The 48,667-nt window shown below is 70.9% G+C and carries 46 protein-coding genes; 26 read left to right on the forward strand and 20 right to left on the reverse strand.

Annotated elements, in window-relative coordinates; all coding sequences use genetic code 11:
* Positions 1 to 589: LysR substrate-binding domain-containing protein (locus VF330_RS00285; protein WP_330849398.1), on the forward strand; the 589-nt coding region annotated here is incomplete at its 5' end.
* Between the two features lie 272 nt (positions 590 to 861).
* Here VF330_RS00285 and VF330_RS00290 read toward each other — a convergent pair.
* Positions 862 to 1,347, reverse strand: coding sequence for a DUF664 domain-containing protein (locus VF330_RS00290; protein WP_330849399.1), 486 nt, complete (start codon positions 1,345 to 1,347; stop codon positions 862 to 864).
* A gap of 78 nt (positions 1,348 to 1,425) precedes the next feature.
* Entirely contained in the window at positions 1,426 to 3,012 is a 1,587-nt protein-coding gene (locus VF330_RS00295; protein WP_330849400.1) for a thiamine pyrophosphate-binding protein, read from the reverse strand.
* A 288-nt stretch (positions 3,013 to 3,300) separates the two neighbouring features.
* Between VF330_RS00295 and VF330_RS00300 the strand changes: the two genes are divergently transcribed.
* Together VF330_RS00300 and VF330_RS00305 are read left to right on the forward strand one after the other, a co-directional pair.
* Positions 3,301 to 4,119, forward strand: coding sequence for a hypothetical protein (locus tag VF330_RS00300; RefSeq protein WP_330849401.1), 819 nt, complete (start codon positions 3,301 to 3,303; stop codon positions 4,117 to 4,119).
* Between the two features lie 42 nt (positions 4,120 to 4,161).
* Positions 4,162 to 4,773: an ANTAR domain-containing response regulator gene (locus VF330_RS00305; protein ID WP_330849402.1), complete on the forward strand. Its 612-nt coding sequence runs from the start codon at positions 4,162 to 4,164 to the stop codon at positions 4,771 to 4,773.
* Here the strand turns inward: VF330_RS00305 and VF330_RS00310 are convergent.
* Positions 4,754 to 6,166 (reverse strand): hypothetical protein, encoded by a 1,413-nt coding sequence (locus VF330_RS00310; protein WP_330849403.1) that lies wholly within the window; start codon positions 6,164 to 6,166, stop codon positions 4,754 to 4,756. The genes VF330_RS00305 and VF330_RS00310 overlap by 20 nt on opposite strands.
* 450 nt (positions 6,167 to 6,616) lie before the next feature.
* Here VF330_RS00310 and VF330_RS00315 point away from each other — a divergent pair, with 450 nt between their 5' ends.
* The 5 genes from VF330_RS00315 to VF330_RS00335 all read left to right on the forward strand — a co-directional run bounded on the left by VF330_RS00315 (position 6,617) and on the right by VF330_RS00335 (position 12,079).
* Positions 6,617 to 7,843, forward strand: coding sequence for a branched-chain amino acid ABC transporter substrate-binding protein (locus tag VF330_RS00315; RefSeq protein WP_330849404.1), 1,227 nt, complete (start codon positions 6,617 to 6,619; stop codon positions 7,841 to 7,843).
* Between the two features lie 78 nt (positions 7,844 to 7,921).
* Positions 7,922 to 8,836 (forward strand): branched-chain amino acid ABC transporter permease, encoded by a 915-nt coding sequence (locus tag VF330_RS00320; RefSeq protein WP_330849405.1) that lies wholly within the window; start codon positions 7,922 to 7,924, stop codon positions 8,834 to 8,836.
* Complete coding sequence (locus VF330_RS00325) at positions 8,833 to 10,560, forward strand: branched-chain amino acid ABC transporter permease (RefSeq protein ID WP_330849406.1); 1,728 nt, start codon at positions 8,833 to 8,835, stop codon at positions 10,558 to 10,560. Before VF330_RS00320 ends, VF330_RS00325 begins: the two co-directional genes overlap by 4 nt.
* Positions 10,557 to 11,366, forward strand: coding sequence for an ABC transporter ATP-binding protein (locus tag VF330_RS00330; RefSeq protein WP_330849407.1), 810 nt, complete (start codon positions 10,557 to 10,559; stop codon positions 11,364 to 11,366). Before VF330_RS00325 ends, VF330_RS00330 begins: the two co-directional genes overlap by 4 nt.
* The gene (locus tag VF330_RS00335; protein ID WP_330849408.1) at positions 11,363 to 12,079 is read left to right on the forward strand and encodes an ABC transporter ATP-binding protein; all 717 of its coding nucleotides are present in this window, start codon (positions 11,363 to 11,365) and stop codon (positions 12,077 to 12,079) included. The genes VF330_RS00330 and VF330_RS00335 overlap by 4 nt, the downstream gene beginning before the upstream one ends.
* Positions 12,080 to 12,556: 477 nt before the next feature.
* Here VF330_RS00335 and VF330_RS00340 read toward each other — a convergent pair whose 3' ends face one another.
* Genes VF330_RS00340 through VF330_RS00355 form a run of 4 tightly spaced genes read right to left on the reverse strand, consistent with a single transcriptional unit; the run spans position 12,557 to position 17,078 of the window.
* Positions 12,557 to 13,192, reverse strand: a complete 636-nt coding sequence (locus VF330_RS00340) for an alpha/beta hydrolase (RefSeq protein ID WP_330849409.1) — start codon at positions 13,190 to 13,192, stop codon at positions 12,557 to 12,559.
* Between the two features lie 9 nt (positions 13,193 to 13,201).
* Entirely contained in the window at positions 13,202 to 15,835 is a 2,634-nt protein-coding gene (locus tag VF330_RS00345) for an FtsX-like permease family protein (RefSeq protein WP_330849410.1), read from the reverse strand.
* On the reverse strand, positions 15,832 to 16,536 hold the full coding sequence (locus VF330_RS00350) for an ABC transporter ATP-binding protein (RefSeq protein ID WP_330849411.1): 705 nt from the start codon (positions 16,534 to 16,536) through the stop codon (positions 15,832 to 15,834). The genes VF330_RS00345 and VF330_RS00350 overlap by 4 nt, the downstream gene beginning before the upstream one ends.
* Positions 16,533 to 17,078, reverse strand: coding sequence for a PadR family transcriptional regulator (locus VF330_RS00355; RefSeq protein ID WP_330849412.1), 546 nt, complete (start codon positions 17,076 to 17,078; stop codon positions 16,533 to 16,535). The genes VF330_RS00350 and VF330_RS00355 overlap by 4 nt, the downstream gene beginning before the upstream one ends.
* Positions 17,079 to 17,199: 121 nt before the next feature.
* On the opposite strand from VF330_RS00355, the gene VF330_RS00360 reads away from it, so the two are divergent.
* The gene (locus tag VF330_RS00360; RefSeq protein ID WP_330849413.1) at positions 17,200 to 17,841 is read left to right on the forward strand and encodes an N-acetyltransferase; all 642 of its coding nucleotides are present in this window, start codon (positions 17,200 to 17,202) and stop codon (positions 17,839 to 17,841) included.
* Here VF330_RS00360 and VF330_RS00365 read toward each other — a convergent pair.
* The gene (locus VF330_RS00365; protein WP_330849414.1) at positions 17,831 to 18,439 is read right to left on the reverse strand and encodes a maleylpyruvate isomerase family mycothiol-dependent enzyme; all 609 of its coding nucleotides are present in this window, start codon (positions 18,437 to 18,439) and stop codon (positions 17,831 to 17,833) included. The genes VF330_RS00360 and VF330_RS00365 overlap by 11 nt on opposite strands.
* Positions 18,440 to 18,513: 74 nt before the next feature.
* On the opposite strand from VF330_RS00365, the gene VF330_RS00370 reads away from it, so the two are divergent.
* Complete coding sequence (locus tag VF330_RS00370; protein WP_330849415.1) at positions 18,514 to 18,933, forward strand: MarR family winged helix-turn-helix transcriptional regulator; 420 nt, start codon at positions 18,514 to 18,516, stop codon at positions 18,931 to 18,933.
* 45 nt (positions 18,934 to 18,978) lie between these two features.
* Here VF330_RS00370 and VF330_RS00375 read toward each other — a convergent pair whose 3' ends face one another.
* On the reverse strand, positions 18,979 to 20,379 hold the full coding sequence (locus tag VF330_RS00375; protein WP_330849416.1) for a bifunctional phosphatase PAP2/diacylglycerol kinase family protein: 1,401 nt from the start codon (positions 20,377 to 20,379) through the stop codon (positions 18,979 to 18,981).
* A gap of 80 nt (positions 20,380 to 20,459) precedes the next feature.
* On the opposite strand from VF330_RS00375, the gene pafA reads away from it, so the two are divergent.
* From pafA to VF330_RS00440, 13 genes are all read left to right on the forward strand, one after another.
* The gene (pafA, locus tag VF330_RS00380) at positions 20,460 to 21,818 is read left to right on the forward strand and encodes a Pup--protein ligase (protein ID WP_330849417.1); all 1,359 of its coding nucleotides are present in this window, start codon (positions 20,460 to 20,462) and stop codon (positions 21,816 to 21,818) included.
* Between the two features lie 493 nt (positions 21,819 to 22,311).
* Positions 22,312 to 23,313: an oxidoreductase gene (locus VF330_RS00385; protein ID WP_330849418.1), complete on the forward strand. Its 1,002-nt coding sequence runs from the start codon at positions 22,312 to 22,314 to the stop codon at positions 23,311 to 23,313.
* Between the two features lie 139 nt (positions 23,314 to 23,452).
* Positions 23,453 to 24,244 (forward strand): alpha/beta fold hydrolase, encoded by a 792-nt coding sequence (locus VF330_RS00390; protein ID WP_414675308.1) that lies wholly within the window; start codon positions 23,453 to 23,455, stop codon positions 24,242 to 24,244.
* A 61-nt stretch (positions 24,245 to 24,305) separates the two neighbouring features.
* Entirely contained in the window at positions 24,306 to 25,271 is a 966-nt protein-coding gene (locus VF330_RS00395) for a helix-turn-helix transcriptional regulator (protein WP_330849420.1), read from the forward strand.
* Positions 25,268 to 26,239: a YafY family protein gene (locus VF330_RS00400; protein ID WP_330849421.1), complete on the forward strand. Its 972-nt coding sequence runs from the start codon at positions 25,268 to 25,270 to the stop codon at positions 26,237 to 26,239. The genes VF330_RS00395 and VF330_RS00400 overlap by 4 nt, the downstream gene beginning before the upstream one ends.
* Positions 26,240 to 26,257: 18 nt before the next feature.
* The gene (locus VF330_RS00405; protein ID WP_330849422.1) at positions 26,258 to 26,530 is read left to right on the forward strand and encodes a bacteriophage holin; all 273 of its coding nucleotides are present in this window, start codon (positions 26,258 to 26,260) and stop codon (positions 26,528 to 26,530) included.
* Positions 26,523 to 26,816, forward strand: a complete 294-nt coding sequence (gene tatA / locus VF330_RS00410; protein ID WP_330849423.1) for a Sec-independent protein translocase subunit TatA — start codon at positions 26,523 to 26,525, stop codon at positions 26,814 to 26,816. Before VF330_RS00405 ends, tatA begins: the two co-directional genes overlap by 8 nt.
* Before the next feature lie 112 nt (positions 26,817 to 26,928).
* Positions 26,929 to 27,837: a twin-arginine translocase subunit TatC gene (gene tatC, locus VF330_RS00415; protein WP_330849442.1), complete on the forward strand. Its 909-nt coding sequence runs from the start codon at positions 26,929 to 26,931 to the stop codon at positions 27,835 to 27,837.
* Positions 27,834 to 28,694 (forward strand): diacylglycerol/lipid kinase family protein, encoded by an 861-nt coding sequence (locus VF330_RS00420; RefSeq protein ID WP_414675309.1) that lies wholly within the window; start codon positions 27,834 to 27,836, stop codon positions 28,692 to 28,694. The genes tatC and VF330_RS00420 overlap by 4 nt, the downstream gene beginning before the upstream one ends.
* Positions 28,695 to 28,739: 45 nt before the next feature.
* On the forward strand, positions 28,740 to 30,587 hold the full coding sequence (htpG, locus tag VF330_RS00425) for a molecular chaperone HtpG (RefSeq protein WP_330849424.1): 1,848 nt from the start codon (positions 28,740 to 28,742) through the stop codon (positions 30,585 to 30,587).
* Positions 30,588 to 30,704: 117 nt separating this feature from the next.
* Positions 30,705 to 33,446: a DEAD/DEAH box helicase gene (locus tag VF330_RS00430; protein WP_330849425.1), complete on the forward strand. Its 2,742-nt coding sequence runs from the start codon at positions 30,705 to 30,707 to the stop codon at positions 33,444 to 33,446.
* Positions 33,447 to 33,553: 107 nt separating this feature from the next.
* Positions 33,554 to 34,282, forward strand: a complete 729-nt coding sequence (locus VF330_RS00435; protein WP_330849426.1) for a DUF4333 domain-containing protein — start codon at positions 33,554 to 33,556, stop codon at positions 34,280 to 34,282.
* Positions 34,283 to 34,387: 105 nt separating this feature from the next.
* A complete protein-coding gene (locus VF330_RS00440) occupies positions 34,388 to 35,557 on the forward strand; it encodes a GNAT family N-acetyltransferase (RefSeq protein WP_330849427.1) in 1,170 nt (389 codons plus the stop codon).
* On the opposite strand, the gene VF330_RS00445 is transcribed toward VF330_RS00440, so the two are convergent.
* Complete coding sequence (locus VF330_RS00445; RefSeq protein ID WP_330849428.1) at positions 35,554 to 36,498, reverse strand: 5'-3' exonuclease; 945 nt, start codon at positions 36,496 to 36,498, stop codon at positions 35,554 to 35,556. The two genes, VF330_RS00440 and VF330_RS00445, sit on opposite strands and share 4 nt — an antisense overlap.
* A gap of 28 nt (positions 36,499 to 36,526) precedes the next feature.
* Here VF330_RS00445 and VF330_RS00450 point away from each other — a divergent pair, with 28 nt between their 5' ends.
* Complete coding sequence (locus VF330_RS00450; RefSeq protein WP_330849429.1) at positions 36,527 to 37,648, forward strand: Xaa-Pro peptidase family protein; 1,122 nt, start codon at positions 36,527 to 36,529, stop codon at positions 37,646 to 37,648.
* A complete protein-coding gene (locus VF330_RS00455) occupies positions 37,645 to 38,091 on the forward strand; it encodes an Lrp/AsnC family transcriptional regulator (protein ID WP_330849430.1) in 447 nt (148 codons plus the stop codon). Before VF330_RS00450 ends, VF330_RS00455 begins: the two co-directional genes overlap by 4 nt.
* Before the next feature lie 28 nt (positions 38,092 to 38,119).
* On the opposite strand, the gene VF330_RS00460 is transcribed toward VF330_RS00455, so the two are convergent.
* The 9 genes from VF330_RS00460 to VF330_RS00500 form a co-directional block, all read right to left on the reverse strand.
* Positions 38,120 to 38,716, reverse strand: a complete 597-nt coding sequence (locus tag VF330_RS00460; protein ID WP_330849431.1) for an ABC transporter ATP-binding protein — start codon at positions 38,714 to 38,716, stop codon at positions 38,120 to 38,122.
* Positions 38,713 to 39,288 carry an ABC transporter ATP-binding protein gene (locus VF330_RS00465; RefSeq protein ID WP_330849432.1) on the reverse strand — a complete coding sequence of 192 codons (576 nt, stop codon included), beginning with the start codon at positions 39,286 to 39,288 and terminating at the stop codon, positions 38,713 to 38,715. Before VF330_RS00465 ends, VF330_RS00460 begins: the two co-directional genes overlap by 4 nt.
* A gap of 20 nt (positions 39,289 to 39,308) precedes the next feature.
* The gene (locus tag VF330_RS00470) at positions 39,309 to 41,753 is read right to left on the reverse strand and encodes an ABC transporter permease (protein ID WP_330849433.1); all 2,445 of its coding nucleotides are present in this window, start codon (positions 41,751 to 41,753) and stop codon (positions 39,309 to 39,311) included.
* Positions 41,754 to 41,855: 102 nt separating this feature from the next.
* Positions 41,856 to 42,848 carry a proline racemase family protein gene (locus VF330_RS00475; protein WP_330849434.1) on the reverse strand — a complete coding sequence of 331 codons (993 nt, stop codon included), beginning with the start codon at positions 42,846 to 42,848 and terminating at the stop codon, positions 41,856 to 41,858.
* Positions 42,845 to 43,738 (reverse strand): dihydrodipicolinate synthase family protein, encoded by an 894-nt coding sequence (locus VF330_RS00480; RefSeq protein WP_330849435.1) that lies wholly within the window; start codon positions 43,736 to 43,738, stop codon positions 42,845 to 42,847. Before VF330_RS00480 ends, VF330_RS00475 begins: the two co-directional genes overlap by 4 nt.
* Before the next feature lie 2 nt (positions 43,739 to 43,740).
* Positions 43,741 to 44,928 carry an FAD/NAD(P)-binding oxidoreductase gene (locus tag VF330_RS00485; RefSeq protein ID WP_330849436.1) on the reverse strand — a complete coding sequence of 396 codons (1,188 nt, stop codon included), beginning with the start codon at positions 44,926 to 44,928 and terminating at the stop codon, positions 43,741 to 43,743.
* Positions 44,925 to 45,107: a 2Fe-2S iron-sulfur cluster-binding protein gene (locus VF330_RS00490; RefSeq protein WP_330849437.1), complete on the reverse strand. Its 183-nt coding sequence runs from the start codon at positions 45,105 to 45,107 to the stop codon at positions 44,925 to 44,927. The genes VF330_RS00485 and VF330_RS00490 overlap by 4 nt, the downstream gene beginning before the upstream one ends.
* Complete coding sequence (locus VF330_RS00495; RefSeq protein WP_330849438.1) at positions 45,104 to 46,183, reverse strand: FAD-dependent oxidoreductase; 1,080 nt, start codon at positions 46,181 to 46,183, stop codon at positions 45,104 to 45,106. The genes VF330_RS00490 and VF330_RS00495 overlap by 4 nt, the downstream gene beginning before the upstream one ends.
* A gap of 30 nt (positions 46,184 to 46,213) precedes the next feature.
* A complete protein-coding gene (locus VF330_RS00500; protein WP_330849439.1) occupies positions 46,214 to 46,759 on the reverse strand; it encodes an XRE family transcriptional regulator in 546 nt (181 codons plus the stop codon).
* A 30-nt stretch (positions 46,760 to 46,789) separates the two neighbouring features.
* On the opposite strand from VF330_RS00500, the gene VF330_RS00505 reads away from it, so the two are divergent.
* A complete protein-coding gene (locus tag VF330_RS00505; protein WP_330849440.1) occupies positions 46,790 to 47,176 on the forward strand; it encodes a hypothetical protein in 387 nt (128 codons plus the stop codon).
* Here VF330_RS00505 and VF330_RS00510 read toward each other — a convergent pair.
* Positions 47,173 to 48,525 (reverse strand): tetratricopeptide repeat protein, encoded by a 1,353-nt coding sequence (locus tag VF330_RS00510; RefSeq protein ID WP_330849441.1) that lies wholly within the window; start codon positions 48,523 to 48,525, stop codon positions 47,173 to 47,175. The two genes, VF330_RS00505 and VF330_RS00510, sit on opposite strands and share 4 nt — an antisense overlap.
* Positions 48,526 to 48,667: the final 142 nt, after the last annotated feature.

Genomic DNA, 48,667 nt, shown 5'->3' on the forward strand with positions numbered 1-48,667 from the left:
GGCGCTGGCGCGGCTCCAGGCGGACCTGCCGGACGCCGAGATCCGGCTGGACGAGGCCGAGCCGGACGACGTGCTGCCGCTCGTGCTGACCGGTGCGCTCGACCTGGCGCTGGTCTATGCCTACGACCTCGTGCCGCGGACATGGCCGGAGGAGCTGACCGTGGTGCCGTTGCTGGACGAGGCGCTCCTCGTCATGGTGCCGGCCGAGCACCCGGCGGCGAAGAACAGCGTCAGGCTCGAGGACCTCGAGGACGAACGCTGGATCGCGTCGCGTGACGGCACCGCGGGCGCCACCTGTCTCACGCGGTTGTGCGCGTCCGGGTTCGCGCCCCGAATCGCTTTCCGGAGCAACGACTACGAGGTCGTGCAGTCACTGGTCGCGGCGGGCGTCGGCGTGGCTCTGGTGCCCGCGCTGGGGTACAAGGCGTTGCCGGGCACGCACGCGATGCCGTTGCGCCAGAAGCCTGTGCGTCGGCACGTGCTCGTGGTTCACCGCAGTGCGAATACGAACCCGTTGCTGCGCGACGCGGTAAACGCTCTCCGGGAAGTGTGTGAAAACGCGGTGGGTGACCACACGAGTCGGCCATGATGGGCTGGCGACCCGGCGGCAGATCGCGGTGACGGCGCTGGGCGACACCGCCGATCCGGCCGCGCTGCCTCCGGTCGTCGGCCGCGGTCCGCAGGCTGGCCCGGTCGGGTGTCCGGGTCGCGAGCGCGTCCGATGCTCTGCTGTGGTGCCTGCAGCACGACCACCAGCAGGTGGTGGAGCAGGCCGCCGCCGCACTGGCGCACCCCGCCCTGCGCGAGTGGTTGCTGTGGTCGTGCCGCTCACGCCGCTGTGGCCCGGCGAGGACTGAGCCGCTACTCGCCGGTCCGGCCGTCCGCGAGTTCGCGGAGCAGGTCCAGGTGGCCCACGTGCCGGGCCGTCTCCTGAGCGACGTGCGCCAAGATCCAGCGCACGGTGCGCTCGCCGTCGGCGGCCGTGTCGTCGGGCCCGTGCTGCCGCAACGCCTCGGCGTTGGCCCATTCCTCGCGGTAGGCCCGGATCACCGACTCCGGGGTGTCGCCCTCGTCGAGGTCCCACGACGGGTCCGGGTCGCCCTTCCACAGCGACGGCAGCTCCAGGCCGGCGCCCGCGATGCCGAGCCAGTAGCGCTCCACCGCGACGAGGTGCTTGAGCACGCCCAGCGCCGTCAGCCGAGGCGAGGTGGTGATGGGCGCCGCCGCGGCCTGGTCGCGGGTCAGGCCCTCGACCTTCAGCACGGCGGTCTCGCGCAGGAAGTCCAGGAACTCCCAGGCGAGCACGCCTTCGTCGTCGGCGCGTTTCGCGGGCCAGGTTCGGGTCACCGGGGGAGTGTGCCAGCACTCGGCAGCAGCGGCGCAGCCCCACGCCTCGGGGCCGGGCGGTGTCGAGCGGCTGCCTGATCAGGTGGCGCTCTTGCGGTACCAGCGGGGCGAGGTGTTGACCGGCGGGTCGAGGGCGGCCTCGACCACGATCATCGCGGGACCGGAGGTGCCCGCCAGGGCGTCCGCGAGCCCGTCGAAGCCCTGCAGCGTCACCGCCGGGACGCCGAAGCTCTCCGCGAGCTTCGCGAAGTCCGGCCGGGTCAGGTCCACGCCGGTGATCTCGTGCCCGGCGACGCGCTGGTCGTAGCGCAGCATCCCGTAGCCGCCGTCGTCGACGAGGACGATCGTCAGCGGCAGGTTCTCCTGCCGCAGCGTCGCGAGGTCCCCGCACGCGAACAGGAAACCGCCGTCGCCGACCACCGCGATCGTCGCGCGTTCGACGGCCGCGCCGATCGCCGCGGGGAAGCCGAAGCCGAGCGTGCCCCAGCCGACCGGGTAGGCGAGGCCGCGTTCCCTGGTGACGTGGTGGAAGCCGCCGATCCAGTAGCCGGGGATGCACATGTCGGCGACGATCGTGGCGTCGGTGTCCCTGAGCGCGTTCAGCAACGTCACGGCTTCGGGGGAGTCCGCCTCCGCGAACGCGCGCACCTCGGCGTTGACCGCGTCGACGTCGACGACCGCTTCCTTCCCGCCCACCACGACGGCGAGTGCCGCGGTGACCGCGGCGGCATCGCCTTCGACCGTCAAGTCGGCCGGGTAGTTCTTGGTCGCCTCGGCCTCGCTGATGTTGATGGCCAGCAACGCGGGTGGCCTGGGCTGCAACCAGTTCTGGGTCATCATGCCGTCGAGGTCCGTGCCGATCGCGATCACGAGGTCGGCCTCGTCCCACAGCTCGCCGACGGGCGGCGCGTGCACCGGGCCCCTTACGACGTAACGGCTGTCCGTGAGTCCACGCGCGCCGTAGGTGGTGACGATCGGTGCCTGCAACCTGGTCGCCAGCTCAGCGATGGCGGGACCGGCTCCCGAGCGCGCGGCGCCACCGCCGGCCCAGATCAGCGGTCTGCTCGCCTGGGCGATCAACGCCTTGGCGGCGGCGAGGTCGGGAACGGGTCGCGTCTCCTCGGTTTTCTCGACGACGCGCCGCGGGGCCTCGGCGGAGAGGAAATCCGTTGGCACACCGAGATAAACGGGTCCGTGCGGACTCCGCAGGGCCTGCTGCACGGCTTTGTCGGCGTACGCGCCCAACTCCTGCGCTGAAGGCACGTCGAACGACGCCTTGGTGACCGGTCCGAACATCGCCTTCTGGTCCCGCGTCTCGTGCAGCACGCCTCGATGCACGCCGGGCCTTCGGAGCGTCGACGGGATGTCCGTGGCGATCACGAGCACCGGACTGCCCGATGCCCACGCCTCACCGGTGGCGCCGAGCGTGTTCGCCGCGCCGGGACCCGTCGTCACGACCGCCACGCCGAGCTTGCCGGTGGTGCGCGCGTAGCCGTCGGCCGCGTAGACCGCCGTCTGCTCGTGGCGCACGCCGATCATGCGGATGCCGGGCTGCGTGCGCAGTGCCTCCCAGACGGCGAGGTTGTGGACGCCGGGCAGGCCGAAGACGACCTCGACGTCGTGCGCGGCCAGCACGTCCAGCAAGGTCTCGGCACCGTTGGGCATGCGGCTGACGCTAAGGGCTGCTTTCCGCCGGGACAACGGACGCGCAGCAGGTCTGTGGCTGAGCGTCAGCTCGGCTGCGCCGAGCGAGGAAACCGGGATGCGCCGGTCCGGTACCGTGGATGATGGCGTCCGAGCAGACGTGAGGCTGGAGCCGCTCCCCGGCAGAGGGCGGCACTCTCCGCCGCGGTGTTCAGCAACTCCTGCTCACCCAAGCGAACCGACCACGTAGACGCGTGCACCTGCGTCCTTGTCGTGCCGAGCCGGGCGGCGGAAACGAGGACTGCTGTCATGGCACGTCTGTCCACCACCGACCGGCTCGCCGACCTGCGGCGCGCCTACACCGGCGAGAACCTGTCCCAGGCGGTCCCGGCCGTGCGCGCCGGTGACCTGCTGCCCGGCGCCGCCACCGAGGCGCAGCGGCAGCTCGAGGCCAAGGTGCTGGTCGCGGCCTGCACCGCGGCGAGCGTGCTCCAGCTGATGCCGCCCGCGAGCATCGTCCGGCCCACCCACGTGGTGCGGACCGCGGAACCGGGGGAGACCCTCCGGCTGCACCTGCACGAGCGGGCTCTCGGCCCGCTGCTGTTCGAGCTGCTGCCCCGCACCGAGGGCGGCTTCGGCACGGGCGTCGCCGGCCTGCGGCACCAGCAGCACCGCCGCTCGGCGGAACTGACCACCGGCGACGCCGCGATCGTGCTCGCCGGGGTCGACGAGAAGGCGTGGGACCTCGGCATGCGGTACGTGCGCTGGATGCACGAGTTCCGCGGCGTCGAGTACGTCGACGGCGGCGGGAACGACGAAGAAATTAACGAAGCGGCCACTGGGAGCGCTCTCCTGCGGCGGGTACACCTGTGGCATGACGCGAGCTGGGTGCGAGCACTCCCCCTGGACGGGGCGTGGTTCGTCGAGTGGGCGGGCGGCCCCGCCGAAGAAGAGATCCGCGACCGGCTCGGGCACCCGGACTTCGGCACGCCCGTGCGGGTCGGCCTCCGCCGCCTCGACACGCCCGGCCAGGACGTCGAGGAGGGCCTGCGGACCTACCCGTGGCCCGCGGAGTTCGTGTCTGCCGTCACGGCCGCTGAGCCTGATCAGGGGCCTGCCCGCCGCTAGACTGCCCTTTCGCCCGCAGGAACGATCGTCAGGAGGACCCCGGTGACCCAGCAGGCTGCCGAGGCCCAGTCCGAATCCACGCGCAAGGCCCCCCGCGTGCTCGTCGCCGAGGACGAGGCGCTGATCCGCCTCGACCTGGTGGAGATGCTCCGCGAGGAGGGCTACGACGTGGCGGGTGAGGCCGCAGATGGTGAAGAGGCCATCAAGCTCGCGTCCGAGCTCAACCCCGACCTCGTCATCCTGGACGTCAAGATGCCGAAGGTCGACGGGATCGAGGCGGCGCAGCACATCGCGGGCAACCGGATCGCGCCGGTCGTGATCCTCACCGCGTTCAGCCAGCGCGAGCTGGTCGAGCGCGCCCGCGACGCCGGTGCGATGGCCTACCTGGTCAAGCCGTTCGCCAAGCGGGACCTCGTGCCCGCGATCGAGCTGGCGATCAGCCGGTTCACCGAGCTGGCGGCACTGGAGCAGGAGGTCGCGGGGCTGACCGAGCGCCTCGAGACGCGCAAGGTCGTGGAACGGGCCAAGGGCGTGCTCATGACCAAGCAGGGTCTGAGCGAGCCGGAGGCGTTCCGGTGGGTGCAGCGCACCGCCATGGACCGCCGCACGACGATGAAGGCCGTCGCGGAGGCCGTCATCGAGAACTTCGGCTGAGCTCCAGCCACACGGAGTCCGTCTGCCGCCCCGGATCCTCGGGGCGCAGGCGGACTTCGACGTCGTGGCTGCCCTTGAGCGAGATCCCGAGCTCGTGGTGCCCGCCGACCCCGCCCGGCATCGGCAGCGTCGCGACGTGCCCGCTGTCCACGTACACCTCAAAGCCCGCCACAGGCGCCACTGAGCGCGCGTGGGAGGCGTCCAGGGTGATCGCCAGCGTCGCGTCGTTCGGGGTCACACGGATCAACTCAGCGGTCAGGACGGGCAAAACGGGCGCCGGCTCGGGCGGCGCGTCCCCCGTCCGCACGGGCGAGCGCCCCGGCACCTCGAAGTAGCTCTCCAGCACCTGCGCCTGCGACGCGCCGGGCATCCGCAGGACGAACGGCGTCAGCGCGTCCGGTCCGGTCTGCGCGAGGAGGTCGGCCGGGACGTCGCCGACGACGGTCAGCTCTCCCGCCGCGGCCGTCGACCACCCGCTGACCACCGGCCGCAACGGCACGCGGGCCGCGCCGAGCTGCGCGACCAGGCCGTTCAGGTCTCCACCGTCGCCGATGCGCACCGTCGCACGCAGTCGCGCCGACGGGACTCCACGCAGCGGTGCGCGCGCTGTGCCGATGCCGGGTGCCCCCTCGTCGAGGTTCAGCACGCGCAACGTCCCTGCCACGATCTGCGTCTCGGTGACGTCGTCGACCGGTCGCGACGGCCCGGAGATGCCGATCGCGTCGATCCCGACCCGCGACGGATAACCGGGCGGCGGGGTCACACCGACCACCACGCTCGCCTCGCGCCACGACGGCACGACGGCGGACGTGGCGATCTGCGCGCCGTCCTGCAGCACGCGCACACCGGTGCGGGTCAGCACCACCTCGAACCGGTGCTGGACGCCCGCCCCGCGCGTGCCGGGCGCCGTGGAGTCGTCCACCACCACCCGCACCGCCTCCGCGGGAGGCACGGGTCCGGTGCGGTCGGGCGTTCCGGGGACGAGGTCGACCACGAGCTCACCGCCCGGCCCGGCGGCGTCCGTCACGACCGCCACCCTGCCCAGCTCGTCCGTCTCGCCCAGCCGCAGGAGCGCCCGTGCGCGCAGCACCGCCGTGTCGTCGCCGCACGGCATGTCGAGCACGAGCCCGCCCCCGGAGCGCGTGTGCGGGTTCACGCACCCCCGTCGCGCGCTCAGGTGGTACCGGCGTTCCAGGAACGCGTCGCCGAACTCGTCCAGGCCGCCGGCGAACGCCCGTCGCCACGAGTCGTCACCGGGGCGCTCGACCGCACGAACGGGTGAAGAACGCTGTCCGAAGGCGTCGACCGTCCTGACCTCGGGCCGGCCGGTCCCGGCGATCTCAGGCGTGGCGACGAGCCTGCCGTCGACCTCGTAGCCGGCCGCGCCGGTCACGGGCGTCCACTGGACCCTTCCGGCGTTGCTCCAGACGGAGGACGGTGGTTCGGGTGCAACCGGTTGAGACGGCAAAGTGATCGCATCGGCCGCGTACCGTGTCAGTCGTACGACCTCTGAACTGGCCTTTTGTGGGGTGTCGTCGGTCTGTCGCAGCACCAGGACCGCCGTGACGAGCACGGCGGCGGCGCACACGAGTGCAACCAGCCGACGACGCGGAGTCATACGTCCACGTTATGACAGCCGTCCAAAGAGTGAACTGAGGTTACGGTATGTGACATTCCTTAAACAAAACATAACGCCGAGTTGCGTTATGGTCACGAGCCCATTGGCTTTGATGACTGCGGTCACAGTCATCGCCTAGGTTCCGGCCATCCCTCAGGAGAGGGTGATGGAGCGGCGCGCGGAGATCTCGCGTTGCCGGGAGCAGGGATAGAGGAGGGACATCACGTGCGTAAGCACTCTGTGAAGTCCGCAGCGATGGTCGGCGCGGCGCTGCTTGTTCTTGCAGCCTGTGGCTCGAACAAGGATGAAGCCGGCGGCAACAACGGGGGCAGCTGCGACACGTCGAAGGGCACTCTGACCGTCGGTGTTGTCGCTCCGCTGTCTGGCAACCTGTCCGCTCTGGGCCTGGGCATCAAGCAGTCCGCCGAGCTCGCGGTGGACGAGGCGAACAAGAAGTGCACGGTCAAGGGCTACAAGCTGACCGTGTCCGCCCAGGACGACGAGGCCAACCCCGCCAAGGGTGCTCAGGCCGCCACGAAGCTGTCGACCGACCCGAACGTCGTGGGTGTCGTCGGCACGCTGAACTCGTCGGTCGCCCAGACCGTGCAGCCGATCCTGCGGGACAAGAAGATCCCCCAGGTGTCGCCCGCCAACACGAACCCGTCGCTCACCAGGGGCAACGACTTCCTGACGGCCCCGAAGCGCCAGTTCGACAACTACTTCCGGGTCTGCACCACTGACGACCTGCAGGGCCCGTACGCGGCGAACTACCTCGTCGAGAAGGCCGGCAAGAAGAAGATCGCCATCATCACCGACGGCAAGACCTACGGCGAGGGCCTCGCCGCCGAGCTGTCGAAGCAGGTCACCAAGAAGGGTGGCCAGATCGTCGGCTCCGAGAAGGTCGGCGAGAAGGACACCGACTTCTCCGGTGTCATCTCCAAGATCAAGGCGCTCGCGCCGGAGGCCGTCTACTACGGCGGTGAGTACCCGGTCGCCGGCCCGCTGTCCAAGCAGATGGCGTCCGCCGGTCTCAACGTCCCGCTGATGGGCGGCGACGGCATCTACGACGGCAAGTTCATCGAGCTCGGCGGCAAGGAGGGCGACCTCGCCACCTCCGTCGGCGCCCCGACCGAGTCCCTGGCCACGGCCAAGGCCTTCGTCGAGGCCTACAAGGCGAAGTTCGGCAAGGAGGACTACGCCGCCTACGGTGCGTTCTCCTACGACGCCGCGAACGCCATCATCGGCGGCCTCGCCAAGACCGTCGACGGCGGTGCCTGGGACGAGTCGAAGCGCGACGCGATGCTGACGAACGTCGGTGCCTACAGCGGCTCCGGCGCCACCGGTGAGGTCAAGTTCGACCAGTACGGCGACAGCACGAACAAGGTGCTGACGGTCTACTCGGTGACCTCGGGCAAGTGGAAGGACGTTCAGACCGGCGAGTTCACCGGCTGATCGACTACCTAGTCACTGATTGAAGCCACGGCGGGGGCGGGCGTTGTTTGCTCGCCCCCGCCGTCTACGGAGGTAGTCGTGTCAGTCCTGCTCCAACAGCTGGCCAACGGGGTCGTGCAGGGCGCGTTGATCGCCCTGATCGCCCTCGGGTACACGATGGTGTACGGCATCATCCAGCTGATCAACTTCGCCCACGGCGAGGTTTTCATGGTGGCCTCGTACGGAGGCCTCGCCACGTTCACGCTTCTTCCGGGAGACCTCCAGAAGACGCCTGCCGTGGCCCTGCCGCTCATGTTCGTCGGCGGCATCCTGGTGGCGGTCGTCGTCGCCCTGGTCATGGAACGGTTCGCCTACCGGCCGCTGCGCAACGCGCCCCGGCTGGCCCCGCTGATCACGGCGCTCGGCGTGTCCGTGTTCCTGCAGGAAGCCGTGCGCGTCTGGTACCCCAACGCCACGTCCAACCTGCCGTACCCGAAGGTCTTCCCGGACGGCAACCTGTCGCTCGGCCCGGTCAACGTGCCGTGGACCGGCGTGCTGCTCGTGGTCCTGTCGGTCGGTCTGTCGATCGTCCTGCAGACCTACATCAACAAGTCTCGGATGGGCCGGGCGATGCGCGCCACCGCGCAGGACCCCGACACCGCGAAGCTGATGGGCGTCAACCCCGACCGCGTGATCGTGCTGACGTTCATCTTCGGCGCCGTGCTCGCGGGCGTCGCGGGCGTCATGTTCGGCGGCTACCTCAGCAACATCAACATCGACATGGGCTTCCAGAACGGCATCTTCGCCTTCACGGCGGCCGTCCTGGGCGGTGTCGGCAGCATCCGCGGCGCGGTCATCGGCGCGTTCATCATCGGTCTGATCAAGACCCTGGCCGGCCAGTACATGCCGGGTGGAACCCAGTACGACTACGTGTGGATCTTCGTCGTGCTGATCCTCGTGCTCGTCTTCCGCCCGCAGGGTCTGTTCGGCGAGCCGGAAAGGGTGCGCGCATGAGCACGGTTGACACGACTGCCGCCGTCCCCGCGGAGAAGCGTTCCGCGCTCGCGCCGTTCGGCAAGCCCTTCGCGATCGCCGGTGGCCTCCTCGGCATCGTCGCCGCGTTGCTGCCGTGGGTCACGTTCGCCCTCAACGACGGCAACTGGCCGGACAAGTCGACGCTGCAGTTCTTCGACGCCCCGTTCGCCGTCACCGGGTTCCGCTGGCACGTCCTGCTGCTCGGTGTGCTCGTCCTCGTCGCGACCTTCGCGCCGATCCCCTCGCGCGGCCGGGTCGTCCGGGCGCTCGGCTGGGGCCTCACCGCCGTGTCGTTCATCAACGCGGCGTACATCACGGTCAAGGGCGGTGGCCTCGGTGCCATCACGGCCCTGGACGGTGCGACGGCGTTCGGCGGCGTCGTGGGCATCGTCGCCGGTGTGCTGACGATCCTCGCGGGCTACGGCATCGGCATCGAGCCGGTGGGCGAGTGGAAGTTCAAGGTCGCGACCCCGGTCGCCTACCTGGTGCTGCTCGTCTCGTTCGCCGCGGTGCTCCTCGCCGTGGCCGCGATGCTGACCACCGGTGGCGTCGGCAGCTCGAACCCGTACGCGGGCGCGATCTTCCTGTCGTTCCTCGGTTTCGCCGGCGGTCTGCTCGGCGCGCTGAGCGGCGTCGGGTTCGTCCGCTGGGTCTCGGCCCTGTCCGAGCAGCACCGCGTGTTCAGCGTGATCGTGCTGGCGGCGTGCGCGCTGCTGCTGCCGTTCACCGACGCGGGCAACGAGTACTGGATGACGGTCGCGGCGAACATCGGCATCTACGCCGCCACCGCGATCGGCCTGAACATCGTCGTCGGCCTCGCGGGTCTGCTCGACCTCGGGTACGTGGCGTTCATGGGCATCGGCGCCCTCGTGGCGGCGAACTTCTCCGGTGCCGCGACGGCGCACTTCGGCATCACGCTGCCGTTCCCGGTCGCCGCGGTCATCGCCGCGATCGTGGCGGGCATCTTCGGTGCCGTCGTCGGTTCGCCGACGCTGCGGGTCCGCGGTGACTACCTCGCGATCGTGACGCTGGCGTTCGGTGAGATCTTCACCCGCTCCGCGCAGAACGACATCGGCGGCATCACCAACGGCTCCAACGCCATCCCGGGCATCCCGCCGCTGTCGCTGTTCGGCAACGAGTTCAACAGGTCGATCACGCTCGGCGCGGTGAAGCTGCCCGCCGGTGTCCTCTACTACGTCCTGATCGTGCTGCTGGTCGCGGCGACGATGGCGGTGTTCGCGAACCTCAAGTTCAGCCGCATCGGCCGTGCCTGGATCGCGATCCGCGAGGACGAGGACGCCGCCCGCGCGATGGGCATCCGCACCGGCAAGATGAAGATCCTCGCGTTCCTCATCGGTGCCATGCTCGCGGGTCTCGCGGGTGCGGTGTTCGCGCACAAGAACGGCACGGTGTCGTACGAGTCGTTCAAGTTCCTCGAGTCGGTCACGCTGCTCGCGGCGGTCATCCTCGGCGGCATGGGGTCGATCCCCGGTGCCGTCCTCGGTGCCGCGCTGCTGTTCGTGCTGCCCGAGAAGCTGCGCGACTTCGAGGACTACCGTCTGATGATCTTCGGCCTCGCGCTGATCCTGATCATGCGGTTCCGGCCGGTCGGCCTGATCCCCGATGCGCACAGGCGCGCTGAGATGGTCGAGCGCGCCGACGAGAACGCCGAAGAGGCGCACGTGGAGGCGAAGAAGGCATGAGCACGCCGGTTCTGGAGGCGCGTGACGTCTCGATGGTCTTCGGTGGCCTCAAAGCGTTGAAGGGCGTCACGCTGACGCTCGACGAAGGCAAGATCGTCGGCTTGATCGGCCCGAACGGTGCGGGGAAGACCACGTTCTTCAACTGCCTGACGGGTCTGTACACGCCGACCACGGGGCAGGTGCTGCTCAAGGGTAACGTCCTGCCCGGCGACCCGGCGAAGGTGACGGACGCGGGCGTGGCCCGCACGTTCCAGAACATCCGCCTGTTCCCCAGCATGAGCGTGCTGGAGAACGTGATGGTCGGCCGGCACGTCCGGATGAAGCAGGGCCCGCTGGCCTCGCTGTTCCACGGCCCCGCCTACCACCGCGGTGAGAAGGCGGCGCGCGAGCGGTCGCGGGAGCTGCTCGCGTTCGTCGGCCTCAACGGCGTCGACGACGAGCTCTCGCGCAACCTCCCGTACGGCGACCAGCGCCGTCTCGAGATCGCGCGCGCGTTGGCGACGGACCCGGCGGTGCTGCTGCTGGACGAGCCCACCGCGGGCATGAACCCGCAGGAGACGGAAGCGACGCAGCAGCTGATCTTCCGCATCCGCGAGACGGGTGTGTCCGTCGTCGTCATCGAGCACGACATCAAGTTCATCTTCGGCCTGTGCGACTCGGTCTCCGTGCTCGTGCAGGGCGAGCTGCTCGTCGAGGGCAGCCCCGAGGTCGTGCGGGCGGACCCGCGGGTGGTCGAGGCCTACCTCGGCAAGCCCCCGGAGGAAGTCCAGTCCGACGTCGAGGCCGCGAAGGGAGAGCAGGCATGAGCCCGCTGCTCGAAGTCCGCAACCTCTCGGTCGCCTACGGCGCGATCGAGGCCGTCCGTGACATCTCGTTCACGGTCGAGGCCGGCCAGATCGTGTCGTTGATCGGCTCGAACGGTGCGGGCAAGACCACGACCCTGCGGACCATCTCCGGTCTGCTGCGGCCGGCGGCCGGCGACATCCTGTTCCAGGGCAAGCCGATCCACAACGAGCCCGCGCACGCCATCCTCGGCATGGGCATCTCGCACTCGCCCGAGGGCCGGCGGCTCTTCCCGCGGATGACCGTGGAGGAGAACCTCCAGCTCGGCGCGTACGTCCGCAAGGACGACGGGGTGCAGGCCGACATGCAGCGCGTGTACGACCTCTTCCCCGTGCTGGGGGAGCGGCGGCACAACAAGGCCGGGCTCTTCTCCGGTGGTGAGCAGCAGATGCTGGCCATCGGTCGCGCGATGATGTCCAAGCCCCGCCTGCTCATGCTCGACGAGCCCTCCATGGGTCTCTCGCCGATCATGACGCAGCGGATCTTCGACACCATCCGGGAGCTGCAGTCACTCGGGACGACGATCCTGCTGGTGGAGCAGAACGCTCTGGCGGCGTTGGCTTTGTCGGACCACGGGTATGTGATCGACCTCGGTAAGACCACTTTGGACGGGCCTGGGCATTCGCTTCTGGCGGATCAGCGGGTTCGGGACGCTTACCTGGGTGAGGCTCACTGAGGGTTGGGTTTTGGGTTTGGGTTTTGGGCGGGGCGGAAGGGGTTTCCCTTCCGCCTCGTTTTTTGTTGTGGTAGTTGGTTGGCGGGTGGTTGCCTTGCTTGGGGCGTGACGCGGCCGGGCGGGTGGTCGCCTTGCTTGCGGCGACCTTGCGGTTGCGTGCTTCCCCCTGGGGGCGCTGCCCCCAGACCCCCGGCAATCTGATCGGGGGTACCGCGCCGTTGGCGGGTTGATGGCACGCCTGTTGCGTTGGGCGGCCGGCGGTTGCGTGGGTGCTAGCGTTGCGGTGGGTTCCCGTCACGAGTCGCACCAGGAGCTGGCCACATCTGAGGGGTGAGGTCAAGTCGACGAAAAGCGTGTCGACTTGACCTCACCCCTCACGTGCAGCAAGAGCTGTGGCGCGACTCGTGACGGGGCACCCACCGCTGGAGCTTCGCTCAAAAGCCAAGACCGGGGGTGTGCTTGCCTTCGGCTTCGCGCTTAGTGTGCGTATTTGGTTAGCAGGTTTGCTAGTTCTTGTGGCTTGCTCAGGGATGCGCAGTGGCCTGCTGCCAGTTCTACTGGCTTCACTTGTGGCAGGCGGTCTGCCAGTACGCGTCGCATGAAGTTCGGTGTGAAGAAGCGGTCCTCTGTGCACAGGATGAAGTGTGTTGGCACGTCTGGCATTGCCTTGAGTGGCCAGGGCTTGGTCAGTGGGGCTTCTGCCATGCCTCGGCCTCGTTTTTCGCCTTCTGCTGCCAGGTGCGGTGGGACGTCGTGCCAGAACTGGTCGGGCAGGCCCGAGTCCTCGTAGCCCGTGTTGGCCCACCAGTCTGCCGGGGGCTCGCCTGGTTCGGGGACCATTGCCGACACGTAGACCAGAGCTCTTGCCTTCAGGCGGTCTGCTGCCAGTGGGGCTGTGAAGCCGCCGAAGGAGTGGCCCACCACCACTACGTCCTCTGTGGACGGTAGGGCTTGTACGAGGGTGGTGGCCCAGTCCGTCAGGTCCTTCGACTCGTCCTCGATGGGGAGGTCGGGGGCGACGGCGGTGTGGCCCTGGGCCTCCAGTGCTTGCGCTACCAGGTGCCAGGACCAGCCGACGTCGCCGCCTCCGTGCGCGATCGCGAAGGTCGTCATGGGGGGAGCCTATTCGCGGCGTTCCACCGGTAGGCGGGAACGGGTGAAGAGGGCTGCGCCCAGCATTGCCACTGCTGGGATAACCAGAAGTGACGTGACGACTGTGGGCCAGGGGATGGTCAGCGGGTTCAGAGGTGGTTGGGGCCAGTGGGATTCGTAGCCGACGTTGAAGGCTGCCAGGAGGGCCAGGGCCGAGGCCACGCCTGCCGTGGTGCCCAGGAGGCCGCCCAGGCCTGCGATCACGCCTGCTTGGGACAAGGAGAGGAACTTGCGGAGGGTGGGGGTGGCGCCCACTGCGGCGAGGGTGGTCAGGTCTCGGCGGCCGTCTGCTGCTGCCAGGCCCGTTGCCAGGGCTGCTGCCGCCAGGGTGATGAGGCCCGCGACCAGGCCGAGGATGCCCAGGGCCCGTTGGGTTGCTGTCTCTGTCGGGCGGTCGACGTGGACCTCGTACTCGCCGGCCAGGGTTGCCGTCAGGGCGTCCTGTTCGGCTGTGGTGGGCATTCTGGTCGTGGTGGCGTACATGGAGAAGCTCTCGACCTCGTAGCCGAGGGACTTCGCGGTCTGCTCGGTCATCAGGGCCAGCGGGGCCGTTGATCGGGTTACGGCGTGGGCGGGGGCCTCTGTCGTGCCGGACTGCATCCTCGTGGAGATGAGGACCTTGCCGTCCTCGACGGACTTCGGGGTGTTGACGACGACCTTGCCCTCGCGCAGTGCCGCTTGGGCTTGGGCGGCTTCGGACGGTGGCAGGTGCAGGAGGGTCGGGGCGGCCTCCGGGGTCGTGACCGCCAGGAAGCCGCTCGGGGTGGTGAAGGCGCCGAAGTAGCGGTGGGCCTGGCCCACGCCTTCGCAGCGGGAGTCCTGGAGGGCCGCGCGTTGTTCGTCCTCGGTCGGTTCTCGTTGGAGGACGTCCAAGGAGTAGGGGCACTCCTGGGCTGCCGGTGGGCGGACGTGGGCCAGGCAGGCGGCGCCGTCGCAGGCCAGGAGCTTGATCTCGTGGACCTCGGCGGTGGGCATGGTGGCGCGGAGCGCGGTGCCGACTGACTGTGGGAGGGAGGACCTGGCCTCCTTGGTCAGGTCGTTCCTCGCGTAGACGGAGACGTCGCCCATCGTGCCCGCCAGCTGGCCCGCCTCCTGCTGGGCCTGGGAGGTGAGCAGGACGCTCACGGCCACCGCGCCGATGACCGCCGCCATGACCGCGGAGATGGCCGGAGCCGCCGCGGTGCGGTTGCGGGAGGCGTCGCGCAGTGCGATGCGCAGGGCCACCGGGAGCCAGCGGCCCGCTTTCGCCAGGAGGCCCAGTAGTGCGGGAGTGCAGAGGACGAGGCCCACCTCGGTCAGGATCAGGGCCGCGAGGATGCCGACGATCTCCATCCGGACGGCGCTCAGGACGCCCACCGCCACCCCCGCGGCGGTCAGGGCCAGGCCCAGGAACAGCCACCTGCGGCGGGAGCGGGTGATGCCGCGGCGGCCCGCCAGTGCGGCCACCACGTCCTGGCGGGCGGAGATCCAGGCCGGGACGGCCGCGGCCAGGACGCCCGTCACCAGGGCCAGGAGGGCGAGCGTGGCGAGGGCGGTGGGGTGGAAGCGCTGGGCGCCGAAGCGTTCCTCCAGGGACCACTCGATCAGCGGGCGGGCCGCCACGGCGGTCAGCGTGCCCAGTGCCACGCCACCGACCGCGGCCAGGACGCCGACGACCACGCCGTCGGCCAGGACGATGCGGCGCACGTGGGACGGGGAACCGCCCACCGCGGCGACGAGGGCCAGGTCCCGCTTGCGGCGGCGGGCGCCCACGGCGAGTGCCGAGCCGGCCAGCAGGGCCATCTCCAGGACGGCCAGGCCCGCGATGAGGACGAGGACCTCGGCGCGCAGCTCGTCGGGCTCGCCGAGCTGGGTGTAGCGCTCGGCGGGGGACGGCGGGGTGCGCAGGACGGTCCTGGACAGCGCCACGACGCCGGACCTGTTGAGCTCCTTCACCTTCGCCCAGTCGAGCGGGGTGGTGACGAGCCAGATCCGGTCGGCGCCGGGGAACGCGTCCGGCAGCGCGACGACCGCGGTGCTCTCCAGGGAGCCGGGCTCCTCGACCACGCCGACGACGGTGAAGGCGCGGCCGTCCTCCGTGGTGACCGTGCCGCCGAGGCCGGCCCCGGTGCGGGCCAGCGCGGTCTTCGTCAGGGCCACCTCGGTGGCGTTCGTGGCGGTGCGGCCCTCCAGCACGGTGATCATGCCGGTGGTCAGCGGGTCCCTCAGGTCGACCATGCGGACGTTCGCCCTGCCGACGCCGGCGGTGGTGCGGAGGTTGACCGCGGCGTTCTGCACGGGGATCAGCCGGGAGCCCGGCAGGAGCGCCTTCAGGCCCTCCTCCGACGGCGCGGGGCCCTCCTGCTTGCCGGTCGGGATGGCGAAGAGCTGGTCGGGCTGCTGCACGACCGGTCCGCTGTGGGGCCACCGGACCATCGCCTCGGTGGCGCCCATGTGGCGGGAGGCGTCCTCGTCCGGGGTCAGGGTGGTCGAGTCGTAGGCCACGGCCGCGAACGACAGCGCGGCGACCGGGACTCCGACCAGGGCGACGACGAGGGCAGAGCGGAGCCGGGAACGGCGGGCCTCGCGCCAGGCGATGCGCAGTGCTGCGCGCCATTTGTTCACGGCGTGCTCAGCAGTTCTTCCGGCCGGTCGCGCTGCGAGACGTCCACCACGACGCCGTCGCGCAGGAAGACGACCCGGTCGGCCCAGGCGGCGTGCCGGGCGTCGTGCGTGACGAGCACGGCGGCGGCTCCGGCGTCCACCTTGGACCTGAGCAGGCGCAGGACCGTCTCGCCGGTGCGGGAGTCGAGGGCGCCGGTGGGTTCGTCGGCGAGCACGAGGCGGCGCTCGCCGATCAGGGCGCGGGCGATCGCGACGCGTTGCTGCTGACCGCCGGACATCTCGTCTGGGAACCGGTCGGCGAAGCCGTCGAGGTCCACCTCGGCCAGCGCCTGCTCCGCCTGCCGGCGGGTTCCGCGGACGCCGTCGAGGTCGAGGGGCAGCGCCACGTTCTCGGCGGCGGTGAGGCTCGCGATGAGGTTGAGGTCCTGGAAGACGTAGCCGATCCGCTTGCGCCGCCAGGCCGCGAGCTGCTTGCGGGACAACGACGACAGGCTCGTGCCGTCGACCAGCACGGTGCCGCCGGTGGGGCTGTCGAGGCCGCCGCAGAGGTTCAGCAGCGTCGACTTGCCGGAGCCCGACGGGCCCATCACCGCGACGAGCTCGCCGGGGCCGACGGCGAGCGAAACGCCGTTCAGGGCGGTGACCGAGGTCTCGCCGGTGCCGTGGACGCGCCGGACGTCGCGCAGTTCGAGGACCGTCACCGCGGCACCTCGACGTCGGTGGTCTCCGGCACGGCCCGCGGCTCGTAGCGCACCAGGCTCGCCTCGCAGTGGTCGAGCCAGCGCAGCTCCGCCTCCGCCTGGAAGATCATCGCGTCCAGCACGAGCTGCCACGGCAGGTCGCCGGGCTGGGTCTTGAGCCGCGTGTACTCCTGCAACGTGCGCATCGCGGACGTGCGCTGGGTCGTCACGACCTTCGCGACGTCGACCCCCGGCGTGGTGATCGCGAGGGCGAGCTTGATCGCCACCTCGTCGCGCGGCCGGTCGCCGCGCTGCACGGGCGTGGCGAACCACTTCGTCAGCTCTTCGCGGCCGTGCGCGGTGATCTCGTACGGCCGCTGACCCTCGTTCTCCGGCAGTGCGGCGACCAGGTCGTCGCGCTCGAGACGCGACAACGTCGTGTAGACCTGCCCGATGTTCAACGGCCACGTGCCGCCGGTGGCCGAGTCGAACGCCGCCCGCAGCTGGTAGCCGTACATGGGCCCGCGCTCCAGCAGCGCGAGCAGACCGTGTTTGACCGACATGCCTACCGAGTATGCATACCGAGTATGTTCCTGGCAAACGGTGACGGCGGAACGCGAGTGCGGGCGGCTCCGACTTCAGGAACCCTGGAAGGGGCCGGTGACGTCCGGCTGCGGGGAACGAGTGGGGGAAGACGTGGTCGACGCCGCACGGGGTCGAGCTGGGGGACTGAGCCTGCTGGGGACGGCACGCGGGCCGAGCGCGCCGCAGGTGACCGGTCCGCGGGCGGACATCAGGGACTACGAGCCGTCCGACGGGCCGTCGTGGCTGCGCTGCCGGGTGCTCGGCCTGCTGGGCACGAGCCACCACGACGACGTCCGGTCGTCCCGGCCGCGAGCTGATCTGGAGCTCGTCGCGGCCGGCGACAACGTGGTCATCGGGCTGCTGGACGTGTCGGTGCCCGGCGCGGAGGCCGTCGTCGACGCCTTGGTGGTGCACCCTGACCACCGGCGGCGCGGGCTCGCGTCCGCGTTGCTGGCGGAGGCGGTGCGGCGGCTGGAACGGTGCGGCGTGCGGACGCTGGAGGCGTGGGTGCAGGACGACGGCGCGTCGGCCTGGTTCACGCGCCACGGGTTCGTCGAGGTGGAACGGCACCTGCGCGTGCACGCGTCAGCGGTGGAGGTGGCGACCGTGCTGAGCGCGAAGCACGGGCTGGAGCCGGTCGGCGCGGTGCTGCGGGTCGGGGCCGAACGGGAAACCGAGATGCGCCAGCGGTTCGAGCGCGTCCACGTGTGCCGCAGGGTGGTCCTCCAGGTCACGCCGTGATGCCGGTGAGCCGCGGGATCGTCGCGGTGCGGCCGGCCAGCGCCATCACCAGGGCCCCGATCGGGCCGCTGATCTCCGCGCCCTCGCCGGCGGACCAGTCGGCGTCGGTGGCGACCAGCCGGTGCCCGGCGAACCGGCGCCGCGCGTGGAACGGGAACCCCATCCGCCAGAGGTCGTCCGCGGCGACGACGGCGGCGTCGATCGGCATGGAGTGGTCGACGCCGAGCGGCAGCGCCATGTCGTCCAGGTGCACCATGGCGTCCATCAGGGCGTTCTTGAGCGACTGACCGGGAGCGAGCCTGCGCGACCCGACGATGCCGCGCAGCTGCGAGACGATCTCGCCGGTCGGTCTGAGCGCCTCGGCCCGCGCCGTCCGGTCGACCATGCGGTTGAAGCTCCCGCGGGCCCGGGCGAACGCGCCCAGGGTGGCGCCGACCGTCATCCGCGGCCCGAGCGTCAGGTGGGCGGCGACCTCGCGCACCGTCCAGCCCGCGCACAGCGACGGGCATGCCCACTGCGCCTCGGTGAGGCCGCCGACCAGGTCCGCCGCCGCGGCGCGTTCGGCGTCGATCGTCTGCCAGATCCGCTGGTCGTCCATGTCGGCCTCCTCTTGATTTAGTTCGAGAGGCTGACTACTTTAATCAGAGTGACTGACCAGTTCAAGGGGTGTGCGTGAACATCGGCCTGTTGCTCTTCATCCCGAACCGCGAGGTGGAGAACCGCGTCCTGGCGGCCGTCAACGCCGCGGGCTTCGACCTGACGCAGGCCCAGCAGCGGGTGCTGATGCGCGTCGACCCGGGAGGCACGCGGCTGACCGCGCTGGCGGAGGCGGCCCAGGTGACGAAGCAGACGGCGGGGTTCCTGGTGGACCAGCTGGAGAAGGCCGGCTACGTGGAACGGGTGCCCGACCCGGCGGACGGCAGGGCGCGGCTCGTGCGCGTCACCGCCAAGGCCCTGGAGGCCGTCCCGGTCGCGAACGCGGAGCTGGCGAGGATCGAGGCCGAGTGGGAGCGGCACCTCGGCAGGCGGCGCATGGGCCAGCTGCGGGAGGCGCTGGAGAAGCTGGGCGAGATCACCGACCCGTACCGGTGACCCGCGGGGCCCGGCCCGGCCGGAGACCGGCCGGGCCGGGAGCCGTCACGGCCGGTAGATGCCCAGGGCGGCCGCACGGGACCGGAACCGGAACACGGTGGCCCGTTCCCGCACCTCGCCGTCGGTCGCGATCGAGATGGGCGGGCCGTGCACCTCGACGTTCAGCGACGCCACCTCGAGGTGCTTGTACATCCGCGAGTGCTCCAGCGCCCCGAGCAGGGCGCCCAGGAAGAACCTGGTCCGCGAGTACCTGCGGTCGGCCCGGACGTACCGCACGTCGAGCAGGCCGTCGTCCAGCCGCGGCCGCATCGTGGGCGCGAAGCCCTTCGGCCGGTACGGGCCGTTGCCCACGAACAGCAGCCACACCAGGTGCTTGTCGCCGTCGATCGTGATGTCGAGCGGCTTGGCGCGCTGCAGCACGCGGAACAGCGCCATCCCGGCCGCCGGCCACTTGCCCCAGCGCTTCTCCAGCTTCTCGCGGATCCGCACCATGTCCGGGTAGCCGCCCAGCGACGCCGTGTTCACGAACCACTGGCCGTTGACCTGCGCCAGGTCGACCCGCACGCCCACGCCGTCCGCGACGGCCTGCGCCGTGTCGTGCAGGCCGGTGATGCCCACGTCGCGGGCGAAGTGGTTGAGCGTCCCGGACGGGATGAGCACCATCGGCAGGTCGCGTTCGGCCGCGATCGACGCCACGGCCGCCACGGTCCCGTCGCCGCCCGCCACGCCCAGCGCCTTCGCGTCGGGCAGGTCGGCCAGCTCCTCGATCGTGACGACCCGCGCCTTCGGCCACTCCTCGGCGATCTGCGGCGTCGGGTCGGGCCCGAACCCCGAGTTCGGGTTCACCACGACGACCAGCCCGTCGCCCTCCTGCAGCGCCGTCAGGTCGGCGTGCTCGTAGGCCGACGCGGGCTCGTTCATCCCGAGCGGCCACCACCGGCGCGTCAGGAACGCCGCACCGACACCGACCGCCGCACCGGCCGCGACATCCGACGGCCAATGAACACCCGTGTGAACGCGTGAATAGGCGACGGCCGCCGCGATCGGCGCCACGACGGCGCCCGCCTTGGGCGATTCCAGTGCCACCGCCGTCGCGAAAGCGGCCGCTGACGCGGAGTGACCGGAAGGAAACGACGAGGACGTCGGCCGTTTGGACAGACGGCGGTCGATCCCGATCAGGTCCGCGGCGGGCCGGCGGCGCGGGAAAAGGGACTTCCCGACCAGGTTCGCGCTGGCAGAAGCCCCGGCGATCGCCGCGAGACCCCGCAGCGCACCCCGCCGGTACGGCCCCTTCCGGATCGCCAGAATTGCCGCGATGACGAACCACAGCAGACTGTGGTTCGCGGCTTTGGAAAGCCTCTTCAAACCCCTGTCGAGCCTGCTCGGAGGCAGTCCGGCAGAGGAGCCCATGAGCTTCTTGTCGAGAGCGCTGACCCGTTTCCACACACCCCCGACACTAAACCGCAACCGGCGTGCCGCCCGAACGGATCACCCTGCTCCACCTACGAGTCGCCTACTGTTGGGGTATGCAGCGGCGGATCTTCGGCATTGAGACAGAGTTCGGGGTGACGTGCACCTTCCACGGGCAGCGTCGTCTCTCCCCGGACGAGGTCGCGCGGTATCTGTTCCGCCGGGTCGTGTCCTGGGGGCGTTCTTCCAACGTCTTCCTGCGCAACGGCTCCCGGCTCTACCTCGACGTCGGCTCCCACCCCGAGTACGCGACGGCCGAGTGCGACGACCTGGCCCAGCTGGTCACCCACGACAAGGCGGGGGAGCGGATCCTCGAGGACCTGCTCGTCGACGCCGAGCGGAGACTGGCCGACGAGGGCATCGGCGGCGACATCTTCCTGTTCAAGAACAACACCGACTCGGCGGGCAACTCCTACGGCTGCCACGAGAACTACCTGGTCGCACGGGCCGGCGAGTTCTCCCGCATCGCGGACGTGCTGCTGCCGTTCCTGGTCACCCGCCAGCTGATCTGCGGCGCGGGCAAGGTGCTGCAGACGCCGCGCGGCGCCGTGTACTGCCTCTCGCAGCGCGCCGAGCACATCTGGGAGGGCGTGTCGTCCGCGACCACCCGCTCCCGCCCGATCATCAACACCCGCGACGAGCCGCACGCCGACGCCGAGCGCTACCGGCGCCTGCACGTCATCGTCGGCGACTCGAACATGTCCGAGGTGACGACGCTGCTCAAGGTGGGCAGCGCCAACCTGGTGCTGGAGATGATCGAGCAGGGCGTCCAGTTCCGCGACTTCTCGCTGGACAACCCGATCCGCGCCATCCGCGAGATCTCCCACGATCTGACGGGCCGCCGCACCGTCCGCCTCGCGGGCGGCAAGGAGGCCTCGGCCCTCGACATCCAGCGCGAGTACTACGAGAAGGCCGTCGAGCACTGCGCCAAGCGCTCGCCCGACCCCATGGCCGACCGCGTGCTCGAGCTCTGGGGCCGCACCCTCGACGCCGTCGAGTCCCAGGACCTCACCAAGATCGACCGCGAGATCGACTGGGCCATCAAGAACCGCCTGATGGAGCGGTACATGGCCAAGCACGACATGGACCTGTCGAACCCGCGCATCGCCCAGCTCGACCTCGCCTACCACGACATCCGCCGCGGCCGGGGCGTGTTCGACCTGCTGCAGCGCAAGGGCCAGGTCGAGCGCGTGACCGACGACGGCGAGATCGAGGCCGCCAAGGACACGCCGCCGCAGACCACCCGCGCCAAGCTGCGCGGTGACTTCATCGCCGCGGCGCAGGCCGCCGGGCGGGACTTCACCGTGGACTGGGTGCACCTGAAGCTGAACGACCAGGCTCAGCGGACCGTGCTGTGCAAGGACCCGTTCCGGGCTGTGGACGAGCGGGTGGAGCGGTTGATCGCTTCGCTTTAGGTGGTTTGTTTTTGAGGGGCGCGCTCTGGTGGAGCGCGCCCCTTGTGCTTTGTGCGGGCGGGTAGTCGTGGTCGGGCGCAGGAGTGGGGGACTTGAGACCGTGCGCCAGCAGTTGAGATGGAGCGCGCGCCTCGTGACGTGGCGACTGGAGTGGTCGCACGGGTGTGGGTTCGGCTGACAGCAGGGCACGTGCCCTTCGCCCTGTGGTGGCCGTAGCGCAGAGCGCGCCCCTCCGGTCTTGTGGCTGCGGCGGTGTGGTGTGTCGGGGGTCGGAGCGTGCAGACCAGGCGCGTGGAGCGTCGGTCGGACTGGAGCGCGCCCCTCGCGCCGTGTAGGCCCGCTCCAGCGCGTCAGCGTCGGCAGATGCGAAACGACCCCACCGGACCGACCCAGCGAGCCCGGACTGACCCCAGCGGCCCCGGACCGAGCCCCCAGGCGGGGTCCGGACGATCAGCGGGTAGGCACCCGCCGGCCGCTCCACCAGAGTGTCGGCATGAGGATCATCGCGGCGGCGCTCGCCGCTCTCCTGGCGCTCCCGGCGGGAGTCGCGCGGGCCGACGGGTACTGGGAGCTGAAGCCGACGGGCACCGACGCGCGGCTGCGCGGGCTGTCGGCGGTCAACGGGCAGGTCGCGTGGGTCAGCGGGTCCAAAGGCACGATCCTGCGCACCACGAACGCCGGCCGCACCTGGGAGTCCGTCGCGCCGCCCGGCACCGAGGCGCTCGACTTCCGGGACATCGAGGCCTTCGACGCGCGCAACGCCGTGGCGTTGTCGATCGGCGAAGGCGAGTCGTCGCGGATCTACCGCACGGCCGACGGCGGCAAGAGCTGGCGGGAGGAGTTCCGCAACACCGATCCGAAGGCGTTCTACGACTGCGTCGCGTTCTTCGACCGGTTCCGCGGGCTGGCGCTCAGCGATCCGGTCGATGGGAAGTTCCAGGTGCTCAGGACGTGGGACGGCGGCCGGTCGTGGCACGTCAACGACACCAAGGGCATGCCGGACGCGCTCGAAGGCGAGTTCGCGTTCGCGGCGAGTGGCCAATGCGTGACGACCAGCGGCAACCACGCGTGGATCGCGACCGGTGGCGGTGCGAAGGCACGGGTGCTGGAGTCGCGCGACGGCGGCCGGTCGTGGCAGGCCTCGGACACCCCGCTGCCCTCCGGTGAGGCCGCCGGGGTGTTCGCGGTGGCGTTCAAGACGCCGTGGCGGGGTGTGGCGATCGGCGGCGACTACCTCAAGCCGACCGACCCGACGCCGGCGTTCGCGACGAACGACGGGCGCGGGTGGGAGGCGGGGACCACGGCTCCGGTCGGGTACCGGTCCGGGATCGCCTACCGGGGCGACTCGCTGGTCGCCGTCGGTCCGTCCGGGACGGACACCAGCCGGGACGGCCGGAGCTGGAAGGTCGTGGACACCGGCAGCTTCGACACCGTCGACTGCGTCGGCGGCACCTGCTGGGCGGCCGGGGAGAAGGGCCGGGTCGGCCGGACCTGAGAGTTTCGACGACGTCGGTAACGCTCGGCGGTCCTGTGGCGAAAAAACGTGTGTCGGCCGCTCCCGCGCGGGGTAGCCGAAGCAGGTGTTCGAGGGATTCTCGTTGCGTCGCAGGGACGTTGGCGAGGCCGTGCTACGGGTGAGGACCGGCGGGGCAGGGCCGCCGGTTCTCCTCCTGCACGGCCACCCTCGGACCCACACGACCTGGCACCGCGTCGCGCCGTTGCTCGCCGACGACCACACGGTCGTGTGTCCCGACCTTCGCGGGTACGGCGAGTCCAGCAAGCCCGGTGACTACTCGAAACGCGCCATGGCGCGCGACTTCGTCACCCTCATGCGCGACCTCGGCCACGAACGGTTCGCCGTCGCAGGGCACGACCGGGGCGCCGCGGCCGCCATCAGGCTCGCGCTCGACCACCCCGACCGCGTCACGGCGCTGGCCGTCCTCGACGGACTGCCGATCGGCGCCCACCTGCAACGGGCGGACGCGCGGTTCGCGCAGTCCTGGTACCACTGGTTCTTCCTGGCGCAGCAGGAGATCGCCGCGCGGATGATCAGCCAGAACCCCGAGCAGTGGTACGGCGGGCGCTACCGCGACACGCCGCTCGCGATGGGCGTCGAGAACTGGGCGGACTACCAGCGCGCGATCCACGACCCGGACACCGTGCACGCGATGTGCGGCGACTACCGCGCCGGCCTGGAGGTCGACCGGGTCCACGACGACGAGGACCGCGCCCGCGGGCGCAGGATCACGTGCCCCGTGCTGGCGCTCTGGTCGGCCAAGGACGACCTCGGCGACCTGTACGACGACCTGCCCGGGATCTGGGCCGAATGGGCCGACGACGTGCAGGTGCGGTCGATCGACTGCGGGCACCACATGGCCGAGGAGGCACCCGCCGAACTGGTGCGTGAACTGCGGACGTTGTTCTGAACGGACCGTTCACGACAGGTGGTGATGAGGTTTCCGTGCGCGCAAGCGTTAGGGTTTGTCCGTGGCCATCGCACGCGCCGAACGCCTCGTCAACCTGGTGTTGTGCCTGCTGTCGACCCGTCAGTACCTGACAGCGGAGCGCATCCGCGCCATCGTCCCGGGCTATCACGAAGCCCCCACGGACGAGGCGTTCTTCCGCATGTTCGAACGGGACAAGTCCGAGCTGCGCGATCTCGGCGTGCCGCTGGAGACCGGCAGGCAGTCCAACGCCGAGGGCGCGGAGGACGGGTACCGGATCGCTCGCCGCGACTACGAGCTCGGGGACATCGACCTCGAACCCGACGAGGCCGCCGCCGTCGCGCTGGCCGCCCGGCTGTGGGACTCGCCGCAGCTCACGGGTGCCGTGCACGGCGCGTTGATCAAGCTGCGGGCCGCCGGGGTGGACGTCGACCAGGACGCGCCCGCCGCCGTCGAGCCCAAGGTGCGGGCCAACGAGCCCGCCTTCCCGCCGCTGCTGCAGGCCGTGCAGGCGGGTCAGGTCGTGACCTTCGGGTACCGCAAGCCGCCGCCGGGCGGCCACAAGGACCGCACGGTCGAACCGTGGGGCGTCGTCGCGTGGCGCGGCCGTTGGTACCTGGTCGGCTGGGACCGCGACCGCAACGACACGCGCTGCTTCCGCCTCTCGCGCGTGGTCGGCACGGTGAAGACCGTGGGCAAGCCCGGTGTCGTGACGGTGCCCGAGGGCACCGACCTGATGAGCCTCATCGCGCGCACGCAGGCCGATCCGCACCAGACGGCGCCCGCGCGGATCTGGGTCGCCAAGGACCGGGCGCTGGGTGTGCGCCGGCACGCGAAGGTCGTCGAGGAACGCGACGGCGGCGACGTCGTCGAGATCGACCTGAAGTTCCCCGACTCGGCGGCCAAGTGGCTCGCCGGGTTCGGCCCCGACGTCGTGGTGCTCGAACCCGAGGTCCTCGCCAAATCGGTCCGCGACCGCCTGCAGGGCGCACTGGAAGGAGCGCGGTGACCGCGTCGAACGAACGGCTGCCGCGCCTGCTCGCACTCGTGCCGTACCTGCTCACCCGGCCCGCCATCACCGTCAAGGAGGCCGCGGCCGACTTCGGCATCACGCCCAAGCAGCTGCGCAAGGACCTCGAGCTGCTGTGGATGTGCGGCCTGCCCGGCTACGGGCCCGGCGACCTCATCGACCTGTCGTTCGAGGGCGAGACGATCACCGTCTCGTTCGACGCGGGCCTCGACCGGCCGCTGCGGCTCACCGCGGCCGAGGCCGCGTCGCTGCTGGTCGCGCTCAGGGCGCTGGCCGACACCCCCGGCGTGGTCGACACGGACGCCGTGCAGCGGGCGCTCGCGAAGATCGAGGCCGCGGTCGGCAAGGCCCAGCCCGCGGGCATGGTGGTCGGGCTCGGCGCGTTCGAACGCGAGGAGACCGCCGAGATCCGCGCCGCCGTGCAGGACGCCGTGAAGCGCGAACGGGCCGTGCGCATCCGCTACTACTCGCAGTCGCACGACGCGATCAGCGACCGCGTGGTCGACCCGATGCGCCTGCTGCTCCTGGAGGGCCGCGGCTACCTGGAGGCCTGGTGCCGGTCGGCGCTCGGCGTGCGGTTGTTCCGGCTGGACCGGATCGACCACGTCGAGGTGCTCGACGAGCCGTCGTCGCCCCCTCCGCACGCCCGGCAGACCGATACGTCGGAGGGCTTGTTCCAGCCGCGGGACGACCAGAAGATCGCGGTGCTCCTGCTCGAACCGGACGCGCACTGGGTCGCCGAGTACTACCCCGTCGACCACGCCGCGGAGCTCTCGGACGGCCGCACGCGCGTCCTCATGCGCTACGACGACCCGTCGTGGATGGTGCGCCTGCTCCTCGGGCTCGGCGGGGACGTGCACGTCGAGCAGCCCGCGGAGCTGGCGGCGGAGGTGCGCCGCCAGGCGGAGGAGGCCTTGCGCCGGGCAGATCACCTGCTGTCCACCTAAGACGTATACCGTGTGGTTGTGCCGTCTACACCGACCTTGGCGCTGATCGCGCTCGGCCTGGTCGTGGTCATCGTGATCGCGGTCCGAGTCCTCCGATCCTTGCGCCGGCTCGCCCGTGCCCGCACTCTGGTGGGGGACGGGGTCGGAGACGGCATCGGACTCCTGAAGGCGCGCAGGGCAGCGCTGAAGGTGGCGTTCGCCGAGAGGCGGCGCGAGCAACCCGCCCGGACCAGGGCGAACCCCGCGTACGATCGTCGTGGCGGGGGAGACAGGAGGATCACCAATGGGTAACCTCGGACCCACCGAGCTGATCATCATCGCTGTGGTGATCATTCTGCTGTTCGGTGCGAAGAAGCTTCCCGACATGGCACGGTCGCTCGGCAAGTCCGCCAAGATCTTCAAGGCCGAGACCAAGGGCCTGCGCGACTCGGACAACGACGACACGCCGGTCCAGCCGCAGCAGCCCGTGCAGCAGCCGGTCCAGCAGCTCCCGCCGGCCCAGCCGCCGGTGCCGCAGCAGCCCCAGGTCGCTCCTCCCATCGAGCAGACGGCGCAGAACAAGGCCACCAACAACTGACCTTGCGGTCCCCTGACTTGTAAGGGCGGTTAGCGCGGTGGCAAGTCCGTTCCGGTGGATCGCCGAGCGCCGGGAACGCGGCAAGCGCCGTCGGGGCAACCCCGACGGCACGATGTCGCTCAAGGATCACCTCTACGAGCTGCGGCACCGGCTCGGCATGGCGATGCTCATCATCGCGATCGGTGCCATCTTCGGCTGGATCTGGTTCGGCGTGAAGCTCGGCCCGATCCCGTCGCTGGGCGACATCATGACGGCTCCGTACTGCCAGCCGGACCTGGAGCCGTACCGGGTCAAGTTCGACGGCGAGATCGGCTGCCGCCTGCTGCAGACCGAGCCGTTCGAGAGCTTCATGATCCGGTTGCAGGTCGGCACGGCGGCGGGCGCGGTGCTGCTCAGCCCGTTCTGGCTCTACCAGTTCTGGGCGTTCATCACGCCGGGGCTCTACCAGAAGGAGCGCAAGTTCGCGCGCACCTTCGTGTTCTTCGCCGCGATCCTGTTCGCGGCCGGTGCCGTGCTGGCGTACCTGGTGGTGCCGGAGGGCCTGCAGGTGCTGATCAGCTTCGGTGGCGACGACTTCATCACCGCGCTGACCGGTGGCAAGTACGTCTCGTTCATCATCACCATGCTGTTCATCTTCGGCGTGAGCTTCGAGCTGCCGCTGATCGTCGTGATGCTGAACCGCGCCGGCGTGATCAGCTACGAGATGCTCGCCAAGTGGCGGCGCGGCCTGCTGATGGGCCTGTTCGTCTTCGCCGCGATCGCGACGCCGGGCACCGACCCGATCTCGATGGTGGCGCTGGCGCTCGCGCTGTCGGCGCTGTTCGAGATGGCGATCCAGATCGCGCGCATCCACGACAAGCGCAAGGCCAGGCTGCGGTCGGCCGAGGGCTGGGACGCGCTCGACGACGACGAGGCGGCGCCGTTCCACTACGTGCCGTCCGACGCCGAGGGCAACGACCCCGGTGAGAAGGCCATCGCCTCGGAGCCCCCGAAGCGCGTGAACTACGACGACGCCACGTGACGCGGGCGGCCCTGCTGGTCTGCCCCGCGTCGGGCAAGGGGCGGGCGGCCCGGATGGCCGGGTCGACCGCCGCCGCGCTGCGCCCGCACGTCTCGTCGCTGGCGCAGCTGGTGGCGCACGACGCCGAGGGCACGCTGGCGATGGCGCGGGACGCCGTCGCCGACGGTGTCGACCTGCTGGTCGTGCTGGGCGGTGACGGTGCCGCCCACCTGGGGATCCAGGCGTGCGCGGGCACCTCGACGGCACTGGGGATCGTCCCGGCGGGCACCGGCAACGACCTGGCCGCGGCCATCGGCTCGCGGTCGGTCGAGGACGTCGTCCACGGCACCCGCAGGACGCTGGACCTGGGGCGGTTGTCGACGGGGCAGTGGTTCGCGACGGTGCTGTGCGCGGGGTTCGACTCCGCGGTGAACGAGCGGGCGAACGCGATGCGCTGGCCCGCCGGTCCGCGCCGCTACGACCTGGCGATCCTGGCCGAGCTGGCGTCGCTGAAGTCGGCGCCGCTGCTCGTGACGACGGAGTCCGACACGTTCTCGCTGGACGCGACCCTCGTCGCCGTGGGCAACACACCGAACTACGGCGGCGGCATCCCCGTGTGCCCCGCCGCGGACGCCTCCGACGGCCTGTTCGACGTCACGGTCGTGGAGGGCGGCAGCCGGTCCACGCTGGTGCGCATGCTGCCGACGCTGCGCACGGGCGAGCACACCGGCCACCCGGCCGTGCGGACGTTCCGGGCCCGCGAGGTCTCGCTGTCCGGTGGTAACGGCTGGATCGCCTACGCCGACGGTGAACGACAGGAGGCGCTGCCCGTCTCCGTTCGCACGGTCCCCGGCGCGCTCACCGTCGTGGGTCGCTAAATTAGTGGGCTGTTCGTTCCGCTTTCGTTCTTTCGGTGGGGATGTATGGAAACGCTCGAGTTCCAGTCCGAGGCGCGCCAGCTGCTCCAGCTGATGATCCACTCGATCTACTCGAACAAGGACACGTTCCTGCGCGAGCTGGTGTCGAACGCCTCCGACGCGTTGGACAAGCTGCGACTGGAGTCGTTCCGCGACAAGGACATGAAGGTCGACGTCGACGACCTGCACGTCGTGATCGAGTCCGACCCGTCCGAGCGCACGCTGACCGTGCGCGACAACGGCATCGGCATGACCCGCGAGGACGTCGTCCGGCTCATCGGCACGATCGCGAAGTCCGGCACGGCGGAGTTCCTCAAGCAGCTCAAGGAACAGCAGTCCGGTGCCGGGACCTCCGACCTGATCGGCCAGTTCGGCATCGGCTTCTACTCGTCGTTCATGGTGGCCGACAAGGTCACGCTGGTGACGAAGCACCCGCACGCCGAGAAGGGCGTCCGCTGGGAGTCGACCGGCGAGGCCACGTACACGATCGAGGACGTCGACGACGCGCCGCAGGGCACCTCGGTCACGTTGCACCTCAAGCCGTCCGACGACGAGGACCGGCTGCCCGACTACACCGAGCCCGCGAAGATCCGCGAGATCGTCAAGCGCTACTCGGACTTCATCACCTGGCCCGTTCGCCTGGGCGGCGAGGACGTCAACTCCCGCAAGGCGCTCTGGGCCCGCCCGGCGTCGGAGGTGACGGAGGAGGAGTACGCCGAGTTCTACCGGCACGTCAGCCACGACTGGAACGCGCCGCTGGAGACCATCCGCATGCAGGCGGAGGGCACGTTCGAGTACCAGGCGCTGCTGTTCCTGCCCGCGCAGGCGCCGCTCGACCTGTTCATGCGCGACGCCAAGCGCGGCGTGCAGCTCTACGTGAAGCGCGTCTTCATCATGGACGACTGCGCCGAGCTGATGCCGGAGTACCTGCGCTTCGTGAAGGGCGTCGTCGACGCGGCGGACCTCTCGCTGAACGTGTCGCGCGAGATCCTCCAGCAGGACCGCCAGATCCAGCTGATGCGCCGCCGCCTGGTGAAGAAGGTGCTGCAGTCGATCAAGTCGCTGATGACCGCGCGGCCGGACGACTACCGGAAGTTCTGGGGCGAGGTCGGCGCGGCGCTCAAGGAGGGCCTGCTCTCCGACCACGACAACCGCGACGCGATCCTCGACGTCTGCTCGTTCGCCTCGACGCACTCCGACTCCGAGCCGACGACGCTCGCCGAGTACGTCTCGCGGATGAAGGACGGTCAGGAGCACATCTACTTCATGACCGGTGACTCGCGGGTGGCCGTCGAGAACTCGCCGCACATGGAGGCGTTGCGCGCCAAGGGGTACGAGGTCCTGATCCTCACCGACACCATCGACGAGATGTGGGTCGACTCGGTGCCGGCCTTCGACGGGAAGTCGTTCCAGTCCGTCGCCAAGGGACAGGTGGACCTGGAGACGGAGGAGGAGAAGTCGGCGGCCGCCGAGAAGGCCACCGAGTTCGCCGACCTGCTCTCCTGGCTGCAGGAGCAGCTGGCCGAGGACGTCAAGGAGGTCCGCCTCTCGTCACGCCTGACCACCTCGCCGGCGTGCGTGGTCGGCGACGCGCACGACATCACCCCCACGCTGGAGAAGATGTACAAGGCGATGGGGCAGGAGCTGCCGAAGATCAAGCGGATCCTGGAGCTCAACCCGTCGCACCCGCTGGTGGAGGGGCTGCACGCGGCGTTCGCGGCCGGCGAACGGGAGTCGCTCGCCGACACCGCGGAGCTGGTCCACGGGCTGGCGCTGCTCGCCGAGGGCGGGGAGCTCGCCGACCCGTCGCGGTTCGTGAAGCTGGTGGCGGACCGGGTGCAGCGCACGTTCTGAGCGAAAAGCGCTGGTGGAGGGCGGTGTCCTGAGGATATCGCCCTCTGTCGTTTCAGTGCCGGTCGAAGTTAATCTATCTCGACGGCAATTGTCGGTGCGATGTGACAGCCTGGTGGGGTGTCCAGTGCTTCGCGGTCCCCGGCCGAGGCCTACGCCCACTCCAGGCGCAACGCCCAGCGGCCCAAGCTGACCGACTTCGGCTCCGTCATCTCGTTCGAGCTGGACCCGTTCCAGCGCCAGGCCTGCGAGGCCCTGGAGGACGGTCACGGAGTGCTGGTCTGCGCGCCCACCGGTGCCGGCAAGACGGTGGTCGGCGAGTTCGCCGTGCACCTGGCCCTCACCGAGGGGCGCAAGTGCTTCTACACGACGCCGATCAAGGCGCTGAGCAACCAGAAGTTCGCCGACCTCACCGCCCGGTACGGCGCGGAGAGCATCGGGTTGCTCACGGGCGACACGAGCGTCAACGGCAACGCGCCGGTCGTGGTGATGACGACCGAGGTGCTGCGGAACATGCTGTACTCGGGTTCGTCCACTCTGGACGGACTCGCGTACGTCGTCATGGACGAGGTGCACTACCTGGCCGACAGGTTCCGCGGGCCCGTGTGGGAGGAGGTCATCCTCCACCTGCCGGAGCACGTGCAGGTGGTCGGGCTGTCCGCGACGGTCAGCAACGCCGAGGAGTTCGGCGAGTGGCTGGTCGAGGTCCGCGGGGACACGGCCGTGGTGGTCGACGAGCACCGGCCCGTGCCGCTGTGGCAGCACATGATGGTCGGCAACCAGATGCTCGACCTGTTCGAGGGCGACCAGACGCACGCCCGGATCAACTCGCAGGTGCTGCGCAAGACCGAGGAGCTGGCGCGCTACCACGTGCCGTTCAGCCGGGGGCGCAACCGCGGCGCGGGCGCCGCGCGGGCGGGGCGCAACAGCGGGTTCAAGCCGCCGTCGCGCACCGACATGATCCAGCGGCTCGACCACGCGAACCTGCTGCCCGCCATCGTGTTCGTGTTCAGCCGTGCCGGCTGCGACGCGGCGGTCGCGCAGACGGCGCGGGCCGGGCTGCGGCTCAACACGCCGGAGGAGACCGAGCAGGTCCGGCGGATCATCGACGAGAAGACGCGCGACCTGCCCGAGGCCGACCTGATGGTCCTCGGGTTCTGGGAGTGGCGCGAGGCGCTGGAGCGCGGCATCGCGTCGCACCACGCCGGGCTGCTGCCCGCGTTCAAGGAGACCGTCGAGGAGCTGTTCGTCCGCGGGCTGGTCAAGGTCGTGTTCGCGACCGAGACGCTCGCGCTGGGCATCAACATGCCCGCGCGGACGGTCGTGCTCGAGAAGCTCGTGAAGTACAACGGCGAGGCGCACGTCGACCTCACGCCCGGCGAGTACACGCAGCTCACCGGCCGTGCGGGGCGTCGCGGCATCGATGTCGAGGGGCACGCGGTCGTCGTCTGGCAGCCCGGGATCGACCCGAAGGCGGTCGGCGGCCTCGCGTCCACGCGCACGTACCCGCTGCGGTCGTCGTTCCGGCCCGGCTACAACATGGCCGTCAACCTCGTGCACCAGCTCGGGGCCTCGGCCGCGCGCGAGATCCTGGAGCAGTCGTTCGCGCAGTTCCAGGCGGACAGGTCGGTCGTCGGCCTGGCGCGCCGGATTGAGCGCAACAAGGAGGCGCTGGGCGGCTACACCGAGGCGATGACGTGCCACCTCGGCGACTTCACCGAGTACGCGTCGCTGCGGCGCCGGATCGCGGACCGCGAGAAGCAGCTCGCGAAGCAGAACACCAACTCGCGCCGCATCGAGACGGCCAAGTCGCTGGAGCGGCTGCGCAAGGGTGACGTGATCGCCGTGCCGTCGGGCCGCCGCAGCGGTCTCGCGGTCGTCATCGACCCGGGGCTGGAGCCGATGGGGGAGGCGAAGCCGCTGGTCGTCACCGAGGACCGCTGGTCGGGCCGGCTCACCTCGGCCGACTTCCCGTCGCCCGTCGAGGTGCTCGGTCACGTCCGGCTGCCCAAGCAGGTCGACGTGCGGTCGCCCAAGTCGCGGCGCGACCTCGCGTCGACGATCCGCAACACCGGCATCACCGTGCCGTCGCGCGGCCGCCGGCAGACCACCGCGGACGACGACCCCGAGCTCGCCACCCTGCGCCGTGCCCTGCGCGCGCACCCGTGCCACGGCTGCGACAAGCGCGAGGACCACGCCCGCTGGGGAGAGCGCTACCACCGCCTGCTGGCCGAGACCGAGCAGCTGGAGCGCAAGGTCGCGGCGACCACGCACTCGCTCGCGCGGCAGTTCGACCGCATCCGGGCGCTGCTGCGCGAGCGCGGCTACCTGTCCGAGGCCGACGAGGTGACGCAGGACGGCAAGCGCCTGACCAGGCTCTACAGCGAGTCCGACCTGCTGGCGGCCGAGTGCATCCGCCACGGCGTGTGGAAGGGCCTCAAGCCGGAGGAGCTCGCCGCCGTCGTGTCGTCGCTGGTCTACGAGGCGCGCAGGGACGGCCCGGTCGAGGCGCGGCTGCCGCAGGGCCCGGTGGCGGACGCGATGGGGAAGACCGTGCGGCTGTGGGCGGAGATCGAGGACGACGAGCGCCGCCACAAGCTGGAGCGCATCACCCGCCAGCCCGACCCCGGCTTCGCGTGGCCGGTGTACCGGTGGGCGCGCGGCGAGTCGCTGGAGAAGGTGCTGAGCGCCGCCGAGGCGGGCGGCAACGAGCTCGGCGCCGGCGACTTCGTGCGCTGGTGCCGGCAGGTGATCGACCTTTTGGACCAGATCCGCGAGGTGGTCGGCCGAAGCGACTCCGTCGGTTCGGCGGCAGCCAAGGCGGTCGACGCGCTGCGGCGCGGTGTCGTGGCGATGATGTGACACGACATGAGACACGGTCTGACGAAGGTTTTGCGAGTCGGAGTAAAGACTGACGTCAACGGTGTGATTGGATTCCGCCGCAACGTCGTACACACGGAGGTCGACAGATGAGCAGCCCGTACGGACCGTCCGGAGGGAACGATCCGCAGCAGCCCTGGGGCCAGCAGCCGCAACAGCCGCAGCAGCCCTACGGTGGCGGCTTCCCGCCCGGCACGCCGTCCGGCGGCTTCCCGGCTCAGAACCCCTACGGCCAGCCGCAGCAGCCCCAGCCGGGCCAGCAGCAGCCGTACCCCGGTTTCGATCCGTCACAGCAGCAGACGCAGCAGTACGGCGTGCCGGGTCAGCAGCAGCCGCAGTCGAACCCCTACGGCACGCCCGCGCAGGACCCGTACGGCCAGCAGACCCAGCAGTACGGCATGCCGGGCCAGCAACAGCAGCAGGACCCGTACGGTCAGCAGCAGCCCAACCCGTACGGCCAGCAGCCGGGCTACGGCCCGCCGATGCCGCAGAAGAAGAAGTCCAGCGCGGCCATCTGGGTCGCCGCGGTGGTCGTCGTCCTCCTGGTCGGTGGCGTGCTGTTCACCGGGTTCGTGTCGCCGGCGTTCTTCAAGAAGAAGATCTTCGACAACACCGCCGTGCAGAACGGCATCGTCCAGATCCTGAAGGACGAGTACAAGATCTCCGACGTCGGCAGCGCGACCTGCAGCGGTGAGAACGAGGTCAAGCCCAACACCTCGTTCGAGTGCAAGGTCCAGGTCGGCGGCAAGGACAAGAAGGTCAAGATCGTCGTCAAGACCGAGGACGGCGAGTACGAGGTCGGCCAGCCCACCGGCTGATCCGGCGCGGTTCGTCGACGAAGCCTCCTCCGGACGTCCGGGGGAGGCTTTCTCGTGCGGAAAACTGAGGTGCGCCCGCCGTCGTGCTGAGTCACGATCGCGGGCGTGACCGACATCCGCGTTCTCACCGACGAACCGCAGTACCGCGCCCACAACACGCTCTTCCGCCGCGCGTTGCACTGGGGCCCGCCCACTGACGAGCAGTGGTCCGTGACGCTGCCGTCCTACGAGCCGGATCGCGCGCTCGCCGCGTTCGACGGCGACGAGATGATCGGCACCACCCAGTCCTTCGGCTCGTCGTTGGTCGTGCCCGGCGGCGCGAGGGTGTCCCACTCGGCCATCTCGCGCGTGGGCGTCCGTGCCGACTACACGCGCCGTGGCGTGCTCACGGCTTTGATGCGTGAGCAACTGTCCACGCTGCCCGACCCGGTGGCCACGCTGCGCGCCTCCGAGGGGCGCATCTACGGCCGGTTCGGCTACGGCCTGGCGGGACGCGTGCGCAACCTGGAGATCGACGCGAAACGCGCCGTGGTGCCCGGCGGCATGACCGGCCGCGTCCGGATGCTCGACCAGGACACCGCCGACAAGCTCCTGCCCGAGCTGCACGAGGCGATCGGCGTGCACAGGCCGGGGCAGATCTCCCGCTGGCCGGGCTGGTGGGCCCGCGCGCGCGACCGCAAGTCCGAGGCGGAGAACTCCGTCACCGTCGTCCACACCGGACCGGACGGCGACGACGGCTTCCTGACCTACAAGGTGGCCACGGAGAAGGACTTCCGGCACCGCCTGTCCATCGAGGACTTCGAGTGGGCGAACGGTGACGCGTGGCGCGACCTGTGGATCCACGCCCTGCGCCTGGACCTCGTCGACCACGTCGAGAACGAGGTGGCGCTCGACGACCCGGTCACCTGGCTGTTCGAGGACCCGCGCGTGGTGACGACCAAGGACGTGTTCGACGAGATCTGGCTCCGCCTGGTCGACGTGCCGCGCATGCTCTCCGCCCGCACGTACGGCGCCGCCGAGCCCGTGGTCATCGAGGTGCACGACACGCTGCTGCCCGCGAACTCCGGCACCTACCGCGTGTCGGCGGACGGCGCCGAGCGCGTCGAGGAGCGGCCCGACCTCACGATCCCGGTGGACCTGCTCGGTGCCGTGTACCTCGGCGACGTGACGTTCTCGCAGCTCGCGGCCACCAGGCGGATCGAGGGGACCCGCCTGGCCGACGCGGACGCGTTGTTCGCCGTGGCGCAGAAGCCGGTGTGCGGCACGTTCTTCTAGGGACGGCGTTCCATCGCGTTGACCAGGCGCGGCACCGAGCTGCCCAGGCCCCAGCGCTGCGTGAGCTCGCGCAGCCGCTCGGGGTCGGCGGGCACGCGCGGCACCTCGTCGTCGCGGTCCTTGACGACCGGGGCGTCGACGGCGGTGCGCACGACCGTGGGCGCGGCCGCCAGGTAGTCCTCGGCCGCGATCAGGGAGTTGCGGGCCTTGGTGGTGAGCTTGCGGTCCATCGGGTCCTTGACCGCGGCGAGGACGGCGTCGAGCGAGCCGAACTCGGTGATGAGCTTCGCCGCGGTCTTCTCGCCGATGCCCGCGACGCCCGGCAGGCCGTCGGAGGGGTCGCCGCGCAGCACGGCCATGTCGGCGTAGGCGGAGCCGGCGTTCTCGACGGGCAGGGAGTACTTGGCGGCGAGCTCCTCCGGGCCGAGGACCTCGACCTTGTTCCAGCCGCGGCCGACGTACAGGACGTGCACGGGCGTGGGCTCGAAGCGGACGACCTGGAACATGTCGCGGTCGCCGGTGACCACCTCGACGGGGGACGTCTTCTCGTGGTGGGCGAGCGCGCCGATCACGTCGTCGGCCTCGTAGCCCGCGGCCTCGCCGGTGCAGATGCCCGCGGCGTCGAGGACGTCGAGGATGATCGGGATCTGCGGCGTGAGGGTGTCCGGCACCTCTTCGGAGCCGTCGGCGGCGTCCTCGGCGACCCGGTGCGCCTTGTAGGACGGCAGCGCCTTCACCCGGAACTCGGGGCGCCAGTCGGCGTCGAGGCAAGCGACCAGGCGGGCCGCGCCGCGGTCGGTGATGACGCGCGCGATCTGGTCGACGAACCCGCGCACGGCGTTCACCGGCGTGCCGTCGGGCGCGGTCATCGAGTCCGGCAGCGCGTAGTACGACCGGAAGTAGAGGCTCGCGGAGTCGAGCAGCACCAGGGGAGAGCTCACGAGTGGACAAGCTACTAGGCTTTCGGACATGGCAACGATCACCGGGCCCATCGACGTGTCCTCGCTGCGTGCGCGACTCGACCGCGCCTCCGCGGCCGCCGAGCAGGCGGGCGTCGACGCCCTCCTCATCTCGCCCGGGTCGGACCTGCGGTACCTGATCGGTGCCGGCGGCGACTCGTTCGAGCGCCTCACCTGCCTCGCGCTGCCCGTCGGCGGCACACCGACGCTGGTCGTGCCGAAGCTGGAGCAGCCCGGTTACGCGGGCATCCCGACCGACGAGCTGGGCGTCGAGGTCGTCACGTGGGTCGACGGTGAGGACCCGTACGCGCTGGTCAAGGCCGTGCTCAAGGGCTCGCGCGTCGCCGTGGCGGACATGATGCCCGCGCTGCACACCCTGAAGCTGGGCGCCGCGGTCGGCGGTCCGCAGTCGCTGGCCGGGCCGATCCTGCGCGAGCTGCGGATGCGCAAGGACGAGGCCGAAGTCGCCGCGCTGCGCAAGGCGGGCGCCGCCATCGACCGCGTGCACGCGCGCATGGGCGAGTTCCTGCGCGTCGGCCGCACCGAGCGCGAGGTGGCGCGCGACATCGCCGCCGCCATCGTCGAGGAGGGCCACACCGTCGCCGACTTCGTGATCGTCGGCTCCGGCCCGAACGGCGCCTCGCCGCACCACCGCGACTCCGACCGCGTGATCGAGGCGGGCGAGGTCGTGGTCATCGACATCGGCGGCCCGGTCGCCGAGGGCTACAACTCGGACTCCACCCGCACGTACGTGATGGGCGAGCCGGCGTTCGACGACGTGTGGGAGACCTACGCCGTCCTGCAGGCGGCGCAGCAGGCCGCCGTGGACGCGGTGCGGCCCGGCGTGATCTGTGAAGAGGTCGACGCCGCCGCCCGCACCGTCATCGCCGACGCCGGCTACGGCGAGTTCTTCGTCCACCGCACGGGCCACGGCATCGGCCTGGACGTGCACGAGGAGCCCTACATCGTCAGCGGCAACGCGCTGCCCCTCGAACCCGGCATGGCCTTCAGCGTCGAGCCCGGCATCTACCTGCCCGGCCGCTGGGGCGCGCGCATCGAGGACATCGTGGTGGCCACCGCGGACGGCGTGGAGTCCTTCAACAACCGACCTCACGAACTGGTGGTGCTTTGACCCTCGAGCAGATCGACAGAGCGATACTGAAGGAGCTCGCCTCGGACGGCCGGTGCAGCTTCACCGACCTGGCCGAACGCGTGGGCCTGTCCGTCTCGGCGGTGCACCAGCGCGTGAAGCGCCTGGAGCAGCGCGGCATCGTGAAGGGCTACGCCGCGCGCCTGGACGGCGCCGAGGTGGGCCTGCCGATGTCGGCGTTCATCTCGCTCTTCCCGATCAACCCGTCCGAGCCCGACGACTACCCGAAGCGCCTGGAGCACCTCGCGGAGATCGAGGCGTGCTACTCGGTGGCGGGCGACGCGTCGTACGTGCTGCGCGTGCGGGTGGCGTCGCCGGTGGCGCTGGAGGAGCTGCTGCAGAAGATCCGGGAGTCGGCGAACGTGTCGACACGGACGACCGTGGTGCTGTCGACGCCGTACGAGGACCGGCCGCCGGCGGTCTGAGGAGGCCGGGAGTGCGCTGAACGGCCGTTCAGCGCACCTGTCCGTCCGCCAGCACCAGCACCCGGTCCGCCACCTCGTGCACCGCGTCGTGGTGCGTGGCGATCAACACCGCGGCCCCCTCGTCGGCCGCCCGCCGCAACAACCCCACCGCGGCCACGGCGCTGACGGCGTCCAGATGTGCGGTCGGCTCGTCCGCCAGCAACGCCGAGGGACGCGCGATCACCGCCCGCGCCAGAGCGGCCCGTTGCTGCTGCCCGAACGACACCTGCGCCGGAAACCGCGCCCCCAGCGTCCCGATCCCCAGCTCCGCCAGCAGCTCGGTCACCCCGGCCACCGGCCGGCCGGTCAGCCGCAACGGCAGAGCGACGTTCTCCTCCAGCGTCAGCTCGGTCGCCAGCCCGAGCGACTGCGGCAGAACCGCGCAGGCGGACCAGGAAGCCGGGCCGGGCAGCACGGACCCGCTGTCCGGGAAGTCGAAGCCGCACAACAGGGACAGCAACGCGGTCTTCCCGGACCCGGACGGCCCGCTCAGCGTCACGAGCTCCCCGGCGCCGATGGTCAGGTCGACCCCGCGCAGCACCGAGACCCCGCCGAACGCCCGGTGCACCCCGCAAGCCTGGATCATGAGGCGGCCAAGGGGATGCAGAGGTCGGCCAGCTCCACCAGCCGGGGGTCGTGCGAGGCGACCACGGCCGGAACGGGCAACGAGGACAACGTCTCCAGCACCAGGTCCGCGGACCGGGCGTCCAGCTGCGAGGTGGGTTCGTCGGCCACCAGCACCGAAGCGCCGCGAGCCAGCGCACAGCCGAAGGCGAGCCGTTGTTGTTGCCCGCCGGACAAAGCACCGATCCGCCAGGTCGCGGATCCGCTCAACCCCAAGGTGTCCAGCAGGGAGTGGTCGGCCGCTCCGGCGGCACGCAGGTTCTCGCCCACCGTCAGGTGCGAGATCAGGTTGTCGGCCGGGTTCTGGAACACGACCGCGATCTCCTTGCGCCGCAACGCCCGCAGCTCCGTCCACGACAGCGACGACGTGGCCACGTCGCGGACGAACACCTCGCCGAGCGAAGGACGTTCGACCAGCGACAGCACGCGGAGCAGCGTCGACTTGCCGGAGCCGGAGGGGCCGGACAGCACGGTGAGGCCGGGCGCGATCGACAACGACACGTCCGCCACGGCGCGCACGGAACCGTAGGACACCCCTACGCCACAAGTGCGGATCACCTGAGCAGTTCTCCCATCCGCGCGGTGCGGATGCCGCGCAACGCAAGCCAGGCCGCTGTGAAGACGACCGCCACGCCGCCGGACACCATCGTGCCGACCAGCGGTGTCAGGTCGGGTAGCGAGGGTGCCGGGTTCAGCCACGGCGCGGGGTCGAGCCGTGGCACGGCCACGCCGGCGCTCAGGAAGGACGCCAGGGCGCCGACCATCAACGCCAGCGCCGCCAGCGCGCCCACTTCCAGCAGGTGGCTGGACCACAGCACGGACGGGCGCATGCCCATGCGGGTCGACAGCGCGCCGGAGACGGCGTTCTGGCGGCGGCGGACCTCGATGGCCAGCAGCAGGGCGACGGCGGCGACCACGGCCAGGACCACGCCGATCGCCGTGACGAAGCCGAAGGTCCACTCCACGGTCAGGAACGGCAGGCCGTCCAGCACGCGGGCGCGGTCGGCGACGTTCGTGTAGTGGATGCCGGCGGCCTGCAGGGACGAAGTCAGCGACGAGAGCGGGAGCGACGACCACAGGTGCCACGAACCGACCTGCTCGGCGGCGGGGACGGAGTCGCGGGACAGCACGTAGCCGCGCGTGCCGAGCTTCGGGAACGTCGGCAGCGACGCCACGGGCTTCAGCAGCGGCAGGCCGGGGATCTGGATCTCCTGGTCCGGCGCTCGGCCGATGCGCAGGGCGGGGGCGGTGTCGCCGGTGCGGCGCAGGCCGGAGATCAGCGCGCGGACCTCGGCGGGGTCGTCCAGCACGGCCGCGTCGGTGAACGTCGCCGGGTCCACGACCAGGGCGCCCGTGCTCACACCCACCAGGGTTGTGGTGCCCCGCAACGACGACGGCAGGGCGACGCGGCCGAGGGCGATGTCCTGCGAGACCTGGACGGTGCTGGTGGCGCCGACGAACACGCCCGACTTCGAGTCCAGCGCCGACCGCTGCGCGCCCGCCACCGAGCTGCCGACGGCGATCGTTCCCACCGCGAGCACACCCACGAGCAGCACGCCGGTCACCGGTCCCACGGCCGCCGCGAGACGGCGCAGCGCGAGCTGTGCGGCCGGGACCTCCCACCACTGGACGCGGTGCGACCACGCCAGCGACCAGCGCAGCAGCCGGGTCGCGAGCAGTGCGGCCGCCAGCACCACGAGCAGCGGGAACGTCAGTGCCGCCACGTCGATGCGCGGCAGTGCGGCGCCCTTCAGCGCGGTGCCCAAGCCGTTGCGGGACAGGCGAACCCACGCCAGGACCGCGAGCCCCGCCACCACCAGCTCCCACGGCACCAGTGCGAGCCGCCACGAGCGCGCCCGCCGCTGGAACGTCCGGTGCGCCCGCCACGCCGCGACGAGCACCGTCACGGACAAGCTCAGCACCACCACGGCGAACACGAACGCCAGCGCCGTCCAGAGCGCGCCCGGCGCCAGTGCGACTCCGGGCGCGTAGAGGGGCAGCAGCAGCCGTGCGGCGACCAGGCCGAGCAGGCCGCCGATCACCAGCGGCAGTCCCAGCTCCAGCACGCCGCGGAGGCCGAGCGCCAGCGGGCTTGCCCCGCGCACCCACAGCAGCCGCAGCTCGGAGTGGCGCCGCTGGGCCCACTGCACGGTCACCGTACCGACGCCCGCGAGGCCCACCAGCACGCTGATCAGCACCAACGGCAGCAGAGCGGACGAGACGTTGCGTTCGGAGGTCCGTGCGGCGGTGATGGCACCGGACAACAGGTCGGTGCGCGTCAGCGGCAGCCCGAGCGACGCCACGGCCGCGTTGCCCTTGTCCCGCAGGGCTTCGGCGTCGGCCAGGGTGGACGGCGCGGTGGTGGGGAACCGCAGGGACACGGACGCGCCCGAGGAGAACTCCGGCGGCAGGGAACCGAGGTCCGAGGGCTGGTTCACCCAGATCACCGACGTGCTGTCACCGTCACCGCCCAACGGGTTCGGCACGACGTCCTGCGCCTCGGAGCACCACCAGTCCGCGACCGGGTGCGCGAGGTCGGCGTAGATCGCGCTCACCGTCAGCGGCGACCCGGTCAGCCGGTCGCCGACGCGCACCCGTGCCGCGGTGGCGATGGTCTGCGGCACCCACAACCCCGTGCCACCGCCCTGGACGGCCGTCAGGTGCGCCGTCGCGTCCGGGCGGTAGCCGAACCGGCCGTAGGTCGCGAGGCCGTTGAAGTCGGGCCGTCCGATCCGCGTGTAGACGGCGCCCAGGTCGCTCCGCGCCGCCATCGGGACGGCGTCGGCCAGGGGCAGGCCCTCGCCGTCGAGGGACGGGTGCACGGACTGCGTGCACATCCGGCCTTCCTGGTAGGCGAGTGCGGCGCTGCCCGCGGAGGACGAGTGCAGCACGGCCGCGGCCACGACGAAGCCCAGCAGCAGCGTCGTCGCGATGCTCACGACCAGCGTGAGCGGGCTGGACAACGCCGCCCTGGGCGCGGCTCTCCACGGCAACTGCACCAGCGCACGCTAACCGGCGTTCCGCTGTTTCGGGAGCCTTTCGGGGTAACGCCTCGGAGTCGGCGACCACCGCCCCGAGCAGGGGAAGCCGGTGGTCGGCGCCTACAGGGTGAACCCCTCCGGGAACGGGTCGGCCGGGTCGAGCAGGTACTGGCCCATCCCGGTGATCCAGGCGCGGCCCGCCACCGTCGGCAGCACCGCCGTCCGGTCACCGAGCGGCACCTCCTCCAGCAGCCGGCCGATGAACCGCGTGCCGATGAACGACTCGTTCACGTAGTCCGCGCCGATCTCCAGCTCGCCGCGGGCGTGCAGCTGCGCCATCCGCGCGCAGGTGCCGGTGCCGCAGGGGGAGCGGTCGAACCAGCCGGGGTGGATCGCCATCGCGTTGCGCGAGTGGGCGCCGTCCTGGCCGGGCGCGGTGAACTGGACGTGCTTGCACCCGCCGATCGCCGCGTCCAGCGGGTGCACCGGCCGGTTCACCTCGTTGATCCGGTCCATGATGGACAGTCCGGCGGCGAGGATCCGGTCCTTCTCCGCGCGGTCGAACGGGATGCCGAGCTGCTCCAGCGGCAGGATGGCGTAGAAGTTGCCGCCGTAGGCCATGTCGTAGCGGACCTCGCCGAGGCCCGGCACGTCGACGACGGCGTCCAGCTCGTGCGAGTACGCCGGGACGTTGCGGATCGTCACGAGCTTCGTGCGGGTGTCGTAGTCGGCCAGCACCAGCCCGGCCGGGGTGTCGAGCCGCACGGTCGTGACGGGCTCGGTCACCTCGACCATGCCGGTCTCCACCAGCACCGTCGCGACGCCGATCGTGCCGTGGCCGCACATCGGCAGCAGGCCGGAGACCTCGATGAACAGCACGCCCCAGTCGGCGTCCTGGCGGGTCGGTGGCTGCAGGATCGCGCCGCTCATGGCCGCGTGCCCGCGCGGTTCGTTGACCAGGAACTTCCGGATGTGGTCGTGGTTCTTGATGAAGTTCAGCCGCTTCTCGGCCATGGTCTCGCCGGGGATCACGCCGACGCCGCCGGTGATCACGCGCGTCGGCATGCCCTCGGTGTGCGAGTCGACGGCGCTGTAGTACTTGGCGAACCTCATGACGTGGCCAGCTCCATGTCGGCGTCGACCCGGGCGAGCTGCTCGGCGCTCAGCGGGCCGCGCGGAGGGCGGCACGGACCGCCGTAGCGGCCGACGAAGTCCATGGACCGCTTGATGGCCTGCACGAACTCGGTGCGCGAGTCCCAGCGGAACGCCGGCACGAGCTTCTCGTACAGCGCGCGGGCCTTGTCCAGCTCGCCGTTCAGGGCGAGGGTGAACAGCTCGACGCTCTCGGCGGGGAACACGTTGGGGTAGCCCGCGAACCAGCCCGTCGCGCCCATCAGCAGGCTCTCCAGCACGACGTCGTCCGCGCCCGCCACGACGGTGAGGTGCGGGGCGGCGGCGCGGATCTCCAGCACGCGCCGGACGTCGCCGGAGAACTCCTTGACCGCCACCACGTTCTCGATCTGGCCCAGCTCGGCGAGCAGGTCCGGCGTGAGGTCGACCTTGGTGTCGATCGGGTTGTTGTAGACCATGATCGGCAGTCCGGCCTTCGCGACCTCGCGGAAGTGGTGCACGACCTCGCCGCGGTTGGCCCGGTACATGGTGGGCGGCAGGCACAGCACGCCGTCCGCGCCGTCCTCGGCCGCCACCTCGGCCCAGTGGCGGGCCTGGTGCGCGCCGACGCCGTGGACGCCGATGACCGCGATGCCCTTGCCCTTCACCGCGGCGATGGCGGTCCGCGCGACCTCGCGCCGTTCGGCGTCGGTCAGCGACGAGTACTCGCCCAGCGAGCCGTTGGGGCCCACGCCGCGGCAGCCGTTCTCGACGACCCACCGGCAGTGCTCGGCGAACTTGTCGAGGTCGGGGCGCAGCCCCGCCGGTGCCGTCGGGTCTTCGGCGTAGGGGAGCGCGGTGGCGACGATGACGCCGTCGAGGCGTTCGGTCATGACTACTTCTCCTCCGGGAGTGCGGCGAGTTCGCCGAGGGGGATCGGGACCGCGATCACGCGGCGCTGGCCGTCGAACGGGACGCCGGTCAGCTCGGCGGCGTTGCGGGCGCAGAGGCGGCCCTGGCACCGCCCGAGCGCGACCCGGCTGGTGAGCTTGAGCTCGCGCATGGTGGCGGCGTCGGCGATGTCCTGGAACCGGACCTTCTCGCACCGGCACACCGTCGTGTCCGGGGCGAGCCACGTCTTCCAGCCCGGCTGCACGGCGTGCGCCCGGTGCAGGGCCGCGGCGAACAACCGGCCCCTGCGCACGGCTTCCAGTGCTGAACGCGGCGGTTCCCGATGTGCGGCAGCGGCTCCGGCGACGACGCCTTCGGCCTCGGCGAGGTCCGCGCCGCCGATGCCGGTGACCTCGCCGGCCGCGTAGACGTTCTCGACCGACGTCCGCTGGAGCTCGTCGACGTCGAGGAAGTCGTCGGTGCGGCCGGCGTCCGGCACCAGGTCGGTGCGCGGCAGGAAGCCGTAGCCGATGCACACCAGGTCGGCGTGCACGGTGCGGTGGCTGACCGGCCGCCACCGGTCGTCGAGCTTCGCGACCGTGACGCGGTCGCCGTGCTTGGCGACGACGGCGGTCCGGGTTTCCAGGTGCCGCAGCACTTTGCGGTAGCGCGCGAGCTCGGCGATCTTGTGCCGGTTGGCGGCGACGGCCTTCGCCTCGCGCAGCCAGCGGGTGGGGGAGGAGGCCTCGTAGACGCCGACGAGCGTCGCGCCGAGGGCCTGCAACTCGGTGGCGACGGGCAGCAGGAACGGGCCGGTGCCGGCGACGACGACGCGTTCGGCCAGGGTGACGCCCTGCTTGGCGAGCGCCTGGGCGGCGCCCGCGGTGATCACGCCGGGACCGTCCCAGCCGGGGAACGGGAGCGGGCGGTCGTAGGCGCCGGTGGCGATGACCAGCGAGTCGAACGACAGCCGCGCCGGACCGCGCAGGTGGAGCGTGTCCCCCTCCACCAGCCAGGCTTCCGCGTTCTCGAGGTGCGTCACCCCGGCGTGCTCGAACCTGGCCCGCCCGCGCAGGTACTGGCCGCCGGCCGCCGGTTCGGAGTCGACCATCGTGACCTCGGCACCGGCGTCGGCGGCGGTCCTCGCGGCCGCCATCCCGGCCGGTCCCGCTCCCACCACGACGACCCTCACGACGTCGTCCTGATCTCGTCGCCGTCGCGCAGCGGGTGCCGGCACGCGCGGACCTCGGGCACGCCGTTGATCTCCGCGACGCAGCCGAAGCACACGCCGATGCCGCAGAAGAACCTGCCGGGCAACAGCTCCGCGACGTGGGCGACCTCGCGCGGACGGCCGTTGAACGTCACCTTCACACCATCACCTCCGGGCGGTCGACGCGGAACGGGTGGGGATCGACGAGCGGGTCCTCGCCGGTGAGCAGCTGGGCGAGCAGACGGCCGGTCGCGGGCGCCAGGCCGACGCCCGCGCCCTCGTGGCCGGTGGCGTGCCAGAGGCCGGGCGTGCGCGGGTCCTCGCCGATGATCGGCAGGTGGTCGGGGGCGTAGGGGCGGAAGCCGCCGTACGCGCGCATGACCGGCACGTCCGCGAGCATCGGGAACAGCGCGATCGCCCTGCGCGCCAACGCTTTCAGCACCTTGCTCTCGATCGTGCCGTCGAAGCCCTTGCGCTGCCGGCTCGACCCGATCAGCACCGTCCCGGCCTGGGTCGACTCGACGACACCGGACGTCTGGAGGTCCGCGTCGCCGCTCGCGACCGCGCCGACGTAGTCCGCGTCGTAGACCTTGTGCCGGATCCGGCCGGGGATCGGGGTGGTGACCAGCACGACGCCGCGGCGCGGCAGGACGTTGACGCCGAAGCCGCTCGCCCACGGTCCGGTGGCGTTGACGACGGCACCGCAGCTGATCACGCCGTCGGTGGTGGTGACCGACCGTCCGTCCGTCGTGGACACCTCGGCGCGGCGGACCGGGATGCCGCGCAGGAGGGTCCTGGTGGCCTTCACGGGGTTGAGCTGCGCGTCCTGGAGGTAGTGGACGGCCGCGGTGATGGCGGGGTTGAGGTGCGGCTCGTGGGCCAGCGCCTCGGCCGCGGTGATCTCGCAGGCGTCGACGCCCGCGGTGCGCTGGCCCGCGGCGAAGGCCCGCAGGGGTCCGGCGGCGTCGGGGGTCGTGGCGACGACCAGGCCGCCCTTCTCCTCCCACTCGGCGTCCTCGGCCAGCTCCGGCCACAGCTCCCGGCTCGCCCGCGCGAGGTCGAGCTCCGGGCCCGGCTCCTTGTCGCTGACCAGCACGTTGCCCTCACCGGCCGCGCTCGTGCCCGCCGCGGGCCCGTGGCGGTCGACGACGAGCACGTCGAGCCCGCGGGCCTTCAACGCCTGGGCGCACGCGGCCCCGATGATGCCCGCGCCCATGACCACGACGTCCGGGTGCATCGCCACCACCTCCGTTCAATAGAATGAACGTTAGTGCTTCGGGTACTCCAGCACCAGTACCGAGCTGACCTCACCGTCGACCGTCTCGTACAGGTGGGGCAGCGTTCCGGGGAAGCACACGTAGTCGCCCGGCCCGAGCTCGTACGGTTTGTCCGGTGGTCCCACCCGCAGCTTCCCGCTCGTGACCAGCACGTGTTCCCTGCCGGGATGTCCTTCGGTGGTCTGCGTGGCACCGGGCCGGACGCGCTGGTCGTAGATCTCCAGGACCGTGTCGCCGATGTCCATCCGCCGCATGAGCCGCAGGTCGACGGCGTTGCTGGAGAGCACCTCGACGTCCGCCGACCGCACCAGCACGACGTCCGGCGGCGTCCGCTCCGTCACCAGCTCGGACACCGGCACGTCCAAAGCGTTCGACAAACTGAACACGGTCTCGATGGTCGGGTTGCCCGACCCGCTCTCCAGCTGGGACAGCGTGCCCTTGGCGATGGACGACCGCCGCGCGAGCTCCGACAGGGACAACCCGCGCTGCTCCCGGAACGCCCTGATGTTGGCGCCGAGCACCTGACCCGCACTCATAGCCACTGATCGTTGCATAGGCTTGCGCCCATGACTGACTACACGGAGTCGGAGGGCCAGACCCTGCGCACGGCCGTTTTCGGCGCGATGGTGCTGGTGTCCACGGCGGACCCCGGCGCGGTCGACGAGGAGAGCCACGCCGGCATCAGGGCCATGACCCTGCTCTCGGACGACCTCCGCGCCGTCATCGACGCGGCACCACCGACCCTGCCGAGCGGCTCGGCGTCCGATGTGGAGGCGGGCGTCCTGGCGGCGCTGCGCTCCTCCGTGGACATCATCACCGCCCGCGAACCGCGCGACGTGCCGATCTTCCGCGCGGCCGTGGCGGAGATGTGCCGGTCGGTGGCCGGGGCGGACGGCGAGGTGGCGGTGGCGGAGAGGACGATGGTGACGAGGGTGGTCGAGGCGCTCGGCTAGGCGCCGGCTGCCCGCTCGTACTCGGCCAGGAGCGCCTGCAGCCCTCCGGCCACGTCGTCCGGCAACCAGCCCGTCGACAGCATGTCGAGCAACACCTCCGCCGCGGTCGTCGCGGACCGCCTCCGGTGCTCGGGCTCGAACTCGCTCAGACCGAGCCGCGCCGCGGCGACCGCTCCGTCCGCGTCCCCGTCGAAGGCCAGCGTCTCCGCGTGGTCGAGCCGCCGCCACGGCGTCGGCTCGGTGGAGATCACGTACTCGGCGAGCTGCCGCAGCTTGCGGAACTCCTCCAGCGCGGAGTCGCGGGCTCGCTGGTCCTCGGCGAGCAGCACGTCCAGGCGTCGCACGTTCGTCATCGGGTAGAGGTCGTGCTTGTCGATCTGGCTCGCTTTCCAGTACGCGTCCCTGGCCTGGCGGAGGTTCATGACCTGGAGGTCCGTAGTGCGTGCTTTGCGGCGGTGCACGCCGCCGAGGTTGGCGAACGCCTCCGCATCGGAATCGTCGCGGAGCACGGCCTCCTTCAACGACCGCGCTGCCGCGTCCAAGTTGCCGCTGCGGCTCTGAGCGACACCCAGCTCCCGCCACCACTCGGCGCGCTCGGGGTCGATCCTGGTGGCGTCGTCCAGCAGTTCGATGGCCTCCGCCTCCTGTCCCGCCGCGCTGAGCGCTCTGCCGAGCTCGCCCTTCGCGTCGGCGCGAGCGGGGTTGACCTCGATCACCCGCCGCAACAGGTCCGCCTTCTGCCGGTGCGACGTGGCCGTCATCGCCGCGGCGAACAGGTCGTCACCGCGTGCCGCCTTCAGCTCACGGACCTCGTCGCGGAGGGCGTCGAGCTCCTCGCGCTTGACCTCGATGGTGTCGGCGCGCTCGCGCACCGGGCTGTCCACGTGCCCCTGCTGCAGGCCGGTGATGATCACCTCGGTGATGGTCTCCAGCGCCTCCTGCAGGTCGGACGGGTCCTTGCCGTAGGGGACGGCGCGGACGTTGGCCACGTTGAACTTCATGTCCTGGTTGGTGTCCTGGCAGACGAGCACCGTGACGTTGTCCCGCAACGCCCAGCGCACACCCAGCTCCAGGTACACGTTGGGGTTGGCTCCGGTGAGGTCGGCGATGTAGACCTCGGCGTTCTTGGCCTCGGCGAACATCGACGGGTGGATCGCCCCGGAGATCTTCTTGTCCTTCTCGATCACGAGCTCGACGTCGCGGCGCAACCGGTCGGCCACGAGCTTGCGCAGTGGTTCGTAGAGGTGCTTCTTGATCTTGTCGGGCTCGGTCCACGTGCCGGGCCCGCCGAGCATCGTGCCCGGCATCGCCACGAAGATCGTCAGCGGTTTCACGGTCGTCCCTCTCACGGGTCAGGTGGTGCTCGGGCGCGAGGCGAGCCAGGCCGAGTGCTCCTTGCTGATCACCGCTTCGGCCTCGGCGACCGTCGTGGCCCAGTCGCTCTCGGCGGTGAAGGGGAGCTGCCGGTAGATCTGCGCCAGCTCGCTGGCG

The organism is Lentzea sp. (genome assembly GCF_036380075.1).
GTDB lineage: Bacteria > Actinomycetota > Actinomycetes > Mycobacteriales > Pseudonocardiaceae > Lentzea.

Coding starts and splice junctions, on each gene's coding strand:
- VF330_RS00295 (WP_330849400.1), bottom strand. CDS start 3,012: ATGCCCAACGGTGCCGAGACCTTGCTGGACGTGCTGGCCGCGCACGAC.
- VF330_RS00300 (WP_330849401.1), top strand. CDS start 3,301: ATGGCACGTCTGTCCACCACCGACCGGCTCGCCGACCTGCGGCGCGCC.
- VF330_RS00325 (WP_330849406.1), top strand. CDS start 8,833: ATGAGCACGGTTGACACGACTGCCGCCGTCCCCGCGGAGAAGCGTTCC.
- VF330_RS00330 (WP_330849407.1), top strand. CDS start 10,557: ATGAGCACGCCGGTTCTGGAGGCGCGTGACGTCTCGATGGTCTTCGGT.
- VF330_RS00335 (WP_330849408.1), top strand. CDS start 11,363: ATGAGCCCGCTGCTCGAAGTCCGCAACCTCTCGGTCGCCTACGGCGCG.
- VF330_RS00340 (WP_330849409.1), bottom strand. CDS start 13,192: ATGACGACCTTCGCGATCGCGCACGGAGGCGGCGACGTCGGCTGGTCC.
- VF330_RS00355 (WP_330849412.1), bottom strand. CDS start 17,078: ATGTCGGTCAAACACGGTCTGCTCGCGCTGCTGGAGCGCGGGCCCATG.
- VF330_RS00365 (WP_330849414.1), bottom strand. CDS start 18,439: ATGGACGACCAGCGGATCTGGCAGACGATCGACGCCGAACGCGCCGCG.
- pafA (WP_330849417.1), top strand. CDS start 20,460: ATGCAGCGGCGGATCTTCGGCATTGAGACAGAGTTCGGGGTGACGTGC.
- VF330_RS00385 (WP_330849418.1), top strand. CDS start 22,312: ATGAGGATCATCGCGGCGGCGCTCGCCGCTCTCCTGGCGCTCCCGGCG.
- tatA (WP_330849423.1), top strand. CDS start 26,523: ATGGGTAACCTCGGACCCACCGAGCTGATCATCATCGCTGTGGTGATC.
- tatC (WP_330849442.1), top strand. CDS start 26,929: ATGTCGCTCAAGGATCACCTCTACGAGCTGCGGCACCGGCTCGGCATG.
- htpG (WP_330849424.1), top strand. CDS start 28,740: ATGGAAACGCTCGAGTTCCAGTCCGAGGCGCGCCAGCTGCTCCAGCTG.
- VF330_RS00435 (WP_330849426.1), top strand. CDS start 33,554: ATGAGCAGCCCGTACGGACCGTCCGGAGGGAACGATCCGCAGCAGCCC.
- VF330_RS00450 (WP_330849429.1), top strand. CDS start 36,527: ATGGCAACGATCACCGGGCCCATCGACGTGTCCTCGCTGCGTGCGCGA.
- VF330_RS00460 (WP_330849431.1), bottom strand. CDS start 38,716: ATGATCCAGGCTTGCGGGGTGCACCGGGCGTTCGGCGGGGTCTCGGTG.
- VF330_RS00475 (WP_330849434.1), bottom strand. CDS start 42,848: ATGAGGTTCGCCAAGTACTACAGCGCCGTCGACTCGCACACCGAGGGC.
- VF330_RS00480 (WP_330849435.1), bottom strand. CDS start 43,738: ATGACCGAACGCCTCGACGGCGTCATCGTCGCCACCGCGCTCCCCTAC.
- VF330_RS00495 (WP_330849438.1), bottom strand. CDS start 46,183: ATGCACCCGGACGTCGTGGTCATGGGCGCGGGCATCATCGGGGCCGCG.
- VF330_RS00500 (WP_330849439.1), bottom strand. CDS start 46,759: ATGAGTGCGGGTCAGGTGCTCGGCGCCAACATCAGGGCGTTCCGGGAG.
- VF330_RS00505 (WP_330849440.1), top strand. CDS start 46,790: ATGACTGACTACACGGAGTCGGAGGGCCAGACCCTGCGCACGGCCGTT.